The following is a 56,984-nucleotide window of genomic DNA, read 5'->3' on the forward strand; positions in this document are numbered from 1 at the left end:
TCCTCTTTTTTGAGTAAGAGGACAGTTGATTTTGCTTCTAACTTGTTTTACTAATAATTTAGCCATAATTTCCTTGAATTAACCTTTAAAAACTTTTTCTAAAGAAACACCTCTTTGTTTTGCAACAGTATAAGCGCTTCTCATTTGTAATAAAGCATCAAAAGTTGCTTTCACTACGTTGTGAGGATTTGAAGATCCTTGAGATTTAGATAATACATCATGAATTCCTACTGACTCAAGAACTGAACGAACAGCTCCACCAGCAATAACTCCTGTACCATGAGAGGCAGGAATTAAGAATACACGTGCACCACCAAATTTACCTTTTTGTTCGTGAGGAACTGATTGACCATTCAAAGGAATTTTTACTAAATTTTTCTTAGCATCTTCTACTGCTTTCGCAATTGCTTCAGAAACATCTTTAGATTTTCCTAATCCGTGTCCAACCACTCCGTTTTCATCACCTACAACTACAATAGCAGAAAAACCGAAAGCTCTACCACCCTTTGTAACCTTAGTAACACGATTTACACTTACCAAACGATCTTTTAATTCAAGACCACTTGGTTTTACTAACTCTACATTCTTGTATTTACTATTAGACATACTATATTAGAATTTAAGTCCAGCCGCTCTTGCGCCTTCTGCTAATGATTTAATACGCCCGTGATATAAATAACCTCCTCTATCGAAAGTTACTACGTCTATCCCAGCTTTTAAAGCTTTTTCAGCAACTAGTTTTCCAACTGCTGTAGCAACTTCAATGTTCGTACCGTTACCTATTTCTTTTTCTCTTGAAGAAGCCGCCAATATAGTAACTCCGTTTACGTCATCAATAAGTTGAGCGTAAATTTCTTTGTTACTTCTAAATACAGATAGTCTTGGATTAGTAGCAGTACCACTAATTGTTTTTCTAATTCTGAATCTAATTCGTTGTCTTCTTTCAGGTTTTGTTAATGACATAATCTTATTTTTTAAGCTGATTTACCTGCTTTTCTTCTTAATACTTCACCTACAAATTTAACACCTTTTCCTTTGTACGGCTCAGGCTTACGGAAACCTCTGATTTTCGCAGCAACCTGTCCTAAAAGTTGTTTGTCAAATGATGTTAATTTTACGATAGGGTTCTTACCTTTTTCAGATATAGTTTCTAAAGTTACTTCTGGAGCAATTTCTAAAACTATATTGTGAGAGAAACCTAGAGCTAAATCTAATTTTTGCCCTTGATTTGAAGCTCTATAACCAACTCCAACCAATTCTAATGACTTAGTAAAACCTTCAGTTACACCAATAATCATGTTATTGATTAAAGATCTGTACAAACCATGTTTTGCTCTTTGGTCTTTGTGATCAGACGATCTGTCTACTTGAACTTGACCATCTTCAACTGTAACAGTAACGTCCGAAAACTCCTGAGTTAGTTGACCATTTTTTCCTTTAACTGTAATAACACCATTTGCAACTTCAACAGTTACACCAGCAGGGATTACAACCGGATTTTTACCTATTCTTGACATCTTATATAGTCTTTAAATTAGTATACGTAACAAATAACTTCACCACCTACGTTCAATTGCTTCGCTTTTTTACCAGTCATCAACCCTTTTGAGGTAGAAACGATAGCGATGCCTAATCCGTTAAGGATTCTAGGAATGGTTGCAGAACTTGAATATTTACGTAAACCTGGTTTACTAATTCTTTGGATATCTTTAATTACTGACTCTTTAGTATCTTTATCATACTTTAAAGCGATTTTGATCGAACCCTGAACAGCGTTGTCTTCAAATTTGTAACTCAAGATATAACCTTGATCAAATAAGATCTTAGTTATTTCTTTTTTTAGATTAGACGCAGGAATTTCAACAACCTTGTGGTTTGCAGCCACAGCGTTACGAACTCTTGTCAAATAATCTGCAATAGGATCTGTATACATATGTATTAATTTGCGGTCTTGGTTTTCAACAAACGATTTGCCGAACCTTAAACCAATTTATAAATATTTATGATACAGACAAAACGAAAGTTAAGTCTGTATCAGAACGTAATAAATTACGTCTTACCAAGATGCTTTTTTAACACCAGGTATCAATCCATTATTTGCCATTTCACGAAATGTAACACGTGAAAGACCGAATTGACGCATATACCCTCTTGGTCGACCTGTTAATTTACAACGATTGTGTAAACGAACTGGTGAAGCATTTTTTGGTAACTTTTGCAAACCTACGAAATCTCCAGCTTCTAACAAAGCTTTTCTTTTCTCAGCATACTTAGCTACTGTTTTTTCTCTCTTAACCTCGCGGGCTTTCATTGATTCTTTAGCCATGTCTTAATTCTTTTTAAAAGGTAATCCTAATTCTGTCAATAGAGACTTTGCTTCTTTATCAGTTTTTGCAGTAGTTACAAAAGTGATATCCATACCTGAAATTTTGTTTACTTTATCAATATCAATTTCAGGGAAAATGATTTGTTCCAAAACTCCAAGGTTATAATTTCCTCTTCCGTCAAAACCAGTAGCTTTAATACCACTGAAATCTCTTACACGTGGCAAAGCTGAAGTAATAAGTCTATCTAAAAACTCATACATTCTTTCTCCACGCAAAGTAACTTTTGCTCCAATAGGCATCCCTTTTCTCAATTTGAATGACGCAACGTCTTTCTTTGAAATAGTAGATACTGCTTTCTGTCCAGTGATCTTTGTTAACTCATCAACTGCATAGTCAATTAGTTTTTTATCAGATACAGCTGCACCAACTCCTTTACTTAAAACGATTTTTTCCAATTTTGGAACTTGCATTACGTTTACGTATCCGAATTCCTCTTTAAGAGCAGCAATTACTCTGCTCTTATATTCTTCTTTTAGTCTAGGTATATACGCCATTACTATAGTACTTGATTAGATTTTTTTGAAAATCTTACTTTCTTATCTCCTTCTACTCTAATACCCACTCTAGTTGTTTCCTTAGTTTTAGGATCAATTAAAGAAATATTAGATATTTGTATAGAAGCTTCTTTCTTTACGATACCACCTTGAGGGCTTTTTGCACTAGGTTTCGTGTGTTTCGAAACCATGTTTACACCTTCAACAATCGCTTTGTTCTTCTCACGGTAAACACGTAAAACTTTACCTTCAGCACCTTTATGGTCTCCAGCAATTACTCTTACAATGTCGCCTGATTTTATTTTTAGCTTTATCATCTTAAAACGAATTAAAGCACTTCTGGTGCTAATGATACAATTTTCATGAATTGTTTTTCACGAAGTTCTCTTGCTACCGGACCAAAAACACGAGTTCCTCTCATTTCACCAGCAGCATTCAATAACACACATGCGTTGTCATCAAATCTAATGTATGAACCATCGGCTCTTCTTACTTCTTTTTTGGTACGTACAACAACTGCAGTTGAAACAGCTCCTTTTTTAACGCTTCCGTTAGGAGCAGTATCTTTGATAGAAACTACAATCTTGTCACCAACAGAGGCATACCTTCTTTTGGTACCTCCTAAAACACGGATAGTTAAAACTTCCTTTGCTCCAGTGTTATCTGCTACTTTTAGTCTTGATTCTTGTTGTACCATAATTATTTAGCTCTTTCTAAGATTTCAACTAACCTCCAACATTTTGTTTTACTTAAAGGACGCGTTTCGCTAATCCTTACAGTATCTCCAACGTTACAGTCGTTCATTTCGTCGTGTGCGTGATACTTTTTAGTCTTCAACACGAACTTACCGTATAATGGGTGTTTTACTTTACGCACTTCAGCAACAACAATAGATTTATCCATTTTGTCAGAAGTAACAACACCAACTCTTTCTTTTCTTAAATTTCTTTTTTCTTCCATCTTTCAGCAGACTACAGTTATTGTCTTTTAGTAAGTTCGGTAGCCAATCTTGCAACTGTTCTTCTCACACTTCTAATTTGAAGTGGATTCTCAATTGGTGAAATAGCGTGAGCCATTTTTAGATCAGCATATGTTTTCTTAGTCTGGCTAAGCTTTTCTTGCAACTCCGCTGCAGAAAGATCTTTTATTTCTGATTGTTTCATAATATAATATAAATTATGCTTCGAAATCTCTAGCAACGACGAATTTAGTTTTTACTGGAAGCTTTTGTGCTGCAAGACGTAACGCCTCTTTTGCAACTGACAAAGGTACTCCTCCAACCTCAAACATAATTCTTCCGGGTTTAACAACGGCAGCCCAATACTCAACTGCACCTTTACCTTTACCCATACGTACCTCAAGAGGTTTCTTAGTAATTGGTTTGTCTGGAAATATTTTGATCCATAATTGTCCTTCTCTTTTCATAAAACGAGTTGCAGCAATACGCGCAGCTTCGATTTGACGAGAGGTTAAGAACATTCCATCTTCATGTACAGATTTAATACCAAACATTCCATTAGAAAGTTCATGTCCTCTTTGAGAATTTCCTTTCATTTTACCTTTTTGTACCTTACGGTATTTTGTTCTTTTAGGCTGTAACATTTTTCTTTAGTTTAAAAATTTACTTTCGTTTACGAGCGTCTGGTTTTCCACCTTTGTTAAAAGGTTTTCTGTCTCCTCTTGGAGAATCACCACCTTTACCACCAGCACCAGATTGTTTTTTGTCCATTCCGGCAAGTGGAGAAAGATCTCTCTTTCCGTAAACTTCACCTTTCATGATCCATACTTTGATTCCCATTCTACCATAAGTAGTATGAGCTTCTGCCAAAGCATAATCAATATCAGCTCTGAAAGTTGATAGAGGAATTCTACCTTCTTTAAAACCTTCCGAACGAGCCATCTCAGCACCATTCAAACGACCAGAAATCAAAACTTTGATACCTTCTGCGTTCATACGCATAGAAGCAGCAATAGCCATTTTGATTGCACGTCTGTAAGAAATTCTACTTTCGATTTGACGACAGATGCTGGTAGCAACTAGATACGCGTCAAGCTCAGGTCTTTTGATTTCAAAGATGTTGATTTGAACCTCTTTGTCAGTAATTTTCTTAAGTTCCTCTTTCAACTTGTCTACCTCTTGACCACCTTTTCCGATAATAATACCAGGTCTAGCAGTAGTGATAGTAACGGTTACAAGTTTCAAAGTTCTCTCGATGATTACTTTTGATACACTAGCTTTTGATAAACGAGCATGGATATACTTTCTGATTTTATAATCTTCGGCAAGTTTATCACCGTAATCATTTCCACCATACCAGTTTGAGTCCCATCCTCTGATGATACCAAGTCTATTTCCAATTGGATTTGTCTTTTGTCCCATGCTGCTTAAGAATTGCTTTGTGTGTTATTGATAGCTCCAAGCACGATTGTTACGTGGTTAGAACGTTTTCTAATTCTGTGTGCTCTTCCTTGTGGCGCTGGACGAAGTCTTTTCAACATCATTCCACCGTCAACACGGATTTCCTTAACAAATAAGCCAGCTTCTTCCATATTAGCGTCAGGGTTTTTAGCTTGCCAGTTAGCAATTACTGATAAAACCAATTTCTCTAATTTTCTTGAAGCTTCTTTAGAACTAAATCTTAAAATGTTAAGTGCTCTTTCTACCTTCTGACCTCTTACTAGATCTGCTACTAAGCGCATTTTTCTAGGTGAAGTAGGGCAGTTATTTAACTTTGCGAAGGCCAAAGACTTATTAGCCTCTTTTCTTGCATCTGCTGTTTCTCTTTTACGAACTCCCATTGCTTCTTATTTTTTACCTTTATTTTTTGCTCCAGCATGACCTCTAAAAGATCTCGTTGGTGAAAATTCTCCTAATTTGTGACCTACCATGTTTTCTGTTACGTAAACTGGTACAAATTGACGACCGTTATGAACTGCGATAGTTTGCCCAACAAAATCTGGAGTAATCATAGAAGCTCTAGACCAAGTCTTTACTACTCCTTTGTTTCCACCTGCAATGTTTTCTTGAACTTTCTTGTCTAACTTATAATGAACAAAAGGTCCTTTTTTTAATGAACGTGCCATATCTTATTATTTCTTTCTACGTTCTACGATATACTTGTTACTCGGGTTTTTCTTAGAACGAGTTCTATAACCTTTAGCTGGTATTCCATTTCTTGAACGTGGATGTCCACCAGAAGAACGTCCTTCACCACCACCCATTGGGTGATCGACAGGGTTCATTGCAACAGGTCTTGTTCTAGGTCTTCTTCCTAACCATCTTGTTCTACCTGCTTTACCAGATACAACTAATTGGTGGTCTGAATTAGAAACCGCTCCAATTGTAGCCGAACAAGTCAACAAGATTAATCTTGTTTCACCAGAAGGCATTTTAATTGTAGCATATTTTCCATCTCTTGCCATTAATTGAGCAAATGTTCCAGCAGAACGAGCAATTACAGCCCCTTGTCCTGGTCTCAATTCGATACAAGAAATTACAGTTCCAAGTGGAACTCTACTTAAAGGTAAAGTATTACCAATTTCAGGCTGAGATTCTGGACCAGAAACTAATTTCTGACCAACTTTCAATCCATTTTGAGCAATAACATAAGTTTTCTCTCCATCAGCATAAGCTAATAAAGCGATAAATGCAGTACGATTTGGATCATATTCAATTGATTTAACCGTAGCAGGAATTCCTTCTTTTGTACGTTTAAAATCAATGATACGATATCTCTGCTTGTGACCACCACCCGTATAACGCATGGTCATCTTTCCTTGACTATTTCTACCACCAGAGTTTTTTATCGGCGCTATCAAAGAGCGTTCCGGCTTATCAGTTGTAATGGCGTCATAACCATTCACAACTCTAAATCGCTGACCTGGGGTAATAGGTTTTAATTTTCTTACTGACATTTTATCTTAGATATTGTTGTAAAAATCAATTGTTTCTCCTTCTTGTACTTGAACAATTGCTTTTTTAATTGCATTAGTCTTTCCACTGATTAAACCACTTTTAGTGTATTTTGTAGTTCTATCCGGTCTTACGTTCATCGTGTTAACACTCAAAATAGTTACTCCATAAGCAGCTTCAATAGCTTTCTTAATTTGTACTTTGTTTGCTTTTTTGTCAACAACGAATCCGAAGCGGTTTAAAACTTCACTTTCTTTGGTTACTTTTTCCGTTACTATAGGCTTAATTATGATGCTCATATCCTATTATTTACTTAAATTTTCTTCAATTATCTCCAAAGAACTCTCTAAAAGCACTAAATTATTAGCGTTTAATATAGCATAAGTGCTTAATTCTAAGCTACTTACTACGCTAGAGCCTTTTAAATTGCGTGACGACAAATATACATTTTTATTTACATCACCCAACACAAACAGGGATTTTTTATTCTCTAACTCTAAAGCTTTCAAAACGTTGATGAAATTTTTAGTGTTTGGCGTTTCAAAATTAAAGTCTTCAAGAACGATAATGTTCGACTCTTTTGCTTTAATTGAGAAAGCAGATTTTCTAGCCAAACGTTTCAAGCTTTTATTCAATTTGAATGAATAACTTCTTGGTCTTGGTCCGAAAACTGTTCCACCACCTTTAAACAATGGATTCTTTGCACTACCCGCACGAGCAGTACCAGTTCCTTTTTGTTTTTTAATCTTACGTGTACTTCCCGCTACTTCAGCTCTTTCTTTAGCTTTGTGCGTCCCTTGTCTTTGATTAGCAAGATATTGCTTAACATCAAGGTATACTGCGTGATTGTTTGGTTCTATACCAAATACTGAATCAGAAAGTTGAACTTTTCTTCCAGTATCTTTTCCGTTGAAATCTAATACTTTTGCTTCCATTACTTCTGAATGATTACATAAGAGTTGTTATGACCAGGAACACATCCTTTAATAACAAGTAGGTTCTTATCAGCCACTACTTTTAAAACTCTAAGGTTTTGAACTTTTACATTGTCTCCTCCCATACGTCCAGCCATACGCATTCCTTTGAATACTCTAGATGGATAAGAAGAAGCTCCCACAGAACCTGGCGCTCTTAAACGGTTGTGTTGACCGTGAGTTGCTTGACCAACACCACCAAAACCGTGACGTTTTACAACCCCTTGAAAACCTTTACCTTTAGACACACCTTGTACATCTACAAATTCTCCTTCAGAAAAAATAGAAACATCAATAAGATCTCCTAATTTTTGCTCTGTTGCGAAATCTTGGAATTCAACGACTTTTTTCTTAGCTACAGTTCCCGCTTTTTCAAAGTGACCTAAAGCCGCTTTTGTGGAATGTTTCTCGTTTTTGTCATCGAAACCAAGTTGCAACGCTTCGTACCCGTCAACACCTTTGGTTCTGACTTGGGTAACAACACATGGTCCAGCTTCGATTACTGTACAAGGAATGTTCTTCCCGTTCTCGTCGAAAATGCTAGTCATGCCGATTTTTCTACCAATTAACCCAGACATAAATATTAATTATTAATTATTAAATATAAATATAGAACGCAGCTTTTAACCGAATCCTATTTTTTTAAGTGGGTGCAAATGTATAATTTATTTACACACAAACCAAAAAAATATTTTTCGCTTAAAAACAGCGTCATTTTCTTACTAGTAAGCTACTTAAACTTTGATCTCTACTTCAACACCGCTAGGCAATTCAAGTTTCATCAAGGCATCAATAGTTTTTGATGAAGATGAATAAATGTCAATCAATCTCTTGTATGACATTACTTCAAATTGCTCTCTCGCTTTTTTGTTAACGTGTGGAGAACGTAGTACTGTAAAAAGTTTTTTGTGCGTTGGCAATGGAATTGGTCCTGTAACAACTGCACCGGTACTTTTTACCGTTTTTACAATCTTCTCAGCAGACTTGTCTACCAACATGTGATCGTAAGATTTTAATTTTATTCTGATTTTTTGACTCATTTTCTTAAAGATTATGCGTTTCCTTTTGCTTTTTTGATAACTGCTTCTGAAATATTAGAAGGCGTTTCAGAGTAGTGTGAAAATTCCATAGTAGATGTTGCTCTACCTGAAGAAAGTGTTCTTAACGTAGTAACATATCCAAACATTTCAGATAATGGCACATCTGCCTTAATAGTTTTAGCACCAGCTCTATCACCCATATCATTCACCTGACCTCTACGACGGTTGATATCACCTACGATATCTCCCATGTTTTCTTCTGGTGTAATCACTTCCATTTTCATGATTGGCTCTAATATAACAGCACCAGCTGCTTTAGCTACCTCTCTATAACCCATTCTTGCTGCAAGCTCAAAAGAAAGTGCATCTGAATCCACCGGGTGGAAAGATCCGTCTAATAAAGTTACTTTCAAACTATCTACTTGGTATCCCGCTAAAGGACCTGTTTTCATAGCTTCTCTAAAACCTTTTTCAACTGATGGAATATATTCTTTAGGAACGTTACCACCTTTAACTGCATTTACAAACTGCAATCCAACTGGAGCTTTACCGTCAACTTCATCTGCTGGCTCAAGAATAAATACGATATCACCGAATTTACCACGACCCCCAGATTGTTTCTTGTAGGTTTCTCTATGTTGTGCTTTCTTAGTAAAAGCTTCTTTGTATTCAACTTGAGGCTCACCTTGATTTACTTCAACTTTGAACTCACGTCTCATTCTATCCACTAAGATATCTAAGTGAAGCTCACCCATACCTGAGATAATAGTTTGACCCGAAGCCTCATCTGTTCTAACTGTAAAAGTAGGATCTTCTTCAGCTAATTTAGCCAAAGCCATACCCATTTTATCTACGTCAGCTTTAGTTTTAGGCTCAATTGCAATACCAATTACCGGTGCAGGGAATTTCATACTTTCTAAGATAATTGGGTTCTTTTCATCACACAATGTATCTCCAGTTTTAATATCTTTAAATCCAACTGCCGCTCCAATATCACCTGCTTCGATATACTCGATTGGGTTTTGTTTGTTAGCATGCATTTGATAGATACGAGAAATTCTTTCTTTGTTTCCTGAACGTGTGTTCAAAACATAAGAACCTGCATCTAAACGTCCTGAATAAGCACGGAAGAAAGCTAAACGACCTACGAATGGGTCAGTAGCAATTTTAAAAGCTAAAGCAGCGAATGGCTCTTTAACATCTGGCTTACGCAAAATTTTAGTTTGATCTTCTTCTAATAAATCAGCATCATCAGGATGAATTCCTTCAATACCATCTTTATCCATTGGAGAAGGCAAGTATTTACATACTGCATCTAACATGAATTGAACTCCTTTGTTTTTGAAAGAAGAACCAGCAATCATAGGAATGATAGCCATATCCATTACAGCTGCTCTTAATGCAATGTTGATTTCCTCTTCTGTAATAGAATCCGGATCTTCCATATACTTATCAAGCAAGTTTTCATCATAATCAGCAACTGCTTCAATAAGAATATCTCTATACTCTTTTACTTCATCAACCATATCAGCAGGAATATCAACAACTTCATAAGTTGCCCCCATTCCAGCATCATCCCAAACAATAGCTTGATTTTTAACTAAATCAACAACACCTTTGAAATCATTTTCTTCACCAATTGGCAAAGTGATTGCAACTGCGTTTGATTTTAACATATCTCTTACTTGCTGACAAACCATCAAAAAGTTAGATCCTTGTCTATCCATTTTATTAACGAATCCAATACGTGGAACTCTGTACTGATCAGCTAATCTCCAGTTAGTTTCTGACTGAGGCTCAACACCATCAACAGCACTAAATAAGAAAACCAAACCATCAAGAACACGTAATGAACGGTTTACTTCAACTGTAAAGTCAACGTGTCCCGGAGTATCGATAATATTGAAGTGATAAGGCAATGTTTCAGGCAAAACTTTACCTTGTGTAGTTGGAAAATTCCATTCACAAGTTGTAGCTGCAGAAGTAATTGTAATACCTCTTTCTTGCTCTTGTGCCATCCAGTCCATTGTTGCAGCACCATCGTGTACTTCACCAATTTTATGTGATTTCCCTGTATAGAATAATATACGCTCCGTTGTTGTTGTTTTACCAGCATCAATGTGAGCAGCAATTCCTATGTTTCTTGTATATTTTAAATCTCTAGCCATTTCTTATGAATTAAAATCTAAAGTGAGAGAAAGCTTTATTAGCTTCTGCCATTTTGTGAGTATCCATTCTTTTCTTAACGGCAGCACCTTCTTCTTTAGCCGCAGCTAAACATTCTGAAGCTAACCTTTGAGCCATAGATTTTTCGTTTCTTCTTCTAGAATAAAGAATTAACCATTTCATCGCCATAGAAATTTTTCTATCTGGACGAATTTGCATTGGAATTTGAAATGTAGCTCCACCTACTCTACGACTACGCACTTCTACGTGAGGCATAACATTGGTTAACGCATCTTTCCAAATTTCTAATGATGGTTTCTCAGCATCTTGTTTTTTAGACTCAATGATGTCAATAGCATCATAAAATACTTTAAACGCTGTCGATTTTTTTCCATCCCACATTAAGTTGTTCACAAAACGTGTTACCAGTTGGTCATTAAACCTAGGATCTGGTAAAAGTGGTCTTTTCTTTGCCGCTCTTTTTCTCATGTCTTTTTTTTAATAAAATGTCATACCTATAAAGCTGTAATGAATTACATCTCTATAAGAAATAACTTTTTAAATTACTTTTTTGCTTCTTTTGGGCGTTTTGCTCCGTACTTAGATCTTCTTTGCGTTCTTCCTGCTACTCCTGACGTATCAAGCGCACCACGAACGATGTGATATCTAACTCCTGGTAAATCTTTTACCCTTCCACCCCTAACTAATACTATCGAGTGCTCTTGTAAATTGTGTCCTTCACCAGGGATGTAAGCATTCACTTCATTACCATTTGTCAAACGTACACGCGCTACTTTACGCATTGCAGAGTTTGGTTTTTTTGGTGTTGTAGTGTAAACACGCGTACAAACCCCTCTTCTTTGAGGACAAGAATCTAAAGCAACCGATTTACTCTTCTTAGTTATCTGAGTTCTTCCTGTTCTTACTAATTGTTGAATTGTTGGCATAATTAATACTAAAAATTTCTTATTATATTAAATTCCCGCTTTTTACGGGGTTGCAAATGTAGAAAATATTTTTTACTCTACAAACGTTAATCTATTAATTTTCAATAAGATTATTTTATCATTTAATTTTTATTACAAACCACAGATATTTGCATTACATTTATTTAAATAAATATTCCTTTGAAAATAGCTTTTCTTTTTCTTTTATTTTTGATTTTTGGACAGAATTCTTCTGCTCAAAATTTATACTTACAAATAACTGGAAGCTCTACATCCGAAACAAAGATAATCGACTCGATATCTTACATTAGAAAACACAAAAACACAAAATCGGTTCAGGACGAAATAAGTGACATATCTAGTAAACTTTCAAAAATAGGATACATTGACAACAACCTTTCTGACTTCAGCAAAGCAAACGACTCGAGTTACGTCACAAAATTAAACTTAGGCAAAAAATTAAAATTTATACATATATATATAGGTAACGATGAATTATTAAATAACACAATCACCTTAACTAAAAAAAACAACAGCATTGAATTACCCTATTCTGATACAGATTCATTCCTAAAAGAAACTATACAAAAATTAGAACAAAAAGGATACGCTTTAGCCACTCTTAAACTAACAAACATCAGAAGAGACAAAAACAATTTATATACAGACTTAAAATTAGAATCAAGTAAAAAAAGAAAACTCAATTCTATTACAATCCAATATTCAGATAATACGCAATCCAATAAATTTCCTAAGGGACATTTGACACAAGTAAATAAGAAATACCAAAATAGCATTTTTAACCAAAAAGCTGTAGAAGAAATTTATAGCGAATTCAATAAATTTGGATTTGTAAACCAAATAAAACACCCTGAAATTCTATTCACAAACGACACAACAAAAGTCTTCGTATATCTAGAAAAAAAGAATTCAAATTCATTTGATGGTTTCTTAGGTTTCTCAAACGATGTAAACAGCAAATTAACCCTCAATGGATATTTAGATGTCAAGCTAGAAAATATTTTAGCTGTCGGCGAACAACTTTCAATATTTTGGAAAAGTGATGGTAACGACCAGAAAACTTTTAATGCCCAGATTGAGATCCCCTATTTATTAAAAACCCCAATAGGATTGAAGGCACAAATTCAATTATTTAGACAAGATACAACTTTTCAAAACACAAAAACCGCCATTGACTTGAGCTACTTTGCAACTTATAATACAAGGTTCTATTTAGGATATCAATCTACAGAATCAAGTGACATACAAAACTCAAACAATTCCTCAATTACAGATTTTAACAGTTCTTACATTACATCTAGTTTTGAATACACAAAATTAGATAGCGACAACATTACTTTTCCAATAAAATCAAAATTTTTCACATCCGTAGGAATTGGAAAAAGAGATAGCAACATAGTGTTTGAAAATTCAGAAAATAAGCAATTTTTCGCAAACATTCAAGCTATGCATAACATATACCTGAATAAAAAGAATTCAATAAATTTAAACAGCCAAAATTACTATCTAAGAAGCAATAATTATATTATTAACGAATTGTTACGTTTTGGAGGATTCAAAAGCGTGAGAGGTTTTACTGAAAACAGCTTACAAGCCTATTTTACAACATCTATTCTTACAGAATACCGATATGCTCTTTCCTCAAATCTTTACATCCATTCCATTCTTGATTATTGCTTTTATAAAGACAAAACTGGTTTAGAAATAAGTGATAAAACACAAACCTTAATAGGAGCAGGCCTTGGAATAGGATTGCAAACAAAAAATGGACTACTAAAACTAGCGGCAGCAAATGGCACCGCTCAAAACCAACAATTCAAAATTTCTAACTCAATTATTCACATTAGCTTTAATGTTAAATTTTAAATTTAGTGAGAAAAAACGTTTTTTATATTAGGAATGTTAACAAATTATTATGAAGTTTGCGAAACTAATTCAAAATATTAAAAAATGAAACTAAAGTTTAATGGATTCTTAGTACTACTACTAGTACTTGTGGCGCAAATTACATTTGCGCAAGAAAGAGCTGTTTCAGGTGTTGTTTCTGATAATGCAGGAATGCCTTTACCAGGTGTGAGTGTATTAGTGAAAGGAACACAAACTGGAACACAAACTGATTTTGATGGAAAATTTTCTATCAGAGCAACACCTAGCCAAGTCTTGGTATTTAGCTACATTGGAATGAAAACCAAGGAGATAACAGCTAACACATCTACTTTAAACATTAAATTAGCAGATGATGCTATGGAACTTGAAGGTGTAATTGTTACCGCTATGGGTATCAAAAGAAAACCTAAAGAACTATCTTATGCTGTAGAAAACATCAAAAGTGAAGACTTGACTAAAACCAGAGCTGTAAACGTTGCGACTGCATTGTCTGGAAAAGTATCCGGTTTACAAGTAAATGTTGTAAATAACGGAGTAAACCCTAGCACTAGAGTAGTTCTTAGAGGTAACAGATCTTTACTTGGAAACAACGAAGCATTGATCGTAATTGACGGGTTCCCATCTGCAAGAGGTGTACTTGATAGAATAAATCCAAATGATATTGACAACGTTACAATTCTTAAAGGAGCGAATGCATCAGCACTTTATGGTGCAGAGGCAGCAAACGGAGTTATGATTATAACTACTAAAAAAGGAAGTGGAAAACTATCTATCAACTATAGTAGTTCGCTGCAGATGGAACAAGTAGCTTACTTACCAAAAGTTCAAAGCGAGTTCGGAGTAGGTGGTTTCCCTGATGGAACGCTATATCCTTTAGAGAACGTTAACTGGGGTCCTCGTTTTGATGGTAGACTTGTTGACGCAAGTGAAACATTGGATGACGGTTCAGTTTGGCAAGTTCCATTCACACCTGTGAAAAACAACATCAAAAACTTTTTTAACACAGGTATATCAACAAGACACGGTCTTACATTCAAAGGTGGTGACGAGAATAGTGACTTTCTATTTTCAATTGATCAAACGAATACTACTGGAACAGTCCCAAATGACACTTACAATAGAACTAACGTAAGATTAAAAGGTAGCAGAAAATACAATAAATTGACAGTTGGTGGAAACGTGAGTTTCTTTAGAGCACACTCCAACCAAGTGAGTGAAACAGCAGGAAGACAAGGAAGACCCGTATATTGGAACGTACTAAACACTCCTCTACACATTCCATTGGATCAAATGAAAAACTGGAGAACAGGACAATTTACAAGAAATGAAGTATCATTCTACAGATTCTACGAAAATCCATATTTCATCATTGACACTCAAAGAGAGAAAAACGATTATACTGAATTCAATGTACTTTCAAACATTGATTACAAATTTACAGATTACTTAACTTTATCTTTAAACACAGGTTACACATCATTCTCTGAAGATTTCAAAAGACAATTTGGAGCATTTACCTATGCATTTGAGTTAGCTAACACTTACTCATCAATGGATCCTTACGGAGCTAGTACAGCTTCAAGAATTGGAATAGGACAACGTTTAAATAATGATATCCTTTTAAAGTTTGATAAAAATTTAAACGATGATTTTAATTTAAAGGTAACTGCAGGTGCTAATACACGTTTGACTTCATCTTCAAGTGTAAACGTAAGTGGAAATAACCTAATTATTCCAGATTTTTACAATGTGGGAACTAGAACAGGTGAACTTCTTGGAGGAGAAGAGAAATTTTTATTCAGAAGACAAGGTGTTTATTCCGAATTAACATTAGGATTTAAAGATTATCTATTCCTTACAGCTACAGCAAGAAACGACTGGTCGTCATCTCTTCCAACTCAAAACAGATCTTTCTTTTATCCTGGAGGAGGAATTTCATTCCTTGTGTCTGAAGCATTCCCTGGTATCAAAAGCGATAATGGAATTGATAATTTAAAGGCAACTTTAAACGTTACAAAAAGTGGTAACGATGCTCAAGCATACGCAACTAAAGCTATTTTTGCAACACCAACAGGATTCCCTTACGGAGCAACTACAGGTTTATCTCAAGGATCAAGAGACCCTGATGCGAATTTAAGTCCTGAGTTTACTTTATCTAAAGAATTGGGTATTGAATTGGGAATGTTCAAAAACAGATTGATTTTTAATGGTAATATATACCAAACAAATACTACTGATCAAATTGTACCTATTAACACATCTTTAGCCTCAGGTGCATCAAGTATCCTAACTAATATTGGAGAAATTGAAAACAAAGGTTTAGAATTGGATTTAAAAGGAACAATAATTAAAACAGACGACTTCGGATGGAAATTAGGAGTAAACTATTCTGGAATTAAATCTAAAGTAGTTTCATTATTTGACGGAGTTGACGAGGTAAGTATTGGTGGTTTTGCAGATGCAGAAGTCGTAGCAAAAGTTGGAGAATCATATCCATTAATCAAAACTAGCTCTTATTTAAGAGATGATCAAGGAAGAGTTATTGTTGGAGACAACGGAAACCCAATAAAAGATTCTCAGAATAGAACACAAGGTCAAACAGCACCTAAATACATCTTAGGTTTAAATACTACTTTGACTTACAAAAACTGGACTTTATATGCTGTTGCTGATTACAGAACAGGACATGTATTTTACAACAATTTAAATGATGCTCTTGAATTCACAGGATTAACTCAACATAGCGCATCGGCAGGAAGACAACCATTTGTTTTCCCTAACTCCTCTTACTCAGATGGAAATGGCGGATTTATAGCAAACGAAAACCGTTTAACTGCTGGCGGAGGAAATGCTTTCTGGGATGAATACAACACAGTAAAAGAAAATTATGTAGCTGATGCAACCACTCTAAAACTGAGAGAAGTATCTTTAAATTATGATTTTTCATCTGATTTCATCAAAAAAGCTGGAATAGATGCCTTAAGCATTGGTTTCTTTGGTAGAAATCTTCTAACTTACAGACCTAAAGAAAACACAACAACAGATCCTGAATTTAACTTCACTACAGGAAACGCAGTAGGAGTTGGTACACAAGCTCAAACTCCACCAACAAGACAATTTGGGGTAAACCTAAACTTAACATTTTAATTCCTAAAATTATGAACATAGTAAAAATCATAAAATCATGTACGCTGCTTACATTGGCAGCCATGATGACTGTAAGTTGCAGTGATTATTTAGATGTAGACACCAATCCAAATAACCCTGATAGTTCAACACCTGGTTTAACATTACCAGTGGCGCAAAGAGACCTTGCTGCATTGAACGCAACTCAAATGACATACCTAGGACAGTATTTAGCTTATAACTGGGCAACACCATCCAACTGGTCAGCAAATCAGGAATTTGCTAGATATACTGTGAACTCAGGATTCTACTCAGGTATTTTTGAAACATCCTACGGAACTATCTTTAGAGATTTAACGTATGTGCAAAACTATACTGACGCATCAGGAGCTGTAGATTATAGCGCTTATAAGTCAATTGCTACTACATTAAAAGGTTTTCAATACCAATATCTTGTTGATCTTTACGGAAATGTACCTTACACAGAAGCCAACTTAAGAGCAGGTAACATCACACCTAAGTACGATGATGCTCAAACAGTTTACAAAGCAGTAATTGATGAATTGACAACAGCTGCAACAGCTGCATTAAATTTGCCAACCAATGCTGAAAATCCGCATGAAAAAGACATCATCAATGGTGGTGACATGACAAAGTGGGCGCAATTTGCAAACACGGTAAAATTAAGGATGCTTGTTCGTTTAAGCAACACAAACCAAGATGCTTATATCCGTGCCCAAATTGCATTAATTGATGCCAACGGAGCGGGATACATCACAAGCGACATCGCTGCAAACCCTGGTTATGTTGATGATACCAACAAACAAAGCCCATTTTTTGGTTATTTCGTAAGACCATCGACTGGTTTAGAAACAGATAGAGGAGATTATACAGTAGCATCTGACTACACAGTTGGATACTTAACTACTACAAACGACCCTAGATTATCTAGACTTTATGCTGGAGCTACAACAGGCGGTGCTTTTAAAGGAGCTCCACAATCTACAACCTTACCAGGTACTGGATTCACATCTAGAGATCTTGCTAAAGTAGGACCAGGATTATTGATTAGTTCAACACAAAATCAAGCAATAATGACTTTACCAGAAAGTTTGCTATTACAAGCTGAGGCAATAGCAAGAGGCTACATTGCTGGTGGCGATGCTGCTGCAAAAGCTAAGTACGAACAAGCAGTTCGTGCTTCATTCACAAGATTAGCTGTTCCTAACGCTGCAACTGCTGCTACAACCTATTTAGCACAAGACATCCCCAACGTTTCTTGGGATTCTTCTCCTAACAAAGTACAAGCAATTATTACTCAAAAATGGGTAGCATTGAATGGTACATCTTCAATTGAACTATGGATTGAAAAAACTAGAACTGGTTTTCCTGCAAACCTACCACAACCAGTTGAAGGTGGTGGAAAAAGACCAGTTAGGTTACTTTATCCGAGTTCAGAAATATCAAGAAATTCTCTTAATGTACCTGCACAAACATCAGAATCTGCTTTTAATGACAATCCATTCTGGAAATAAAAAAATTAATTATGAAAAAGTACTTATTAAATAAATCAATAGCAATATTTCTACTTGCAGTAACTTTTACTTCATGTGATGCTATTTTAGACCAAGAAGAAATAGACTTTGGCCAAGGTCCTGTATTAGCACAGTTTGAAAATTCTAGCATAACTGCTAACTTTATCAAAGATGGCTCAACTGTTTCTTACGATGTACCTATAACAATTATAGGTGGAAGAAATGAACCTTTAGATGTACCTGTTGAGGTAACAATAAGTGCAGATGCAAGCTCAACAGCAACTGCTGGTGTAGAATATAGTTTAGATAATACTAAATTTACAATTCCTGCAGGAGAGTTATCTGTAAATGCTGTAATTAAAGTTAACACGTCTAATCTAGACCCATTTGATGCAAAAACTTTAGTTTTAAAAATTGATTCTTCCTCACAAGGAGTTTCAGAAACTAATACTACCAGCGTAACGTTACAAGCAGTTTGTTCTTTAGACTTAAATAACTTCCTTGGCAGTTACACTTCTACTACAGCTGGTGTGTCTAAAAACTCATTAGTAACTTTAGGTTCTAAACCGAATTCTTTACTAATCACAACAGGTTCAGAAAAGATTTTAGTTGAATTAAACACCGATGTAACTAACCCTACAATTACTTATGTTGAAGAAGGTGCTGTTTTAAGTGTGCACGCCTCTTATGGGGATATTTGGGCTACCACTATAAGCCCTGCCCTATCAACTTACAACTCATGCGATTTTTCTATGAAATTAGAATATAAGCGTTGTGTCAGTATTGGATGTTTTGCCGGTTCACGTATAACCACAATGACAAAAAACTAATCTTACATTTATTACAATAAAACATCCCTTTACACTAGTTTAAAGGGATGTTTTTCTTTTAAATACTTTCTACAGACTGCTAAATAATTAAAAAAAATATTCTAAAACATTTTATATATTTGCACCATGGAAAAAGAACATCAAATTTTTGGAATTAGAGCAATAATTGAAGCTATACAAGCGGGTGCAACTGTAGACAAAGTCTATATTCAAAAGGAAGCAAGCAGCGAACTGATGAAAGACTTAATGAAAGTAATGAAGCGCGGAAATATCAACTTTTCCTATGTTCCTGTTGAAAAGCTAAATAGATTGACTCCTAATAATCATCAAGGTGCAGTAGCTACTATCTCTCCTATTTCCTTTTTTGACTTAGAATCTTTGATAGAATCGGTAATTGAAAATGGCAAAAAACCATTGTTTTTAATATTAGATCAAATATCTGATGCACGTAATTTTGGTGCTATCATCAGAACTGCGGAGTGTACAGGTGTAAACGGAATCATTGTACAAAAAGCAGGATCAGCTCCTGTTAATGGCGACACTGTAAAAACTTCGGCTGGAGCAGTTTTCAATATTCCAATTTGTAAAGTAGAACACATCAAGGACGCCATTTTTCTTTTACAAGCAAGCGGAATTAAAACAGTAGCTGCAACCGAAAAAACTGATCAAAATATTTATGACATCTCATTAAACGAACCTGTAGCAATAATTATGGGATCGGAAGATAGAGGTGTAAACCCATCAGTTCTTAAGATTGTTGATGAGAAAGCAAAACTTCCAATGTTTGGAACTATTGGTTCATTGAACGTATCTGTGGCTTGTGGTGCTTTTTTATATGAAGCGGTAAGACAACGATCTTAGATTATTAGAATTCTTAAATTTTTAAAATATTAAAAAATCAAAACTCTTTAATGAAAAATGAATCAAGACTCAGGTTTTGATTCATTTTATTTATTTGCACAAAGCTCATAAATAACCGGATAACTAGAAGTATAGTATGATAATAATACCTGCTGTTCTTCCAGTTCTTCAATTTCTGGTAGGTTTACAAAATTTCCATTAACATCAAAACGTTGCATAAATTTATCTTCTGAAGGATCAAAATCTGGACGCTCCCAATCATATTTTATAACTTTTTTATACTCTGGAGTTTTATAATATAAAGAAAAAAAGAATCCAGTAAGCAACCCTCCCAAATGTCCTTCCCATGAAATTGAGTTCTCCCCTACACTACTAGGTGTGGGAAATATATACCAAACTAGACCTCCGTAAACGACAACTACTGCCAGTGACAATGCTACTAACCGAATATACTTCGTTTGGATACCTTTAAAAAAAATAAAACTAAAAAGTATATATATTAACCCACTTGCTCCAATATGGTAATTCTCCCTTCCAATAATCCAAGTGATACAACCAGACACGATAATTCCGTAAACTATAATCTGAAACGATTGTTTTGCATAAAAATATTGCAAAGCAGCCAAAAGCATTATCAAAGGAAACGAATTATTGTACAAATGCTTCATATCTGCATGAATAAACGGACTAAAAATAACGCCTTGCAATCCTGAAAATGACCTAGGATAAATACCGTTTTGAACAAAGTCAAAATCAAATCGGATTTCAAGCCAAAAAACAAACCAAAGGAATACCACAAAAAAAAGAGGTAATCCAATAACTGAATTGGTAAATTTAAAATGCTTTTCCATTAATTATTTAAAGTTTATATTCCCTGGTTATAATTCAAAAACTTATCCAAAAGCAATTTAATGCTATTTTGTCATATTTAAACTTCAACTACATTTTTAGTACGATTTCCTAGCCCAGAGGAAAAGGCATCCCACGCTTTTTTTAGCGTGAATACAGTGTACAGCTGGAAATAGCTCCAAAAAAATAAATTTGACAATAGCAAATGAGCTCAGATTAAAAAAAACAGTAATTTTACATAATGGAAGCACCACTTGCAGAACGTATACGGCCGCAAAAACTACAAGATTATATTAGTCAGACCCATTTGGTTGGACCTAATGGATCTTTGACACAACAAATTGCGAAAGGAATAATTCCTTCCTTAATTTTTTGGGGACCACCAGGTACTGGAAAAACCACATTGGCACAAATTATCGCACAAGAATCAAAACGGCCATTCTATATCTTGAGTGCTATTAATTCAGGTGTTAAAGATATTCGAGACGTTATTGAAAAAGCAAAGCAAAGTGGCGGTTTGTTTACTGCTAAAAATCCCATTTTATTCATTGACGAGATTCATCGTTTTAGCAAATCACAACAAGATTCGCTGTTGGCAGCAGTAGAAAAAGGATGGATTACACTGATAGGAGCCACCACAGAAAACCCAAGTTTTGAGGTTATTCCTGCATTACTTTCCCGTTGTCAAGTATATGTTTTAAATGCTTTTACAAAACAGGATTTAGAGTCTTTATTAGAACGGGCAATGAAAACAGATACTTATTTATCTACAAAAAATATTATTTTAAGTGAAACTGAGGCCTTATTAAGACTTTCCGGTGGAGATGGACGCAAACTATTAAATATTTTTGAACTTGTGGTAAATGCGTCTAATGAAGACGAAATTTTTATCACAAATGACCTGGTTTTTTCCTTAGTACAACAAAATACTGTTTTATATGACAAAACCGGCGAACAACATTATGACATTGTTTCTGCTTTTATAAAATCAATTCGGGGAAGTGATCCTAACGGAGCTGTATATTGGCTCGCCCGAATGATTGAAGGCGGTGAAGACGTAAAATTTATAGCTCGAAGAATGCTCATTCTAAGCAGTGAAGATATAGGAAATGCGAATCCAACTGCTTTCATTATGGCTAATAATACTTTTCAAGCTGTAGCGACAATTGGTTATCCAGAAAGTCGTATTATACTAAGTCAATGCGCTGTTTATCTTGCGACATCCCCAAAAAGCAATGCTTCATATTTAGCAATCGGAACGGCACAACAACTAGTAAAAAAAACCGGAGATTTAACGGTTCCTATCCATTTACGTAATGCACCTACAAAATTAATGAAAGAATTGGGTTATGGTGAAGAATACAAATATGCCCATGATTACACCAATAATTTTGCCGAACAGGAATTTTTACCTGAAGCCTTAAGCAAAACACCTATATATGTTCCCGGAAACAATTCCAGAGAAAACAGTATCCGAGAATTTCTTAAAAACCGCTGGAAAGACAAATACGGATATTAATTTCATAAAAAGGCCTTGAATAATCAAGGCTTTTTTATGAAATTATGTAATAAAACATCATTTATAGAGCTTAAAACTTAACCGCTACTTTTTCAGAAATTAATTTATCGTTTTGATAGTATTCAAAATACCATTGATTGTCTTTTAAAATTAATGATCCCTGAACAGTGTCTTTTATAGCTATAAAAGAATTCGTCTGAGAAGTCTTGAATAACTTCATAACTACTTTTGGCGTACTATCTATCAACTGAAATCCAGTAGGAGTAGCTTGCGCATAAAGCAAATTAGAATCTTTACTTTCAACATTTACCTTCGCTTCGGCAACAATAGCTTTTTCCAATACTACAGGAGCTGATTGCGTTTGCACAACAATAGGTTCCGTTTTTGCAACGGCTCCACTATACTTGTATTGCAAATCATAAACGGATTTAAACGCTTCATTAAGCGCCTCATTATAGGCAACTTGATAGTCTTTTTCTTTACTTGAACCAACAATGGATTGAAATATAATTTTACCATAACAATCCTTGAGCGTTAAAAACAATTTGGATATCAAAAAGCCATTTTCTTTTAACACATCAATATAAAGTAAACTACATCGGTTACTAAAATCATTTGGAATAGCCTCATTATTATAAAATGCTTCAAAACCAGCTTTCTTAAGATTGAACTTAGTTAATGTATTCAAACGATATTGATTTTCAGTTTTGAGAAAATCATATTTTAATGGAACAATAACGGCCTTATAATCGTTTACGGATTGAGCGTAAGAATAACTAACGAATAAGATTAGCAAAAACAGGAATGGTTTTTTCATTTTTATAAATATTTTTTAAGTTCTAATAAGTGATTAATTTGTTTGATATGATTTTCGACATGCATTTTACTTTCATTGAAATAAATTGCGTCTAATCCAGCATCAAGGGCTCCTTGTACATCAGCATCTAAACTGTCGCCAATCATGATACTATTTCCTTTTTTGGCTTTGGCCAAATCTAAAGCGTAATCAAAAATAATAGGGTTTGGTTTTTTTACTCCAGCCATTTCTGAATTAGTAATAGTCTGAAAATAAGAACCAATTTTTGAATTATTTAATTTTTTAAATTGTACATCTGCAAAACCATTGGTTATAATATGCAAATTATATTTAGGTTTCAGATAATCCAAAAGTTCAATTGTTCCATCAAAAAGATGATTATTCTCTGGCAAAAACTTGATATAATCATTCGCAATTGAATCAATTTCCTCATCAGAAATCGAGTAATTTATGGCATCAAAAGAATACTTGAGTCTATTGTAACGCAATTCTTCATGAGTAATTTTATCATATTGGTATAATTTCCAACATTCTTGATTTATTGGAACATATTTCTCAATAAAATCTTTAGTTATTACTGATGGATGATTTCTATTGAAAATAGTGTCAAAAGTAAGTTCTGAATTTTTGTCAAAATCCCAAAGTGTATGATCTAAATCAAAAAAAACGTCCTTTATATGTGTTTGTTTCATTTTATATTTTTAAAATATTCCTTCATCTGCAAAGCTGAAATAACTGGTTTCAGTTACAATGAGATGATCCAATACTTTTATTTCTAAACTGTCGCCTGCTAATTTCAATTTCCTCGTAATCTGTTTATCGGCATCGCTAGGAATCAAAGTTCCCGAAGGATGATTGTGACACAATATCAAAGCCGTAGCTCCCATCTCGAGCGCTGTTTTAAAAACAATTCGCACATCAACTAATGTTCCGGTGATTCCGCCCTTACTCAACTGAGATTTTGCAATCACTTTGTTCGAATTATTCATGTAAATAATCCAAAATTCCTCGTGTGGCAATTCTCCAATAATTGGCTGCATGATTTCGAAAATTATTTTACTCGAAGTTATTTTCTTCAACTCCACTGCATCTTCTCCTCTTCGGCGTCTTCCTAATTCTAAAGCGGCAATTATAGAAATTGCTTTCGCCTCTCCTATTCCTTTGAATTGCATTAGTTGAGACAACGATAATTTCCCCAATGCATTCAAATTATTATCAACACTAGCCAAAATCCGTTTGCTTAAATCCACAGCTGATTCACTCCTACTTCCTGAACCAATCAAAATGGCAATTAATTCCGCATCACTCAAAACACTTTTGCCTTTGAGCATTAGTTTTTCGCGTGGCTTATCGTCTTCCGACCAATTCGTTATAGGGAAAAAGGAATTTTCAGCCATTCATTTTGTTGTTTAAATTGGTTTTCGCATGCAAATACTATTTTCTAAACCTACATAAGGCTCGTAATTATCAACTATGTCATATCCTGTTTTCTGATATAAAGCAATCGCTTCTTTTTGTTTGTATAAAGTTTCCAAAACAGAAAACGAATATCCTAACTCATGTGCCCAACCTTCTAATTCACGTAAAATTGTTTGCGCCAAGCCCATTCCTCGAACTTCAGGTGAAACAAACATACGCTTTATTTCAATTGTATTTTTATCGTATTTTTTGAAACAACCACAACCAACGGCTTTGTCTTCTATATAAAGAATGACGACATTTGGATTTAATTCCAAAATATTATTCCCCCAATAATCAGATTTTAATTCCGGATAACGCTCCCATAAACTTTCATCTAATGCTTTGATCAAATTTTCAAAATCTGGGTTTTCACTGGTAGTTTTAACAATCCTTACTTTGTCTTTCATACCAATTTTACTTTACCAATTCCTTTACTTCATCAAAGTTTAATCCACCGTAATTACCGGAACTCATCAGCAACAAAGCCGAATTTTCAAGGTTTAGGTTAAACAAATAGTCCTTGAAATCTTTTGGATTCGTATAAATAATCAAATCTTTTCTATTAAAAGCATTTGCTATTTGGTCGTAAGTTACTTCTTCAAGCTGTTTAATTTTTACCGCATCTGGCGAATAAAAAACAACCGCTTTATCAGCATATTCCAATGCACCTTCGTATTCTTTCAGGAATTCAGCATTCAAACTGCTATAGGTATGCAATTCTAAACAAGCCACTAAAGTTCGATTAGGATATTGTTCTTTCACTGCTTTCGTAGTTGCAGCCACTTTGCTTGGTGAATGTGCAAAATCTTTATAGGCAACTTTCGTTTTGCTCTCGGCAATTTTTTCCAATCGTTTTGAAGCACCTTTAAAACTGGCAATGGCTTCATAAAAATCAGCTTCATCAACACCCATATTTTGGCAAATCCATTTGGCTCCAGCCAAATTATTAAGATTATGCGCTCCAAAGACTTCAATTGGCATGTCGCCTTCAGGAGTTTCTAGCAGTGTCACACCATCACTTACGGCATATTTTGGAGTATGATACGCTAATTTTCGGATTGGGTTTGTCGCGGCTTCTGAAACACGTTTTACTTCAGCATCATCTTCATTGTAAACGAGAATCCCGCCATTGGTAATTTTGCCAATAAAAATTTCAAACTGTTCTACGTAATTCTCATACGTTGGAAAAACATTAATATGATCCCAAGCAATTCCAGAAATTAAAGCAATATTCGGTTGGTATAAATGAAATTTAGGTCTGCGGTCAATTGGTGAAGACAAGTACTCATCTCCTTCCAAAACGATAAAATCATTTTCCTCCGTAAGATGAACCATCGTATCAAAACCTTCCAGTTGTGCGCCAACCATGTAATCTACAGCAATGTCATGATAGTGCATTACATGTAAAATCATTGAAGTTATCGTTGTTTTTCCATGAGAACCGCCAATAACAACACGTGTTTTATTTTTGGATTGTTCGTAAAGAAATTCCGGATACGAATATATTTTCAGTCCTAATTCCTGCGCTTTTAATAATTCAGGATTATCTGCTTTGGCGTGCATACCAAGAATAACAGCTTCGATGTCTTGAGTTATTTTTTCCGGAAACCAACCTAATTCTGGAGGTAAAATCCCCTTTTTATCTAACCTTGATCTTGATGGTTCAAAAATCGCATCGTCACTTCCAGTAACTTGAGACCCTTTGTTGTGTAGTGCTAAAGCCAGATTGTGCATAGCGCTTCCGCCTATAGCTATAAAATGTGTACGCATTCTAATTTTGGTTTATGGATTTTAGATTCAGGAGCAATTATAATCAGTCCTGAATTTTTTTATTATAAGTTTCTAATATTGTTCTTGCCTTTTCAGGATCACGCATTTTAGTTTTATACAAGTTAGCTAATTTTTGATAACTTGTTTTGGAACCTCCTACAAGAATGGCTTTTTTATATTGTTGTTCTGCAGCTGCATATCTTTTAAAATATTCGTCAATATGTCCTCTTGACAAATAACCGTCAACGGGAGATAATCGCAATAACTCATTGGAGTATTTTATAGCTTTAGATTCGCTTCCACCAACAATTCCAGGTAACTGAATGTATATTTCAATCAATGCCCAACGCGACTCAATATGTTTGGGATTCAGACTGATTGCTTTTTCAAAGGAAGCCTTCACTTCATCAATCATTCCTAGGGCTTTAAACTTGTTTGAATCTTTGGCCTTCATGCCTAAAGCACCACCATATTTATAGTGATAATTAGCCACGGAAGGTTTTAGCTGTTTTAGTTTTTTATAATACCCGATCGCTTTGTCCCAAGATTTATCATGACCGGCAATATCTCCAAGATACTCAATCGTTTTTAAATCCGATGGATTGGACCTTAAAACAGATTCAAAGACCACTTCGGCTTGATCCATTTTATCCGCCTTATACAGCTTTTCTGCTTTTTCAAAATCAGACTGACCCCACATCATAATCGGTAGAAATACAAATAAATAAATAATATGTTTCATTCTTCAAAAATAGCGAAATTTATAATTGTAACTCTCCAAGTATGTGAAAGGTTTAACTATTTTTTACAAAAAAACCGTCTCGCATTGTATACGAGACGGTTTTTATAATGTATTTAAAATCAAGAATTAGTCATTCAACATTTTCCATAATTTATCTTTCAACTCTGTTAAACCTTGTTGAGCAACAGAAGAAATAAACATATAAGGAACATCCTTGAAAGCTACATCTAGCTCGGTTTTCAATTCTGCTTTTAACTCATCATCCAGCATATCGCATTTAGAAATCACCAACAAACGTTCTTTATCCAACATTTCAGGATTGTATTTTGTCAATTCGTTTACCAAAATATCGTATTCCGCTTTGATATCTGGAGTATCCACTGGAACTAAAAATAGCAAAGTCGAATTACGTTCAATGTGACGCAAGAAATAATGTCCAAGTCCTTTTCCTTCGGCAGCACCTTCAATAATTCCGGGAATATCTGCAATTACAAAAGATTGAAAATCTCTGTAGGCTACAATTCCAAGATTTGGTTTTAAAGTTGTAAACGGATAATCCGCAATTTTTGGTTTAGCAGACGTTAATACTGATAATAGTGTTGATTTTCCTGCATTAGGAAAACCTACCAAACCTACATCAGCCAAAACTTTTAGTTCTAAAATCACATCCATTTCTACTCCTGGTAAACCAGGTTGCGAGTATCTTGGTGTTTGATTCGTTGAGCTTCTAAAATGCCAGTTTCCTAAACCACCTTTTCCACCGCGAGAAAGAATTTGTTTTTCACCATCATCGGTAATTTCAAATAATATTTCTCCAGTTTCTTTGTCTTTTACAACGGTTCCTAATGGTACTTCGATAAATTTATCATCACCATCAGCACCAGTACTTCTGTCACCACTACCATCACCGCCATTTCCAGCTTTGATATGTCTGGCAAATTTCAAGTGAAACAATGTCCAAAGACCTTTATTCCCCACTAAATATACATGTCCTCCACGACCACCATCACCACCGTCAGGCCCACCTTTTTCAATAAATTTTTCTCTGTGTAAGTGCGTAGATCCTTTTCCACCTTTACCGGATGAAACATATATTTTAACATAATCTACAAAATTCCCTTCTGTCATTTTTTTTAATTTCAGATTTCAGATTTCAGATTGAATAGATTCAAACTTCCAACTTACATCTATTTTTATAATTTAATCGCCTTCACCATCACTTTATCAATCTTCACGCCATCCATATCGATAACTTCTAGCTCAAATTTTTGCCAAACTAATTTCTCCCCTTGTTTTGGAATATGAGAGAGTTCAGTCATTATTAGTCCGCTTACGGTAGTTACTTCATAATCATTGATTAATTCATCTAATTCAAAGTAGGTCAAGAAATCGTGTAATGAATAATGTCCGTCAACCAGCCATGTTCCATCTTCTCTTTCTATCAACTGGAAATCATCTTTATAAAAATCAGAAGCATCACCTACCAAAGCTTCCAGAATATCATTCAAGGTAATTACACCTTGAAAAACACCATATTCATCCGAGACGAATGCATAATGTATCCCTGACTTTTTAAAATTTTCTAAAGCAACATAAGCCGTAGTTTGCTCCATCATGAAAGGAGCTTCGGTCATAATAGCAGATAAATTGAAGTTTTCATTTTCAAAATGAGCAAAAATATTTTTCAGGTTTACAACCCCAACAATATCATCATAATTTTCACCGTAAACCGGATAAATAGAATGCAACTCTTTGAGCATAAATTCCCTAACCTGTTCTTTATCAGAATGCAAAGGTAAAAAAACCACTGACTTCCTGTGTGTCATCAATGAATTTATTTTTCTGTCTCCAATGTGAAAAACGCGCTCAACAATATCTTGTTCTATTTCCTGAACTTCACCACCCTCAGTTCCTTCTTTGATAATTGCCTTTATTTCCTCTTCGGTTACTTTTCCGTCAGCGGTTGGTTTTATCTGTAAAATATCCAATAAAAAATCAGTTGAATGAGTCAACAACCAAATAAATGGTGCAGTCACAATTGAAACGATTTTCATCGGAAGAGCCACTGCTTTTGCAATTGCTTCCGGATGGTTTAGTCCAATTCTTTTTGGTAATAATTCCCCTAAAACAAGAGAGAAAAAAGTCAAAGTAACAACAACAATACCTACCGCAACTGGATGCGCATAAGGCACCAAAGTTTCAAATCCTTTTATAAAAGTTTCAACATCTTTTGTTATTTTGTCTCCACTATAAATACCGGTAAGAATTCCTATCAAGGTGATTCCTATTTGTACAGTTGATAAAAACTTATTGGGCGAATTTGCCAAATCCAAAGCGATTTTGGCACTTTTATTTCCTTTTTTCGCTGCGGTTTCTAGTCTATTTTTTCGTGCTGAAATCAATGCGATTTCCGACATCGAGAAAACCCCATTTAGCAGTATCAGAAAAAATATTATTACTATTTCCAATTTCTTAATTGATTCGTTTATATCTTAAAATGTGATTTCTAATTTTTTGAAATCGGTTTTTTGTATGCGTAATAGTATAGCCCAGATAGAAGTGAAAAGCCCGGAGGTAAAAAAAACTATTTTTCTTGTTATAAAAGAGCGACCAAAGGAAGCTCCTTTTATGACTTAGAAAAATGTTTTTTTTATCGAGGACTTGTAACGTACAGCTGGAATAGCTCCTATAAATTATCTATAACGTTACTCACTCTTTCGGTAATTTCTGCAATGGAACCAATTCCATTTACGGCGAAAAATTTTCCTTGCTCCTCGTAATAATTCATCAAAGGCGCAGTTTTCTCATTGTATTCTTGGTAGCGATTTCTGATTTTTTCTTCATCTTGATCGTCAATTCTACCACTTGTTTTTCCTCTTTCTAACAATCGTTGCACTAAAATCTCATCATCAGCTTCGAGCGCAATTGTTGCAGCAACATTTGAACCAATTGAAGTAAGAAATGCATCTAAAGCTTCTGCTTGCGAAAGTGTTCTTGGATATCCGTCAAACAAAATCCCGTTTGTATCCGGATGTTTATTTACCTCATCAATCAGCATTTTTGTAGTCAATTCATCCGGTACTAAATCTCCGGCATCCATATATACTCTTGCTTGTTTGCCGAGTTCTGTATCGTTTTTTAAATTAAAACGAAATACATCACCGGTGGAAATATGCGTTAATTTGTATTTTTCTTTCAAAAACTCTGCTTGAGTTCCTTTACCAGCTCCTGGTTTTCCAAATAAAACAATGTTAGTCATGTTGTTGTGTAGTTATTCTTTTAGTTTATATACTTCGGGTAAATTTCTCCCTAATCCATTGTAGTCTAATCCATAACCAACGATAAATTTATTTGGAATTCTAATTCCAATATAATCTATTTTGATATCTTTTGTATACGCTTCCGGTTTGAAAAAAAGTGTTGCAATTTTAAAATGTTTTACATTTTGTTGCTTGAATAACTCTTTCAATTCCACCAAAGTATTCCCAGTATCAACAATATCTTCAATTATAACTACAGTGCGTCCCGTTAAATCTTGGTTCAATCCTATTAATTGTTTCACTTCGTTTGTTGAAGAAATCCCTTCGTAAGAAGCCATTTTGATGAAAGACACTTCGCACGGTTTTTTATAAAGCTTCATAAAATCAGAAACTACCATAAAAGCACCATTCAAAACACCAACAAATACTGGAGTTTCATCAGCAAAATCGTCTGCAATCTGGGCAACCATTTTTGTCAAGGCAAATTCTATTTCTTTGGCAGAAATAAACGGAACAAATTGTTTATCGTGAAGTTGTATCATTATTTTCGTATTTAAAATAATGCGCAAAGATACAGAATTCGGATTTGTGAATTGATAAATGGGCATTAATTTGTAATTTTAAGTAAATTTCATAAAAAACCAACTTAAAATGTATTAAAAACGATAAATGAGAGAGCAGAAATTCCGAAGAAACTAAAATTGAATTTTCGGATTCAATCATTATAAAGTATCTTTGCTTAAACATACAACTACACCATGAATTATTTTTCTTCTGATTTCAAATTAGGAATTCTCGGTGGCGGACAACTGGGCAAAATGCTATTGTTTGACACCCGAAAATTCGACATACAAACTTATGTTTTAGACCCAAGTGATGAAGCGCCTTGTAAAATTGCCTGTGATCAATTCTTCAAAGGGGATTTAATGGACTTTGAAACGGTTTACAATTTTGGTAAAAAAGTAGACGTTTTGACTTTCGAAATTGAGTTGGTTAATCTGGAAGCTTTGGTAAAACTCGAAGAAGAAGGATTAAAAGTATTTCCTTCGCCAAAAACATTGAAACTGATTCAAAACAAAGGAATTCAGAAAGATTTCTACACTCAGAATACAATTCCAACAGCAAATTATAAACGATTTCACAATTTAAAAAACCTAATTGTTGACATTCTGGATTCTAAAACGAAACTTCCGTTTGTATGGAAATGTACGGAATTTGGTTATGATGGAAATGGCGTAAAAGTGATTCGACACATTTCGGATTTGGATAATTTAGCTAATGTAGAGTGCATTGCCGAAGAAATGGTTCCGTTCAAAAATGAATTGGCCGTTATCGTTTGTCGCAATCCTTCCGGTGAAATAAAAACGTATCCTGTGGTGGAAATGGAATTTCATCCCGAGGCCAACCAAGTGGAATATGTGATTTGTCCTGCTCGAATTGATGATAAAGTTGCCGAAAAAGCAAGAGCAATTGCATTGAATGTTTCCGAAAAATTCAATCATGTGGGATTATTAGCCGTTGAAATGTTTCAAACCGAAGATGATGAAATCCTCGTAAATGAAGTCGCTCCACGCCCACACAATTCCGGTCATTATTCTATTGAAGCCAGCTATACGTCACAATTTGAAAACCATTTGCGTGCAATTCTTGATTTGCCTTTAGGAAATACAGATAGTAAAGTAGCTGGAATTATGGTAAACTTAGTTGGTTCCGAAGGTTTTTCAGGAAATGTAATCTATGAAAACATCGAAAAAATATTAGGTTGGAATGGTGTTACGCCACACATTTACGGAAAAAAACAAACACGTCCTTTTAGAAAAATGGGACATGTAACCATCGTTAATGAAGACATCGATGAAGCAAGAAGAATCGCTGAAGAGGTGAAGAATACGATTAGAGTAATAAGTTAATTGAAAGATTGAAAAATTTAAAGATTGAAAAATTTAGAACACCAACTAAATTGAATTTCTCAAAAATCTTAAAATACATAAATCTTAAAATCTATAAATAAGAAACAATGAAAGTAGCCGTAATAATGGGAAGCATATCCGATATGCCCATCATGCAAGAAGCCATCGATATCCTAAAAGCATTCGAAATTGAAATTGAAGTCGATATCGTTTCGGCACACAGAACACCGGAAAAATTATTTGATTTTAGTCAGAACGCACACACTCGTGGCATTTCAGTAGTAATTGCTGGTGCCGGCGGTGCTGCACATTTACCGGGAATGGTCGCTTCAATGTCGCCACTTCCAGTAATTGGAGTTCCTATAAAATCCAGTAATTCAATCGATGGTTGGGATAGCGTTTTATCCATTCTGCAAATGCCCGGTGGTGTTCCCGTAGCAACCGTTGCCTTAAACGGAGCAAAAAACGCAGGAATCCTTGCCGCTCAAATCATAGGAAGTCACAATAAAAGTATACTAGAGAAAGTAATTAAATACAAAACCGGATTGAAAGAAGCCGTTAACATCGCTTCCGAAAGTCTACAGAAATAGAAAAAGCTCCATAACGGAGCTTTTTTCATTTATTTAAATCTTGAAACAGCTTATTCAGCATCAACTACGATTTCAAGAACTTCTTCAAATTCTGATGCAATGATATCGTCCTTGCTCAACCAATATTCAGAAGTCATAATCGTATAATTTACATTATCCATAGTCTTAACATCCCATAGAATATCTTCCGCTTCTGGAAAAGGCGCGTTTTCAGTCATCTGACTGTCAAATAATCGTTTAATCAAATTACTGCCTGACAATCCGTTGTTTAATAATTTTAAAATACTTTCTTTAGTCAATTCATTTTCATTTTCTCCTTCTGCTGGCGTAAAACTACATTCAATAATCGTCGCTTTTGCATTAGGAAAAGTACCGTTATAGGCTTTAAAAAGCAATTGATTAATATGAAACAAAGTCGAATGCAATCCTATTTCCGGATATTCCTCACATACTTTGTCCAAAAACATATCATTTGAAATTTGCTGAATCTGACCTTCATTCAAAGCTTCTGATAATTTATATTCCAATACAATTACAGCAGCATCTTTCGGTTCAAAATCAGAAATTGCCATAAACAACAATTCTCTTAAACTAGCAGGATCTGCCTCCGCAGCATCCGGATAATCGAATTTTTCCAATAGCTTTATATAATCTTCATTTGTCCAATATTCTTCAACCTCATCAACAGTATTCGCTCTATTTATTGTAATTTGATAATTCATCTTTTCTTTTAATTTATTATATTTTTTCTGATTCGTCTTTTATAAAACCAATCATTTTTTTTACAATTTAAGGCTTTATTACTGCGTAACGAAATAAATAACATTTAAATAACACTTTAGAATCCACTATTTTGGTCCAAATCAATCCCCTCGACAACACCATTTTTTTTATTAAATCCGTACCTTTGATTTCTTTAAACATCGAATTATTTTTATTACAAAATACAAATGAGCATCCTAACACACCATTTCAATACAAAATATAACACTGCGCCTTTTTCGAAAATTAAAAACGAAGATTTTCTTCCTGCTTTTCAAAAAGGAATCGAATTGGCAAAAGCCGAAATCGATGCTATTGTTCGAAATCCGATAAAACCAACTTTCGAAAATACGATTGAAGCTTTAGCATTCAGTGGAGATGTTTTGGATAGAATTTCAAGCATTTTCTTCAATTTGAATTCAGCAGAAACCAATGACGAAATTCAGAAAATCGCTCAGGAAGTTTCGCCTTTATTGTCTGAATTCGGAAATGATGTTCGTCTAAACCCTGATTTATTCGCCCGAGTAAAAACGGTGTATGAGCAGCGGCAAAAACTGAATCTCAATCCGGAGCAAACCACGCTTTTGGATAAAAAATACAAAAGCTTTTCCAGAAACGGAGCGAATTTACCGGAAGACAAAAAGAATCAATTGCGAGAAATCGACAAAGAATTATCAAAATTGAGTTTGCAGTTTGGCGAAAATGTTTTGGCGGAAACCCAAGCGTATCAATTGCATATTACAAACGAATCCGATTTAGCCGGTTTACCCGAAGGAACAATTGAAGCCGCTCGCTCTTTGGCTAAAAGCCAAGAAAAAGAAGGTTGGATTTTCACGTTGGATTACCCAAGTTATGTTCCATTTGTGACCTATGCTGATAATCGTGATTTGCGCAAGAAAATCGCAATTGCTTTTGGTGCCAAAGGTTTTCAAAACAACGAATTTGACAACCAAGAAATCGTTCTAAAAATTGCAAAATTACGTTTTGACAGAGCACAGGTTTTAGGTTATGCCACTCATGCTCATTTTGTGCTTGAAGAACGCATGGCTGAAAGCCCGGAGAAAGTAAAAACATTTTCCAATGATTTATTGGAAAAAGCCAAACCGGCCGCTTTGAAAGAATTTGCACAACTTACTGCTTTCGCAAAAGAGCAACACGGAATTGACCAATTAGAGAAATGGGATGGCGCTTATTATTCGGAGAAATTGAAACAGCAATTGTTCAACTTGGATGATGAAATATTAAAACCGTATTTTCAATTAGAAAAAGTATTGGACGGTGCTTTTGCAGTAGCGCAAAAATTATTCGGAATCACTTTCGAAGAAATTTTTGAAGTGGATAAATACCATGAGGAAGTAAAAACGTACGCAGTTAAAGACGAAGAAGACCAATTAGTCGCTGTTTTCTATGCTGATTTCTTTCCAAGAAAAGGCAAACGTAACGGTGCATGGATGACTTCTTTTAAATCACAATACATCAAAAAGGGAATCAACGAAAGACCGCATATTTCTATTGTGTGCAATTTCACAAAACCTACTGAGACTAAACCATCATTATTAACTTTTAACGAAGTAACGACTTTGTTTCATGAATTTGGTCACGCCTTACATGGGATGTTAGCCAACACCACTTATCCAAGTTTATCCGGAACATCGGTATATTGGGATTTTGTGGAATTACCAAGTCAAATTTTAGAAAATTGGTGCTACGAACCGGAAGCATTGGCTTTATTTGCGTATCATTATGAAACCGGGGAAATGATTCCGATGGAATTAGTGCATAAAATCAAAGAAAGCGCGAGTTTCCAAGAAGGAATGGCAACGATGCGCCAATTGAGTTTTGGATTATTAGATATGGGTTGGCATGCGCAAGATCCTTCCAATATCAAAGACATCAAGGCTTTTGAAACTGAACAGTTCGCAGCCACACAATTGTATCCTGATGTAAAGGAGAATGCAATGAGTACTTCGTTTTCACACATATTTCAAGGAGGATATTCATCTGGGTATTACAGCTACAAATGGGCCGAAGTTTTGGATGCAGATGCTTTTGAATATTTTCAGGAATGCGGCATTTTCAATAAAGAAGTTGCAACCAAATTTAAGGAAAACGTACTTTCGAAAGGCGGAACAGAACATCCGATGATTTTGTACAAACGTTTTAGGGGACAAGAACCAAAACCGGAAGCTTTGTTACGAAGAGCAGGATTAGTTTAAAAACATAATTATTGAAAACCCGAAGTAACAGACTTCGGGTTTTTTAATAGCATTCCAACACACCCAAAAATTAAAACCAACAAAAGATGAGTTTTTTAAAAGCCGAATGGAATAATTTAGCCATGATTAATTATGAAGTCAATCCCGAAATTCTGCAAAAGTATGTTCCTGCAGGAACGGAAATAGATTTCTGGAACGGCAAATGTTATGTTAGTTTTATTGGATTCTTGTTTGAGAATGTTCGTGTTTTGGGAATGAAAATTCCGTTTCATTCTGATTTTGAAGAGGTAAATCTTCGGTTTTATGTGAGACGTTTTGAAAACGGAACTTGTAAAAGAGGTGCCGTTTTTATCAGTGAAATTGTTCCTAAATATGCGATTTCATTTGTTGCCAATACCTTTTACAATGAGCATTACCGAACTTTGCCCATGAAACATACGCTAAAAGTAAATGAAAACTCCAGAGAATTTATATACCAATGGAAAGTGAATAATAATTGGAATACCATCCAGGTAGCAACACAAAAAAATCCCATTGCAATTGAACCCGATTCTGAAGCTGAGTTTATCACGGAGCATTATTTTGGCTATACAAAAATCAATGAAAACGAAACTTTTGAATATCAAGTCACCCATCCCAGATGGCAACAATATGAAGTAACCAAAAACGAATCCGTTATTGATTTCGAAAGTGTTTATGGAAAAGAATTTGCTTTTATCAAGGATTTAAAACCCACTTCTGTATTTCTGGCCATAGGCTCGAAAATTACAATTGAAGACAAACGAAAAATAAAACTGTAATGACCAGAATAAAAATTCGGACTAAAATAAAGGCACCCATAGAAACTGTTTTTGACATTTCCAGAGATATTGACGTGCATCAAAAATCTGCCAGTCCAACAAAAGAAATTGCTATTGACGGCGTTACTTCGGGATTGATAAATTACAACGAAACGGTAACTTGGCGCGGGAAACATTTTGGGTTTTATCTGACACACAAGAGCCGAATAACTGCAATGAATCTCTACGATTATTTTGTGGATGAAATGGAGGAAGGAAAATTCAAATCCTTTCGTCATGAACATATTTTTTACGAAAAAAACGGATTAACCGTTATGAAAGACAAAATATATTACGAAGTACCGTACGGTTTCTTTGGAGAATTGTTTGATTTATTGTTTTTGAAAAATCATATGATTAATTTTATTCTCGAAAGAAACAAAGTATTGAAAACCCTATCTGAAAGTAAGCTTTAGAAATGGAAACACCTCACGAGTAAAATCCCAAATTATTTCAAAAATTCCCTGAAGTTTTCTTTACTTATTAAAACATCCTATTCACCAAATTTACACTATTATTGGTGAACGTATTCACCAATTAAGCACTTTTTAAAATAAAAACAATAACAACCACCAAACTATCGGAATGCTTTCTACCCAAAAAGAAGTGTAATATTTTGATTGTTTTTCATTAGCAAAAAGCAGAAATAACCCAATCATCAGCACTAAAATCAAGTTTATTATTAACTGATTTTTATCCAAACCACTTTTGAAAAATTCCAGAAAACAAAACGGAATCAATAATAACAATCCCAATATTTTGGCCTGCTTCACTCCTATTTGTTGGGGTATGGTTTTTAGATGCGGATCATCTTTAGCCAAATCAATAATTTCAAAAATGAGCACCAATACAAAAATCAATACAAAGCGTTGTATACATTTTAGATAGAAATTCATGGTTATTGATATGCCCGCATCTAAAATTGGTAATCCCAACGTCACTCCAACCCAACACAGCGCGACAATATAAATCTTTACACCTGCCCAATTCCTTGCATTTTTTTTATTTGGAAAAAAGGGAAGTGTATATAATAAGGTAATGCTCAAAAAAATCACTGCGATTATTTGTGTTATCAGTTCGAGTTTAAAAAAATAATAGCCTACTAAAATAACAGAACACAAACTAAATAAAACAATCGCTTTTAGCTCGTTGCGCATTTGTATTTTTTTGGCTCTGGCCAAAGCATCATATTTCACAAAATTATAGCCTACAATAGTTCCGAAAAAAGCAAAGTTAGCAACTGAGTCATCATCAGGAATGTGGAACATGTAGTGCGTCATTCTAACAAGCGCATAACACGATAAAGCCACGTGAATACTACTGTTTATATAGAAATCAAAAATTAGTTTAAAAAACCTCATTAGACAAAATTAATCAAAGTGTTAATAAGAACGGCTTTTAGTTGAAAAATTCACAGAAAATCAAGTTAAAAAAGACAATTAATAGCATATTAATATTTAATTTTACAGCCTTTTAAAACAAGAAACACACAACCCATTTTATATACAATGAAAACAGACGCTTTTGCATTAAGACACATTGGCCCAAGAGAAAATGATCTAGAACACATGTTGAAAACAATTGGAGCAGCAACGCTGGAACAATTGATTCAAGAAACCATTCCAAGTGACATTCGTTTAAAATCTGATTTAGATTTAGATCCTGCAATGACCGAATATGAGTTTGCAAATCACATTCAGAAATTAGGGAATAAAAATAAAGTTTTTCAATCCTACATTGGTTTAGGATACAACGCAGCAATTATCCCTGCGGTGATTCAAAGAAATGTTTTTGAAAACCCGGGATGGTACACTGCTTACACACCGTATCAAGCTGAAATTGCACAAGGCCGTTTAGAAGCGATTTTGAATTTCCAAACGATGGTTATCGAATTAACCGGGATGGAAATTGCTAATGCGTCTTTATTAGACGAGGGAACTGCTGCTGCAGAAGCAATGGCATTACTTTTTGATGTTCGTTCACGCGATCAAAAGAAATCTAACGTTTGTAAATTTTTTGTTTCTGAAGAAATATTACCACAAACATTATCCGTTTTACAAACACGTTCGACGCCAATTGGTGTTGAATTAGTAATAGGAAACCATGAAGAATTTGATTTTTCATCAGAATATTTTGGAGCAATCCTTCAATATCCGGGAAAATTTGGACAAGTGCATGATTATACCGCTTTTATCGCAAAAGCAGCTGAAAATGAAATAAAAGTTGCTGTTGCAGCTGATATTTTGAGTTTAGCAAAATTAACTCCTCCAGGAGAAATGGGCGCTGCCGTAGTTTTAGGAACTACACAACGTTTCGGAATTCCGTTAGGGTACGGTGGACCTCACGCTGCATATTTTGCAACAAAAGACGAATACAAAAGAAGCATGCCGGGAAGAATCATCGGGGTAACCATTGATACTGACGGAAATCGTGCTTTGCGCATGGCTTTGCAAACACGTGAGCAACACATTAAACGAGATAAAGCGACTTCAAATATTTGTACAGCGCAAGTTTTACTTTCGGTTATGGCAGGAATGTATGCCGTTTATCATGGACCAAAAGGATTGCAATACATTGCTGATAAAGTACATGCTTCCGCAGCGACATTGGCAAATGCATTAGAAAAATCAGGTTATCAACAAACCAATACAGCTTTCTTTGACACAATTGTCATTACCGCTGATGCCAAAAAAGTTCGCGCGATTGCAGAAGAAAACGAAATTAACTTCTATTACGTTGACGAAAATACGATTTCAATTTCCTTGAACGAGACCACTAGCATTGCTGATTTAAATAAAATCATTGCTGTTTTTGCTTCTGCAAATGGGACTCCGCTCTCACTGATTGAGACACTATCAGAAACCAATCATTTTCCTGAAAATATAAATAGAACATCGACTTTCTTACAACATGATGTTTTCAATAAATACCATTCAGAAACAGCTTTGATGCGCTACATCAAAATGCTGGAACGAAAAGATTTAGCTTTGAATCACTCGATGATTTCCCTAGGTTCATGTACGATGAAACTGAATGCAGCTTCAGAAATGTTACCTTTAAGCATGCCGCAGTGGAACAATATTCACCCGTTTGCACCATTGGATCAAGCACAAGGATACCAAGAAATGTTGACTAAGTTAGAACAACAATTAAATGTAATCACTGGTTTTGCAGGAACAACTTTACAACCTAATTCAGGTGCTCAAGGTGAATATGCAGGATTAATGGTGATTCGTGCATACCACCAATCAAGAGGAGATCATCACAGAAATATTGCTTTAATTCCATCATCAGCACACGGAACAAATCCGGCTTCGGCAGCGATGGCAGGAATGAAAGTTGTAGTTACTAAAACATTGGAAAACGGAAATATCGACGTAGAAGATTTGCGTGAAAAAGCGCTTTTGCACGCAGACAATCTTTCTTGTTTAATGGTTACCTATCCATCAACTCACGGTGTTTTTGAAAGCGCCATTAAAGAAATCACACAACTAATCCACGATAACGGCGGACAAGTATATATGGATGGTGCGAATATGAATGCACAAGTTGGATTAACAAATCCTGCAACTATTGGTGCTGACGTATGTCACTTAAACTTACACAAAACATTCGCAATTCCTCATGGAGGCGGTGGACCTGGCGTAGGACCAATATGTGTTGCTCCACAACTAGTACCATTTTTACCAACCAACCCTGTAATTCCAACTGGTGGAGAAAACGCGATAACTGCAATTTCAGCTGCTCCTTGGGGTTCTGCATTAGTTTGCTTAATCTCTTACGGATACATTTGTATGCTTGGTGCTGAAGGATTGAAACAGTCTACCGAATATGCTATTTTAAACGCGAACTATATTAAGGAGAAACTAAACGGTCATTATGATACGTTATATTCTGGAGAAATGGGTCGTGCAGCACACGAAATGATTTTAGAATGTCGCCCTTTCAAACAAAAAGGAATCGAAGTGACGGATATTGCTAAACGTTTGATGGATTATGGATTTCATGCTCCAACCGTTTCGTTCCCTGTTGCCGGAACTTTAATGATCGAGCCTACTGAAAGTGAAAACTTAGAGGAATTAGATCGTTTTTGCGATGCTATGATTGCTATCAGAAAAGAAATTGAAACTGCCACATTAGACAATCCTAATAATGTTTTGAAAAATGCGCCACATACTTTGATGATGGTTACTACTGATAATTGGGTTTTCCCATACACTCGTGAAGCAGCAGCATTTCCATTGGAATATATTGCCGAAAATAAATTCTGGCCAACCGTTCGCAGAGTTGATGAAGCGTATGGTGACAGAAACTTAAATTGTTCCTGTGCTCCAATTGAAGCGTACATGGAAAGCTAAAATACAACTTAAAATGTCTCGAGAAATCGGGACATTTTTTTTACATTAAAAAATCACTCAAAGCAAATTATCATTAAATAGCATTAAAAACTACCGTATTTTCACTTACGAGATTAAAGAAATAAAAATCACATCAAAACTTACAATTCGTAATGAAATAATCAATATTTTTGCCAATAAATTATTATTTCACAATTATATGCACGCATAGTAAATTTTGTGAGTGTAGTAATTTTTTAATGATTAAATTAGCATCAAATTTTGGAAAATTAACGCAATGAAAATAAAAATAGCTGGAATAGGAAGCTGTATTCCTGAGAAAAAAGTAAGTAATACTGACTTTGGCGAACATGTTTTTTTGAATGAAGATGGAACCGCCTTTGGTTATCCTAATGAAGTAGTAATCAAAAAATTTAAGGGCATCACCGGAATCGAACACAGGCGATATGCTGAAGACCATTTAACCTCCTCTGATTTAGCTTTTTTCGCCTCACAAAAAGCAATAGAAAATGCTGGAATTGATCCGGAAACAATTGATTATATCATCTTTGCACACAATTTTGGAGATGTAAAGTACGGCACAAGCCAATCGGATATGATTCCAAGTTTGGCCACTCGCGTCAAACATAAATTACAAATAAAAAATCCAAAATGCGTCGCTTACGATATTCTTTTTGGATGTCCAGGCTGGATTGAAGGCGTACTTCAAGCGAATGCATTTATAAAATCAGGAATGGCAAAACGCTGTTTGGTTATAGGTTCTGAGACTTTATCTAGAGTGGTAGATGCGCATGACAGAGATTCCATGATTTATTCTGATGGCGCAGGTGCTTCTATAATTGAAGCTTCAGATGATGAAAGCGGTATGCTGTCTTATGAAAGTGCAACGTATGCTAATGATGAAGCGAATTATTTATTCTTCGGTAAATCATACAATCCTGATTTAGACCCAGACACCCGTTACATCAAAATGTACGGACGCAAAATATATGAATTTGCATTAAACAATGTTCCTGCAGCAATGAAAAGTTGTTTAGACAAAAGCGGACTTGGTATTGACGATGTAAAAAAGATTCTTATCCATCAGGCCAACGAGAAAATGGACGAAGCAATAATTCAACGTTTTTACAAATTATACGACAGACCTGTTCCTAAAGACATCATGCCTATGAGCATCCATGAACTGGGAAACAGCAGTGTGGCTACAGTTCCAACCCTTTTTGACTTGCTAATTCGAGGTGAAATCGAAAACCAAGAAATCCATAAAGGCGATGTTATGATTTTTGCTTCCGTTGGAGCCGGAATGAACATCAATGCCTTTGTTTACCGATATTAAAGACTTGTAGAACATCTTAAGCAGGAGCTATTCCGGCTGTACACTACAATTCCTCACTACAAAACTTGTTTTTCTAAGGTGCAAGAAAGCTTCTTTCAGTCGCTTTTTGCACCTTGAAAAACTACATTTTGAAGCTCCGGGATTTTCATTTCCATCCGGGCTAAAAAACAATGCCCAAAAACACATTTATTACTATATTTGTGCCTTCGTGCCCTAGCGGCAAAATCAAAAAAACATGTACGAAAAAACGTTTCCCAATAAAAGATTCAAACATACTTTAGAATTTCTAAAAAAACACGTCTCGACTTCAGAAACCATATTAGATTTAGGTGTTGAAAACCCTTTTTCAAAAATCATGAAATCCGAAGGATTTTCAGTTAAAAACACTAGCGGAGAAGATTTAGACTTGGATCAATCCGTGTTTTCAAAGGAGAAACAAGATGTAGTAACCGCTTTCGAAATCTTTGAACATTTACTCAATCCATTCACCATATTAAGCGAGATAAAATCTGACAAACTTTTTATTTCCATTCCGTTGCGTTTGTGGTTTTCACCAGCTTATCGCAGTAAAACGGATATGTGGGACAGACATTACCATGAATTTGAAGATTGGCAACTGGACTGGCTTTTAGAAAAAACAGGTTGGAAAATAATAGACAGAGAAAAATGGACCAATCCCGTTAAGAAATTTGGAATTCGACCATTACTTCGCAAATTTACGCCAAGATATTATATCGTTTACGCCGAAAAAATAAAATAATGAATTACTACATTGTCATTCCGGCGCATAACGAAGAAGCTTTTATAGCTTTAACATTAGATTCGTTGATTTCACAAACCGTTTTGCCAAAAAAAGTTGTCGTTGTCAATGATAATTCTACGGATAAAACTGCCGAAATCGTTACGGCTTACGCCAACGAAAATCCATTCATCACTTTAGTAAATAAAACGTCTGAAGCGATACATTTGCCGGGAAGCAAAGTTATTCAGGCTTTTCACAAAGGTTTTGAAACACTAGACGAGAATTATGATGTGATTGTAAAACTGGATGCAGACTTAATTTTGCCTAACAATTATTTTGAAACCATTTTAAACATTTTCAAAAACGATGCAACGATAGGAATGGCTGGCGGATTCGCTTATATCGAAAAAAATGGCGAATGGATTCTCGAAAATCTTACCGATAAAGACCATATTCGTGGCGCTTTTAAAGCCTATAGGAAAGCATGTTTCCAACAAATCGGAAATTTAAAACCTGCTATGGGTTGGGATACGGTTGATGAATTATTATCTAAATTCTATGGTTGGAAAGTGGTTACTGATGCTTCATTAATTGTAAAACATTTGAAACCAACCGGCGCAAACTACAACAAAACAGCCCGATACAAACAAGGCGAAGCATTTTACACTTTAGGCTACGGATTCCTTATCACTTCAATCGCTTCCGCAAAACTGGCGATGATGAAAAAGAAACCACTATTATTTATAGATTACATTAAAGGTTTCTGGAAAGCTAAAGCAGACAAAACTCCTTTGTTAGTAACAACAGAACAAGCAAAATTCATTCGGAAATATCGTTTGAAAAAAATGAAAGAAAAGCTTTTTTAGCCAACAAAATCAAAAAACTGCTGAAGCAAAAGGGATAACTCCTAACATTTTTTGTAATTTAGCCCATATTCGCAAAACTTATGATGCTCATTCGCTATATAACGCAAATAGGAAGATACTTCTTAATGCTGAAAGAAATTTTCAATAAACAGACAAAATGGTCTGTGATGAAAAATCTAATTTTTAAAGAAATTGATGATTTAGTTATCGGTTCACTAGGTATTGTTGCCTTCATTTCCTTCTTCGTTGGAGGAGTAGTTGCTATTCAAACAGCCTTAAATCTTACTAATCCTTTAATTCCAAAATACCTTATCGGTTTCGCAACACGACAATCCGTAATATTAGAATTTGCACCTACTTTTATTTCAGTGATTATGGCTGGAAAAATGGGTTCATTTATTACGTCAAGCATCGGAACAATGCGCGTTACAGAACAAATTGACGCACTGGAAGTGATGGGAGTAAACTCATTGAATTACCTTGTTTTCCCTAAAATAATTGCTTTGCTATTGTATCCTTTTCTAATAGGAATTGCCATGTTTCTGGGCGTTCTCGGTGGATGGATGGCTGGTGTTTATGGTGGATTTATCTCTAGCGCTGAGTTTATAAATGGAACTCAAATGGATTTTATCCCGTTTCATATTGCTTACGCTTTTATCAAAACATTAATTTTCGCGATGTTATTAGCAACTATTCCTTCTTTTCACGGGTATTATATGAAAGGCGGCGCTCTAGAAGTTGGTAAGGCAAGTACCGTTTCCTTTGTTTGGACATCGGTTTCCATAATACTTTTCAATTATATATTAACGCAGTTGTTACTAGGATCATGATAGAAGTAAAAAACATAGAAAAATCATTTAACGGAAATAAAATTCTTAAAGGTATTTCGACGGTTTTTGAAACCGGAAAGACAAATTTAATTATTGGACAAAGTGGATCTGGAAAAACGGTTTTACTTAAAAGTCTTTTGGGCATTCATACTCCAGAATCCGGGACTATTTCATTTGATGGCCGAATTTACTCCGAATTAAATCCGGATGAAAAACGAGAATTACGAACTGAAATTGGAATGGTTTTTCAAGGAAGTGCTTTGTTTGACTCGATGACTGTTGCTGAAAATGTTGGTTTTCCGTTGCGAATGTTCACCAAAGACAATAATAAAAAAATTCAGGAGCGTGTAGACTTTGTATTAAAAAGAGTCGCTCTAACGGATGCGCACAAAAAATTACCCTCTGAAATTTCAGGAGGAATGCAAAAACGCGTAGCGATTGCTCGCGCAATTGTAAACAATCCAAAATACCTGTTTTGCGATGAACCAAACTCTGGTTTAGATCCAAATACAGCTATTTTGATTGATAATCTTATCAAAGAAATTACCGAAGAATACAATATTACAACGGTTATAAATACCCATGATATGAACTCGGTAATGGAAATTGGAGAGAAAATTCTATTCCTAAAAGATGGTTTGAAAGCCTGGGAAGGAAACAAAGATGAGATTTTCAGAACCGATAATGAGGCTGTTGTCGCCTTTGTTTATTCTTCGAATTTATTCAAAAAAGTACGGGAAGCATATTTGAAAGAGTAAAAACTAACTTGATTTCAACAACTCTACCTCAGCATTTGGATTAAAAAGATAAGTCTTTCCAGAACTCATTTCGAGACATTCAAAACGCTTGGTTCTGATGGCTATTTTCTTAAAAATCTTTCCGTTTTGGATTCGGAAAACACTGCCGTACGGAATTTCGAATACATAATTCTTATCGTTTTGCTGGTCAAATTGTTTCAATGCCAAAGCCAAAGTAGCATCTGTATCGCTGCTCGCTGTGGGATTTTTGAAATGCCGCGCCAACAAAGGCAACAAGTGATTCGGGAAAATTTCCGGTCGAATATAAGGAATCATCAAGCGTTGAAAAGAATATTTCCACTCGTTACCATGTGGTTTAATGTTTCTACCAAATTTTTCAAATGCGACTAGATGAGAAATTTCATGAATCAACGTAATCAAAAACTTATATTTATTTAGATTTGAATTCACCGTGATTTCATGCTTACCGTTCAGCCCTTTTCGATAATCGCCATGACGCGTCTGACGCTCGTTTACAATCTTAAGGTGCACTTGATTGGCAACAATAAGTTCGAAAACGGGTTTTACCGCATGCTCTGGAATGTATCTGGCTAAGGTTTCGCTCAAAATAGAGGTGAGTTATAAATTAAGGATTCGTGGAAGAAACTTGCAACACTTTCCCGTTGAAATATTTGTTTCCGGTCAAAGTGAAATCATAAATATAATTTGCCATTTCGCCCGCTGATATTGGCGCTTGATAGCCTGGAAAAGCTTCAGACAACATTTCAGTTTGAACAGAACCCAAAGCCAAAACATTGAACGAAATTCCACGCTCTTTGTATTCTTCTGCTAATAATTCTGATAGTGTAATAACAGCTCCTTTACTCGAACTATACGCTGCTAGTCCAGCAAACTTTAAACTGCCCTGAATTCCACCCATAGAACTAATCGTTACAACATGGCTTCCTTTTTGTAAATACGGCAGGCAAATTCGAGTCAAATTAGCAACTCCAAAAACATTGACTTTATAGATGTTTTCAAAATCTTCCTGAGTCGTTTCTGAAAAAGGTTTTAGCAATAAACTTCCTGCGTTATGAATGACTGCATCTATTTGTTTCCATGACTTAGAAAGGAAATCGCTTACTTTCACTAATTCAGATTCTGTGGATAAATCAACTGAAAGACAGGTAATATTTTCATTACCCAATAAAGCTTGAGGAATTTTTCTGGAAATGGCTAACACTTGGTGTCCCGCATTGGCAAATTGCAATGCCAACTCAAATCCTATACCTCTACTCGTTCCTGTGATGATGATATTTTTCATGTAGCAAAAATAAACAAAAACGATAAAAAACTAATGCTTTATGCAAAGGATTGTCGTTGTAATAAAAATTAAAGTTTCCTATAATTTTACTTATTTTTGGTAAACCAAATTAATATCAGATTTTAAAAAAAATGACAGATAGCATACAATTCGAAACTGCAAAAATAATTGATATTAATGGCGTATTGGCATTACAGGAATTGAATCTTGTAGCTAATCTATCCGAAGAAGAAAAAGCTTCCGGGTTTGTTACCACGCCATTTACTACTCAACAACTAACCGAAGTAATTCAGAAAGAAGAACTATTTATTGCCAAAGACAATAACAAAATCATTGCTTATATTTTTGCGGGAAGTTGGGATTTTTTCAAACAATGGCCTATTTTCAATTACATGAGTTCATTGTTTCCGGAACTGACCTTTTTAGATTTTGAAATTACCACCACCAATAGTTTTCAATATGGTCCCATTTGCATTCACAAAGAATATCGTGGAAAAGGATTAATAACCCCACTGTTTGAATTCATGAGAAAACACATGCTCCAAAAATACCCACTGAGTTTGACTTTCATCAATAAAATCAATATTCCATCCACTAAAGCGCATACCGAAAAACTAAAATGGACTATTATTGGAGATTTTAAATTCAACAATAATGAATACTTCATTTTGGCGTATGACATGAATCAGTCTGTTTCTAAAACTATTTAAGCATAATTATTTCTCGTGTTGGCGAGTTTGCCACTTGCGTTACAGCAGGTAATAATTCATAAATGAAAGAAGTCATATGCGGAATATCCATCGCTTTGAAATCATCAGAAACATGATGGTAGAATTCAAAGTTTTCAAAATCAAATGTACTCACTGACTGACAAGGCACTTTGAAAACATCATAAAAAGAGTAATTATCTGATCTATAAAACAATTGAAATTCGGCTTCTTTTGGAAGAAAACCAATGGTATTTTTCCCTGTATATTCATTGATTTTACCTGCCATGTTCGACTTATCAAAACCAGTAATATAAGCTAGATAATCTCTTTTCATTGGCACACCAATCATTTCAATGTTGAACTGAGTGTATAATTTAAAATCTTGTGCTTTCAGCTTTTTAGCTAAGTGTTGAGAACCTAACAAACCTTTTTCTTCTCCAGCAAAAAATACAAAAAGAATGCTTCGTTTATTATTTTTGGCAATGCTAAAATATTTAGCCATTTCAGCAACTGCAGTTGTTCCTGAAGCATCATCATTGGCTCCATTGTTTATAAAATCACCGTTTACCCCTTTTTTCTCCAAGCCAATATGATCGTAATGCGCGCTCAGTATTATATATTCATTTTTAAGAATTGGGTCATTTCCTTCAATTAAACCGACGATATTAAAGGCTGTTCCCTTAAATGTGGATAACGTATCACGATACGATTTGAAATACGGTTTCACATTATTATTTTTGAAGAACTGCTCCAAATAATCAGCGGCTTTTACAATTCCCGGTTTTCCCGTTTCACGTCCTTCCAATTCATCCGAAGCTAAATATTTCAATATTTCGGCAACATTATTTTCTTCCACTTTATATTCGAAATCAACTGTTTTTAATGAAGCTACACTCGCCGTTTGGGCAATTACAACTGAATTTGACAAGAAAACGAAGAAAACGAAAGAAAGAGATAGATATGCTTTTTTCATAATATTGAAGTTTATATTTTTTACAATATGGTTTTACTGCGATAATATTTTTTGTACACTTTAACTATTTGAAAAAAAGCTAAAACCACAAAAAATGATGGAATTACAATTGGAATTATATATTTAGAAAAACTAGTTGTGTTTTGAGATAAGGTATTCAAAATCAAAACCAGAGTCAGCATTCCAAAAAATGTGCCTATCAAAGTCCCTGAAACATAATATAATTTTAGCTTATTTACAATGGAAATATAATTTCCATTCATCAAATAAAGATTCCACCCGGTCCAAAATGGCAATTGAAGAAAATTGATACAATTCAAAAACACACCGATAAGAAACGGAGAATACATTGCATATTTCTCTAAAATTCCTTGTTCTTCCATTGGTTGATTGGAATTCGCATAAAAAGTATACCCTAAAATCAATAGAAAGAAAATGGCAAAAAAATCAATAATCTTCATTAATCTTTTATTATTAACTAATTGCTTTGCGAAAATTAAAGTGAAATAAATCACAAACATCTCCACAAAAATCACTCCTAATAAAAAGAAAACCAAGCTACTCATTCCTAACTTTGAATAGATTTCAAAACCTATAACATTCAAATATCCTAATGGTATTGAACCGATAAAGCTCACTAAAAAACCAACAAAAATGTTCTTTAATGCCTTCATAATTTTAGAAATTTACAATTCTATTGCTTTGTTCCAAATGCATTCTGTATTCCTTCATACCCTCTTTATGCAGTAAATATGGAGCCCCATTTTTATGGTTTGCCACACTTATTTCATACATATAAGTAATGTGACGCGCAAGTTCTTTCCATGCAAAAAACAAAGAATGTTTTGGGTCATAAATGTGTGTCGGTTCGCTTGCAGCGCCATTCAGTTCAACGACTGAAAAATTTAAACCTTGTTCTAATTCTTCAATTGTATTATACATCACATCCAATCTGCCAAAGTAGAAACCCGGAATTTGCAAACACATTTCGTTTATTGTTTCCGTCAATTTTGGTGTTATCCAATGACTTCCATCAATGAATTTTGCTCCTCGTGCATGATTCCCATAAGGCACCAAATTCAGTTTTTCTCCTTTTGGAAGAATATCGAGTAGTTTTTTTCCGTATTCCTGTTTTAAAACCTTTAATTGCAGTTCGTATCGCGGATTTTCTTTAATTAATTCTTCTACGGTAGAGAATCCGTTTCCGGCAATAATCAGAAATTCTTTAGAAACTATTCCTGTAATTCTACCTGCTTTTTCATGAGGATAACGCACATAAAATATCCCAACTTCGTTATCGAACGGAATTAAATCCTGCACTACATACTCGAAATTTGCTTTTTGAGCATATTCTTTTAAATCCTGAACGGTGTTAATTTTTTTGACCCCAGATCCTCGTAGTCCAATATCTGGTTTTGCAATCAGAGGATATTTTATTTTTGATAGTTGAATAGTATTCAAAATTTCTTCAAGAGCAGTACCTTCTTTTATTAATTCCGTTTTTGGGTAATACTGTTGTGGAATCAAATCGTAGATTTCTTTTTTGGACTCCATCATAAAACCGCCATTTTTTATGGTTGGATTAGAAGCATTAAAGAAAAAAATAGATTTTGCCTTGATAGAATAATAGGACCAAAGAAAATAAATTGGAATGTAAACAATCTGGAAAGGCCAGTATTCCCAATGCGTAATTTTATGAAAAAATAGTTTCAAATTAAGTTCTTTAAACGGTGATAAATGAGGTCGAAAAATCCTCCTTCGCGATCAAATCGTAATGCAATATAGCTACTTTATTTTTTTCAATAACCGCTTGTGTGATACTTAAGGTTTTCATTTCGTCATTTCTATTGATTACCAATCCATTTTCATCATTTTCTTCCTCGGTGTAGCGATGAAAATCGTGCATTTTTGATTCGGAAATTTCAGGATTTTGATTCATAAAATCATGAAACCAGTTGGCTCGTTTTTCACGAATCGCTGATGGATACAAAGTAGATGAAGACCAAATATGATTTTGATGAATGTCCAAAGATGTCGTTTCTTTCTCTTTTCCGTTCCAGCGCAATTGAAAAAGAGCATTATTTTGAAATAAAACTAATGTAAAAGGCTCTATGTTTTCCAAATCAATTTCTGTCCAGAAATCCTTTGGAGAAATACTGCTGATTATCTCTAAAACAATCAAACCACGGCTTTTTCGATATGGAAGTTGTACTTCATGTTTTTCGTCGGCGCCATTTAACAGCACTAAAATTGTTCCGTCTGCATTAGCGACAAACCAAGTTCCTCCTGCTTTTGGATCTTTTGGGAAAATAAGATTTTTCCCGTTTACGGTATAACTTCTTGGAGGTATTGCACTCGGTCTTACTGTTTTTTCATCCCGATTTGAAGTAATGATAATTTTATCATTCGTTGCTACAAAACTTACTGTGCACATTGATTTCTATATTCTATTGTAGAACGGGCAACTCCAAAATTAGCGTCAATTATAACTGTTTCACATTGTAAAATAGCTACTTTAATAAGCGCCTGATGATGAATGCAATGTTCTAAATTATACAGTAATTCTCTGAAATAGTTGCTTTCTATTCTGATTTCCTCTCCATCAATGATTTGCAGCAACTCGATGTTTTTATTTTTTTTATCTAAATTTTGTTGAATCAACACAATATTTTCAATAGCAAAAGCAGTATCCGTTTGAATACGGGTATTTCGTTCTCTTTTATCATAATTCACAATGCCTAAATCATATTGATTTTCTAAGCACTGAAACATTTCAATAATATGCCTTGTATGCTCCCCAATAGTTGCATTACTTAATTCCGTACAAGAATTTGAATATTCTTTTTGAGACAATTGATTTAGCAAATCAATTAGTTCGTTTAAACTATTATTAATAGAAGGTATTAGCATATTTAAGTTTTAATTCAACAAATTCATCACTTTAGTCCTATCCTTAAAAACTAAAGTAATACAACAAAGAAAGGTAATTAGTGCCAAAATAAAAAGTGTACCACCATCATTTTTCACTTCAATCCCAAGCACAAACAGATGTGCAAAAATCGCACCAACCATGATGCCGCAACCCATTATAGCTCCAAACAATGAAGTTCTAGGAATTAAAATTAAGACTGCCGTAATCAACTCGGCAATTCCAGTGCCAATTCTTCCATACGGCTCTATTCCCAAAGCAGAAAAAATATAAACTGATTCTTCACTCGCTGTAAATTTAAAGTACAAAGTTTGCACTAAAATCACCGCCACGGCGAGTCGCATTATCCAGAAAAATATACCTGATTTCATAATTCCTGTTTTTTTTATTTAATCCTTTTACTCCAATTCGTATCCGCTTTCATCATCAATCCGGTTTCCTCTTTATTCCAGCTTTTCAATGTATTATTAAAGAAAGCATTGTAAAACAAATACAACTTTCCATTATTAATCTTGAAAGTCTCTGGATTTATAGACACTTTTTCATTAGAGTCGCCCATTGCAAAAGCACACCAACCTCCATACTGCGGTTCAAATTTTGAAGGATTCTTCAAGAAATATTCTTTATTAACTGGCATCGAAAAATAATAAACCACGCCTTCATGCGATGCTGTTATTTCTTTTTTCCCTTTCACTGCTTTCCCTTGTTTGAAATAAGCGACAGGATCATATCCTTGAATAGCCACATTTTTTTCAAGATTAAAATGAGTCATTCGTTTGCTTTCCCTTTGCGAAAAAACAGAAAGAGTACATAAAATCGTTATAATAAACAGTAGCTTTTTCATGATTATTTATTTAAAGATTTCGCAACAGTAATCAACAAATCATTTGAAATTCTATTTTTGAAATTTGGGGAGATGTGTTCAAATTCAATTTCAGCATTTACATTTAAAATAAACACGGCCGGAACAGGCAAAAAAGAATTATTCATACCATCAGAACCTTTAGCTATTGTAGCCTTATAATTTTCTGGAGCTTTAAAAGCAATACCAACAGCTTTCGACAATTCGCCTGTACTGTCAGATAATAATAAATAATTTAATTTTTCTTTATCATCTGTAACCTTCAAGTTTGCTGGAGCATCAGGACTTATAGCAATGATTTGATATCCCAAATCCAATAATTCTTTTTCGGCTTCAGCCAAGGCTGCTAAATGAGCGTTACAATACGGGCACCAACCACCACGGTAAAAAACTAAAACTGTTCTTTTTTTACTGAATAATTCTGTTAAATTAACATTCGTATTTTCTACTGATTTTAAATTGAAATTAGGAATTTTTTCTCCAATAAGTAGTGGAGTAATTTCCGTAGCCAATTTTGGCAAATCATTTTGAGCGTGAACGGATAATCCAATTGCCAATAAAGCTAAATAAATTATTTTTTTCATAGTGTTACATTTTGAAGTTGTAAAACTACTATGCTATTTCGAAATGATTTGTCGGCTATGTTACAGTTCTAGTAAAATAATTACAATTTACTGATATCCCTTATAATTATTTCTTTCCTACTGTAAATGATGGTACCATTCGTTTCCATTTCATTAAGCAATTGAGTTGCTGTTTGTCTGGAAGTACAAATAATTTGCGCAATATCATTTTGAGTCAGATAATTTTCAATTACCACTTTATCTTCTATTTTTTTACCTTCTTTTTCAGCCCAATCTTTTAGAAACTGAAACAATCTGGTTTTTGCGTCTTTAGAAATCAAATTAGAATAACTGTTCTTAATCCGTTTCATTTTTAGTCCTACAAACTTGGTGTAGGACAAAGCCAGACTTGGATTTCGCAATAATAAATCTTCAAAATCCGACATTAGAAAACTACAAATGGCCACATCATTCGAAAGTACTTTTGCATATTCATTGGACTGGCTGTCAGCTTCCAAAGTCAGTTCTCCAAATAAATCTCCTTTTTGAATAATATCTTTAATCGTTTCATTCCCGTCTTCATCGACCGCAACAATCTTTATGTTTCCTTTTTTTAGCAGAAAAATTCTCGGCAAATCCGAAGAAGAAAAATAGATAATCTCGCCTTTCTTTGCTTTTTTAAAACCGGTGATAATACACAGTTGTCTGATTTGTCCAAAACTCAACGTTCGAAACAATTTGTGATCGCGCAAATACCAATATTTTAAATCCTCATACATAAAAAAATTCTTTCAGTAAATGTATTAAAAAAACGATTTAAAAAACAAAACCCTTTCCAGTCGAAATTGGAAAGGGTTTTGATGAACTATTTTATATCCTTTAAGAAACTAATCCTCTTGAAATTACAATTCGTTGTATTTCAGAAGTTCCTTCATAAATTTGAGTAATTTTAGAGTCACGCATCATACGTTCCACATGATATTCAGCAACATAACCGTTTCCTCCATGAATTTGAACCGCTTCATTTGCTACTTCTAAAGCTATTTCTGACGCGTATAACTTTGCCATAGCACCAGAATGTGCGATATCTTTACCTTCATCTTTTTCACAAGCCGCTTTCATTACCAATAATTTTGCAGCAGTTACTTTTACATACATATCAGCCAGTTTGAAAGCAATAGCCTGATGATTGAAAATTTCTTTTCCAAATGCTTTTCTCTCGTGAGAATATTTTAAAGCAATTTCGTACGCTCCAGTTGCAATTCCTAACGCTTGAGATGCAATCCCTATTCTTCCGCCATTTAAGACATTCATTGCAAAAGCAAATCCAAATCCGTCAACACCAATTCTATTTTCTTTAGGAACTTTTACATCGGTGAACATTAAAGAATGCGTATCGCTTCCACGAATTCCCATTTTTCTTTCTTTTGGTCCAATATCAAATCCAGCCCAACCTTTCTCAACAATAAAAGCATTGATTCCTTTGTGTCCTTTTTCAATATCTGTTTGAGCAATAACTAAATAAGTGGATGCCGTTGATCCGTTAGTAATCCAGTTTTTTGTACCATTTAATAAATAATGATCCCCTTTGTCTATCGCTGTAGTTTTTTGCGAAGTCGCATCACTTCCCGCTTCTGGCTCTGACAAGCAAAAAGCGCCAATCACTTCTCCTTTTGCAAGCGGAACTAAATATTTCATTTTTTGCTCTTCACTGCAATATTTCTCAAGACCTGCACAAACCAAAGAGTTATTTACAGACATGATTACAGCAGCAGATGCATCAACTTTTGCAATTTCAGTCATTGCCAAAACATAGGAAATACTATCCAAACCAGATCCACCATATTTAGGATCGACCATCATTCCCATAAAACCTAAATCGGCCATCATTTTCACTTGCTCCGTTGGAAATTTTGAATGTTCATCACGTTCAATAACACCAGGTAATAATTCTGCTACAGCAAAATCTTTAGCGGCTTGCTGAATCATTAAATGCTCTTCGGTTAGATTAAAATCCATATTTTTATTGTAAATTAAATGTTCTTAAATTTGTGCTCAAAAGTAATTATTAAATATCAGATTTCAAACGATTTCGTAAATTTAGCCTATGTTTAAAGAAAAGTATACTACAATAGGAGTCATGTCCGGAACTTCGCTGGACGGCGTAGATTTGGCATACATTGTTTTTACTGTAAAAAATAATAAATGGGAATTTGAAATCCTGGAGTCTCAAACTATTTCTTACCCAAATGATTGGTTAAACAAATTAAAAATAGCCGTCGATTTTTCCGAAGCTCAACTTAAAAAACTCAATCAAGATTACACGCAACTTCTGGCTACGATTATTTCAAGTTTTATTGAAAAATACGACATAAAAAATCTCGATACGGTTTGTTCTCATGGACATACTATTCTGCACCAACCCCAAAACGGATTCACGCTACAAATTGGTAATTTACCAGAAATCGCAGCTTTACTTAACCAAACAGTAGTTTGTGATTTCAGAATTCAGGATGTGCAACTTGGCGGTCAAGGCGCGCCTTTGGTTCCTATTGGTGACCGAATCCTATTTTCTGAATACGATTACTGCATGAATTTGGGCGGTTTTTCGAATGTATCTTTTGAACAAAATAAAGAGCGAATCGCCTTTGATATTTCGGCTGTAAACACCGTTTTAAATTTTTACGCCAATCAATTGGGATTAGATTATGATGACAAAGGCAGTATTTCAAGAACCGGAATTTGTAATAAAGAGTTATTAAATGAATTAAATGCGTTGGATTTCTACCAAAAGAAACACCCTAAATCATTGGGTTTGGAGTTTGTAAAAGAAACCGTTTTACCTATTATCGAAAAATATTCCATTCCCATTGAAGACAAGTTACACACTTTTACCGAACATGTGGCGTTGCAAATTGCTTTGGCTTTGCCTAATAAAAACGGAAACCTTTTCATAACTGGTGGCGGTGCTTACAATGATTTTCTCATCGAGAGAATTCATCACCATTTACCTAAAATAAAACTCATTATTCCGTCAGCTAAAATATTGGAATTCAAAGAAGCCTTGATTTTTGCATTACTTGGTATTTTAAAATTACGCGGAGAAATCAATGTTTTAAGCAGCGTTACAGGTGCAAAAACAGATCATAGCTCTGGAATGATTTATTCTCCAAAATAAAATTAAAAATACATATTTCACATTATTCTATTTTTTTATATTTGCCAAAATTAAACATATCGCAACAAATGAAAGATTTATTAAAGAAATTCGAAAATAAAGAACCTGAAATAGTTTTCCATTGGAAAGATGCTGAAACGGAAGCTGAAGGATGGACAGTCATCAATTCACTTCGTGGTGGTGCCGCCGGTGGTGGAACTCGTATGAGAAAAGGGTTGGATATGAATGAAGTTTTGTCTTTGGCAAAAACCATGGAAGTAAAATTTTCGGTTTCTGGACCTGCTATTGGCGGAGCAAAATCTGGAATTAATTTTGACCCAAATGATCCAAGAAAAAAAGGCGTTTTACAACGTTGGTATAAAGCCGTTTCTCCGTTATTAAAAAGTTATTACGGGACGGGTGGCGATTTAAATGTTGATGAAATTCACGAAGTGATCCCAATGACAGAAGAATGTGGTGTTTGGCATCCGCAAGAAGGTGTTTTTAATGGTCATTTCAAACCGACTGAAGCAGACAAAATCAACAGAATTGGACAATTGCGTCAAGGTGTAGTAAAAGTGATTGAAAATCCAAAATTCTCACCAGATGTTTCCAAAAAATACACTATTGCCGATATGATTACTGGTTATGGCGTTGCCGAAGCCGTTCGTAATTATTACA

Annotated in this window: 68 protein-coding genes (2 of these 68 cut by a window edge); 20 read left to right on the top strand and 48 right to left on the bottom strand. The window is 34.7% G+C overall.

Features of this window, described 5'->3' with window-relative positions:
• The 23 genes from rpmD to rpsL all read right to left on the bottom strand — a co-directional run.
• Positions 1-66, bottom strand: partial view of a 50S ribosomal protein L30 gene (gene rpmD / locus DR980_RS12635; RefSeq protein WP_035668100.1) — the beginning only. It extends 117 nt beyond the left edge of the window; the window shows 66 of its 183 coding nt (coding positions 1-66); it begins with the start codon at positions 64-66; its stop codon lies beyond the left edge, outside the window.
• Between the two features lie 12 nt (positions 67-78).
• A complete protein-coding gene (gene rpsE / locus DR980_RS12640; protein WP_035668102.1) occupies positions 79-606 on the bottom strand; it encodes a 30S ribosomal protein S5 in 528 nt (175 codons plus the stop codon).
• Positions 607-612: 6 nt separating this feature from the next.
• A complete protein-coding gene (gene rplR, locus DR980_RS12645; RefSeq protein ID WP_113636694.1) occupies positions 613-963 on the bottom strand; it encodes a 50S ribosomal protein L18 in 351 nt (116 codons plus the stop codon).
• An 11-nt stretch (positions 964-974) separates the two neighbouring features.
• Positions 975-1,517, bottom strand: coding sequence for a 50S ribosomal protein L6 (rplF, locus tag DR980_RS12650; RefSeq protein WP_113636696.1), 543 nt, complete (start codon positions 1,515-1,517; stop codon positions 975-977).
• Between the two features lie 17 nt (positions 1,518-1,534).
• Positions 1,535-1,933 (bottom strand): 30S ribosomal protein S8, encoded by a 399-nt coding sequence (gene rpsH, locus DR980_RS12655; RefSeq protein WP_113636698.1) that lies wholly within the window; start codon positions 1,931-1,933, stop codon positions 1,535-1,537.
• A gap of 123 nt (positions 1,934-2,056) precedes the next feature.
• Positions 2,057-2,326 (bottom strand): 30S ribosomal protein S14, encoded by a 270-nt coding sequence (gene rpsN / locus DR980_RS12660; protein ID WP_007136553.1) that lies wholly within the window; start codon positions 2,324-2,326, stop codon positions 2,057-2,059.
• A 3-nt stretch (positions 2,327-2,329) separates the two neighbouring features.
• Positions 2,330-2,881, bottom strand: coding sequence for a 50S ribosomal protein L5 (gene rplE, locus DR980_RS12665; RefSeq protein ID WP_113636699.1), 552 nt, complete (start codon positions 2,879-2,881; stop codon positions 2,330-2,332).
• 2 nt (positions 2,882-2,883) lie between these two features.
• Entirely contained in the window at positions 2,884-3,198 is a 315-nt protein-coding gene (rplX, locus tag DR980_RS12670) for a 50S ribosomal protein L24 (protein WP_035668111.1), read from the bottom strand.
• A gap of 11 nt (positions 3,199-3,209) precedes the next feature.
• The gene (gene rplN / locus DR980_RS12675) at positions 3,210-3,578 is read right to left on the bottom strand and encodes a 50S ribosomal protein L14 (RefSeq protein ID WP_026717863.1); all 369 of its coding nucleotides are present in this window, start codon (positions 3,576-3,578) and stop codon (positions 3,210-3,212) included.
• A 2-nt stretch (positions 3,579-3,580) separates the two neighbouring features.
• The gene (rpsQ, locus tag DR980_RS12680) at positions 3,581-3,841 is read right to left on the bottom strand and encodes a 30S ribosomal protein S17 (protein ID WP_091173701.1); all 261 of its coding nucleotides are present in this window, start codon (positions 3,839-3,841) and stop codon (positions 3,581-3,583) included.
• A 17-nt stretch (positions 3,842-3,858) separates the two neighbouring features.
• A complete protein-coding gene (rpmC, locus tag DR980_RS12685; protein WP_091203666.1) occupies positions 3,859-4,044 on the bottom strand; it encodes a 50S ribosomal protein L29 in 186 nt (61 codons plus the stop codon).
• A 13-nt stretch (positions 4,045-4,057) separates the two neighbouring features.
• The gene (rplP, locus tag DR980_RS12690) at positions 4,058-4,483 is read right to left on the bottom strand and encodes a 50S ribosomal protein L16 (protein ID WP_007803637.1); all 426 of its coding nucleotides are present in this window, start codon (positions 4,481-4,483) and stop codon (positions 4,058-4,060) included.
• Between the two features lie 19 nt (positions 4,484-4,502).
• Complete coding sequence (gene rpsC / locus DR980_RS12695) at positions 4,503-5,261, bottom strand: 30S ribosomal protein S3 (protein WP_066081035.1); 759 nt, start codon at positions 5,259-5,261, stop codon at positions 4,503-4,505.
• A gap of 5 nt (positions 5,262-5,266) precedes the next feature.
• The gene (gene rplV, locus DR980_RS12700; RefSeq protein ID WP_113636701.1) at positions 5,267-5,680 is read right to left on the bottom strand and encodes a 50S ribosomal protein L22; all 414 of its coding nucleotides are present in this window, start codon (positions 5,678-5,680) and stop codon (positions 5,267-5,269) included.
• 6 nt (positions 5,681-5,686) lie between these two features.
• Entirely contained in the window at positions 5,687-5,965 is a 279-nt protein-coding gene (gene rpsS, locus DR980_RS12705; protein WP_007136562.1) for a 30S ribosomal protein S19, read from the bottom strand.
• A 6-nt stretch (positions 5,966-5,971) separates the two neighbouring features.
• Complete coding sequence (rplB, locus tag DR980_RS12710; protein WP_035668122.1) at positions 5,972-6,796, bottom strand: 50S ribosomal protein L2; 825 nt, start codon at positions 6,794-6,796, stop codon at positions 5,972-5,974.
• 6 nt (positions 6,797-6,802) lie between these two features.
• Positions 6,803-7,093, bottom strand: a complete 291-nt coding sequence (rplW, locus tag DR980_RS12715) for a 50S ribosomal protein L23 (protein ID WP_066081040.1) — start codon at positions 7,091-7,093, stop codon at positions 6,803-6,805.
• A 6-nt stretch (positions 7,094-7,099) separates the two neighbouring features.
• A complete protein-coding gene (rplD, locus tag DR980_RS12720; protein WP_091173690.1) occupies positions 7,100-7,729 on the bottom strand; it encodes a 50S ribosomal protein L4 in 630 nt (209 codons plus the stop codon).
• On the bottom strand, positions 7,729-8,346 hold the full coding sequence (gene rplC, locus DR980_RS12725) for a 50S ribosomal protein L3 (protein WP_113636703.1): 618 nt from the start codon (positions 8,344-8,346) through the stop codon (positions 7,729-7,731). The genes rplD and rplC overlap by 1 nt, the downstream gene beginning before the upstream one ends.
• Before the next feature lie 156 nt (positions 8,347-8,502).
• Positions 8,503-8,808 carry a 30S ribosomal protein S10 gene (rpsJ, locus tag DR980_RS12730; protein ID WP_011963470.1) on the bottom strand — a complete coding sequence of 102 codons (306 nt, stop codon included), beginning with the start codon at positions 8,806-8,808 and terminating at the stop codon, positions 8,503-8,505.
• Between the two features lie 11 nt (positions 8,809-8,819).
• Positions 8,820-10,976, bottom strand: a complete 2,157-nt coding sequence (gene fusA / locus DR980_RS12735; RefSeq protein ID WP_113636705.1) for an elongation factor G — start codon at positions 10,974-10,976, stop codon at positions 8,820-8,822.
• A 10-nt stretch (positions 10,977-10,986) separates the two neighbouring features.
• Positions 10,987-11,463 (bottom strand): 30S ribosomal protein S7, encoded by a 477-nt coding sequence (gene rpsG, locus DR980_RS12740; RefSeq protein ID WP_035668130.1) that lies wholly within the window; start codon positions 11,461-11,463, stop codon positions 10,987-10,989.
• Positions 11,464-11,537: 74 nt separating this feature from the next.
• The gene (rpsL, locus tag DR980_RS12745; RefSeq protein WP_007136570.1) at positions 11,538-11,921 is read right to left on the bottom strand and encodes a 30S ribosomal protein S12; all 384 of its coding nucleotides are present in this window, start codon (positions 11,919-11,921) and stop codon (positions 11,538-11,540) included.
• Positions 11,922-12,101: 180 nt separating this feature from the next.
• Here rpsL and DR980_RS12750 point away from each other — a divergent pair, with 180 nt between their 5' ends.
• The 5 genes from DR980_RS12750 to rlmB all read left to right on the top strand — a co-directional run bounded on the left by DR980_RS12750 (position 12,102) and on the right by rlmB (position 20,181).
• Positions 12,102-13,808 carry a BamA/TamA family outer membrane protein gene (locus DR980_RS12750; protein WP_244199302.1) on the top strand — a complete coding sequence of 569 codons (1,707 nt, stop codon included), beginning with the start codon at positions 12,102-12,104 and terminating at the stop codon, positions 13,806-13,808.
• An 84-nt stretch (positions 13,809-13,892) separates the two neighbouring features.
• The gene (locus tag DR980_RS12755; protein WP_113636707.1) at positions 13,893-16,976 is read left to right on the top strand and encodes a SusC/RagA family TonB-linked outer membrane protein; all 3,084 of its coding nucleotides are present in this window, start codon (positions 13,893-13,895) and stop codon (positions 16,974-16,976) included.
• A gap of 11 nt (positions 16,977-16,987) precedes the next feature.
• Positions 16,988-18,490: a SusD/RagB family nutrient-binding outer membrane lipoprotein gene (locus DR980_RS12760; protein WP_113636710.1), complete on the top strand. Its 1,503-nt coding sequence runs from the start codon at positions 16,988-16,990 to the stop codon at positions 18,488-18,490.
• Positions 18,491-18,501: 11 nt separating this feature from the next.
• Positions 18,502-19,320 carry a DUF1735 domain-containing protein gene (locus DR980_RS12765; RefSeq protein WP_113636713.1) on the top strand — a complete coding sequence of 273 codons (819 nt, stop codon included), beginning with the start codon at positions 18,502-18,504 and terminating at the stop codon, positions 19,318-19,320.
• Between the two features lie 126 nt (positions 19,321-19,446).
• A complete protein-coding gene (gene rlmB, locus DR980_RS12770) occupies positions 19,447-20,181 on the top strand; it encodes a 23S rRNA (guanosine(2251)-2'-O)-methyltransferase RlmB (RefSeq protein ID WP_035668140.1) in 735 nt (244 codons plus the stop codon).
• An 86-nt stretch (positions 20,182-20,267) separates the two neighbouring features.
• On the opposite strand, the gene DR980_RS12775 is transcribed toward rlmB, so the two are convergent.
• Positions 20,268-21,032, bottom strand: coding sequence for a rhomboid family intramembrane serine protease (locus tag DR980_RS12775; protein ID WP_113636715.1), 765 nt, complete (start codon positions 21,030-21,032; stop codon positions 20,268-20,270).
• A gap of 239 nt (positions 21,033-21,271) precedes the next feature.
• Between DR980_RS12775 and DR980_RS12780 the strand changes: the two genes are divergently transcribed.
• Complete coding sequence (locus tag DR980_RS12780) at positions 21,272-22,549, top strand: replication-associated recombination protein A (RefSeq protein WP_113636718.1); 1,278 nt, start codon at positions 21,272-21,274, stop codon at positions 22,547-22,549.
• A 70-nt stretch (positions 22,550-22,619) separates the two neighbouring features.
• Here the strand turns inward: DR980_RS12780 and DR980_RS12785 are convergent, their stop codons facing one another.
• From DR980_RS12785 to hpt, 10 genes are all read right to left on the bottom strand, one after another.
• Positions 22,620-23,366, bottom strand: coding sequence for a hypothetical protein (locus tag DR980_RS12785; protein WP_113636720.1), 747 nt, complete (start codon positions 23,364-23,366; stop codon positions 22,620-22,622).
• 2 nt (positions 23,367-23,368) lie between these two features.
• Positions 23,369-24,058: a YjjG family noncanonical pyrimidine nucleotidase gene (locus DR980_RS12790; protein ID WP_113636723.1), complete on the bottom strand. Its 690-nt coding sequence runs from the start codon at positions 24,056-24,058 to the stop codon at positions 23,369-23,371.
• Positions 24,059-24,067: 9 nt separating this feature from the next.
• Positions 24,068-24,763, bottom strand: coding sequence for a RadC family protein (gene radC / locus DR980_RS12795; RefSeq protein WP_113636725.1), 696 nt, complete (start codon positions 24,761-24,763; stop codon positions 24,068-24,070).
• Between the two features lie 12 nt (positions 24,764-24,775).
• Positions 24,776-25,234 carry a GNAT family N-acetyltransferase gene (locus tag DR980_RS12800; RefSeq protein WP_113636727.1) on the bottom strand — a complete coding sequence of 153 codons (459 nt, stop codon included), beginning with the start codon at positions 25,232-25,234 and terminating at the stop codon, positions 24,776-24,778.
• Positions 25,235-25,241: 7 nt separating this feature from the next.
• Positions 25,242-26,597 carry a UDP-N-acetylmuramate--L-alanine ligase gene (locus DR980_RS12805; protein ID WP_113636729.1) on the bottom strand — a complete coding sequence of 452 codons (1,356 nt, stop codon included), beginning with the start codon at positions 26,595-26,597 and terminating at the stop codon, positions 25,242-25,244.
• A gap of 43 nt (positions 26,598-26,640) precedes the next feature.
• Complete coding sequence (locus DR980_RS12810; protein WP_113636731.1) at positions 26,641-27,339, bottom strand: tetratricopeptide repeat protein; 699 nt, start codon at positions 27,337-27,339, stop codon at positions 26,641-26,643.
• 126 nt (positions 27,340-27,465) lie between these two features.
• On the bottom strand, positions 27,466-28,467 hold the full coding sequence (gene obgE, locus DR980_RS12815) for a GTPase ObgE (protein WP_091173634.1): 1,002 nt from the start codon (positions 28,465-28,467) through the stop codon (positions 27,466-27,468).
• Positions 28,468-28,532: 65 nt separating this feature from the next.
• On the bottom strand, positions 28,533-29,807 hold the full coding sequence (locus DR980_RS12820) for a hemolysin family protein (RefSeq protein ID WP_113636733.1): 1,275 nt from the start codon (positions 29,805-29,807) through the stop codon (positions 28,533-28,535).
• 218 nt (positions 29,808-30,025) lie between these two features.
• Positions 30,026-30,598, bottom strand: a complete 573-nt coding sequence (locus DR980_RS16525; RefSeq protein WP_244199304.1) for an adenylate kinase — start codon at positions 30,596-30,598, stop codon at positions 30,026-30,028.
• 12 nt (positions 30,599-30,610) lie between these two features.
• Positions 30,611-31,141 (bottom strand): hypoxanthine phosphoribosyltransferase, encoded by a 531-nt coding sequence (hpt, locus tag DR980_RS16530; RefSeq protein WP_091173623.1) that lies wholly within the window; start codon positions 31,139-31,141, stop codon positions 30,611-30,613.
• 216 nt (positions 31,142-31,357) lie between these two features.
• Here hpt and DR980_RS12830 point away from each other — a divergent pair, with 216 nt between their 5' ends.
• Together DR980_RS12830 and purE are read left to right on the top strand one after the other, a co-directional pair.
• Positions 31,358-32,509 (top strand): 5-(carboxyamino)imidazole ribonucleotide synthase, encoded by a 1,152-nt coding sequence (locus DR980_RS12830; protein ID WP_113636735.1) that lies wholly within the window; start codon positions 31,358-31,360, stop codon positions 32,507-32,509.
• Between the two features lie 107 nt (positions 32,510-32,616).
• Positions 32,617-33,099: a 5-(carboxyamino)imidazole ribonucleotide mutase gene (purE, locus tag DR980_RS12835; protein ID WP_113636738.1), complete on the top strand. Its 483-nt coding sequence runs from the start codon at positions 32,617-32,619 to the stop codon at positions 33,097-33,099.
• Between the two features lie 50 nt (positions 33,100-33,149).
• Here purE and DR980_RS12840 read toward each other — a convergent pair whose 3' ends face one another.
• Entirely contained in the window at positions 33,150-33,821 is a 672-nt protein-coding gene (locus DR980_RS12840) for a hypothetical protein (RefSeq protein WP_113636740.1), read from the bottom strand.
• 228 nt (positions 33,822-34,049) lie between these two features.
• Here DR980_RS12840 and DR980_RS12845 point away from each other — a divergent pair, with 228 nt between their 5' ends.
• The 3 genes from DR980_RS12845 (at position 34,050) to DR980_RS12855 (ending at position 37,332) form a co-directional block, all read left to right on the top strand.
• On the top strand, positions 34,050-36,077 hold the full coding sequence (locus DR980_RS12845; protein WP_113636742.1) for a M3 family metallopeptidase: 2,028 nt from the start codon (positions 34,050-34,052) through the stop codon (positions 36,075-36,077).
• An 86-nt stretch (positions 36,078-36,163) separates the two neighbouring features.
• Positions 36,164-36,877, top strand: coding sequence for a YqjF family protein (locus DR980_RS12850; RefSeq protein WP_113636745.1), 714 nt, complete (start codon positions 36,164-36,166; stop codon positions 36,875-36,877).
• The gene (locus DR980_RS12855) at positions 36,877-37,332 is read left to right on the top strand and encodes an SRPBCC family protein (protein WP_113636748.1); all 456 of its coding nucleotides are present in this window, start codon (positions 36,877-36,879) and stop codon (positions 37,330-37,332) included. Before DR980_RS12850 ends, DR980_RS12855 begins: the two co-directional genes overlap by 1 nt.
• 132 nt (positions 37,333-37,464) lie before the next feature.
• Here the strand turns inward: DR980_RS12855 and DR980_RS12860 are convergent, their stop codons facing one another.
• Complete coding sequence (locus DR980_RS12860) at positions 37,465-38,277, bottom strand: UbiA prenyltransferase family protein (RefSeq protein ID WP_113636750.1); 813 nt, start codon at positions 38,275-38,277, stop codon at positions 37,465-37,467.
• A 147-nt stretch (positions 38,278-38,424) separates the two neighbouring features.
• Here DR980_RS12860 and gcvP point away from each other — a divergent pair, with 147 nt between their 5' ends.
• The 6 genes from gcvP (at position 38,425) to DR980_RS12890 (ending at position 45,806) form a co-directional block, all read left to right on the top strand.
• Complete coding sequence (gcvP, locus tag DR980_RS12865) at positions 38,425-41,274, top strand: aminomethyl-transferring glycine dehydrogenase (protein ID WP_113636753.1); 2,850 nt, start codon at positions 38,425-38,427, stop codon at positions 41,272-41,274.
• A gap of 277 nt (positions 41,275-41,551) precedes the next feature.
• Complete coding sequence (locus DR980_RS12870) at positions 41,552-42,610, top strand: 3-oxoacyl-ACP synthase III family protein (protein WP_113636755.1); 1,059 nt, start codon at positions 41,552-41,554, stop codon at positions 42,608-42,610.
• A 235-nt stretch (positions 42,611-42,845) separates the two neighbouring features.
• A complete protein-coding gene (locus DR980_RS12875; RefSeq protein ID WP_113636757.1) occupies positions 42,846-43,370 on the top strand; it encodes a methyltransferase domain-containing protein in 525 nt (174 codons plus the stop codon).
• Complete coding sequence (locus DR980_RS12880; protein ID WP_113636760.1) at positions 43,370-44,218, top strand: glycosyltransferase family 2 protein; 849 nt, start codon at positions 43,370-43,372, stop codon at positions 44,216-44,218. The genes DR980_RS12875 and DR980_RS12880 overlap by 1 nt, the downstream gene beginning before the upstream one ends.
• An 80-nt stretch (positions 44,219-44,298) precedes the next feature.
• Positions 44,299-45,048 (top strand): MlaE family ABC transporter permease, encoded by a 750-nt coding sequence (locus DR980_RS12885; RefSeq protein WP_113636763.1) that lies wholly within the window; start codon positions 44,299-44,301, stop codon positions 45,046-45,048.
• Positions 45,045-45,806: an ABC transporter ATP-binding protein gene (locus DR980_RS12890; protein ID WP_113636765.1), complete on the top strand. Its 762-nt coding sequence runs from the start codon at positions 45,045-45,047 to the stop codon at positions 45,804-45,806. Before DR980_RS12885 ends, DR980_RS12890 begins: the two co-directional genes overlap by 4 nt.
• A gap of 3 nt (positions 45,807-45,809) precedes the next feature.
• Here the strand turns inward: DR980_RS12890 and DR980_RS12895 are convergent, their stop codons facing one another.
• Both DR980_RS12895 and DR980_RS12900 read right to left on the bottom strand, forming a co-directional pair.
• Entirely contained in the window at positions 45,810-46,412 is a 603-nt protein-coding gene (locus DR980_RS12895) for a SprT-like domain-containing protein (RefSeq protein ID WP_113636767.1), read from the bottom strand.
• Positions 46,413-46,431: 19 nt separating this feature from the next.
• Positions 46,432-47,109 (bottom strand): SDR family NAD(P)-dependent oxidoreductase, encoded by a 678-nt coding sequence (locus DR980_RS12900; protein WP_113636769.1) that lies wholly within the window; start codon positions 47,107-47,109, stop codon positions 46,432-46,434.
• 131 nt (positions 47,110-47,240) lie between these two features.
• Between DR980_RS12900 and DR980_RS12905 the strand changes: the two genes are divergently transcribed.
• Positions 47,241-47,819, top strand: a complete 579-nt coding sequence (locus DR980_RS12905) for a GNAT family N-acetyltransferase (protein ID WP_113636771.1) — start codon at positions 47,241-47,243, stop codon at positions 47,817-47,819.
• Here DR980_RS12905 and DR980_RS12910 read toward each other — a convergent pair.
• The 10 genes from DR980_RS12910 to DR980_RS12955 form a co-directional block, all read right to left on the bottom strand.
• Positions 47,812-48,792, bottom strand: a complete 981-nt coding sequence (locus tag DR980_RS12910) for a M28 family peptidase (RefSeq protein WP_113636774.1) — start codon at positions 48,790-48,792, stop codon at positions 47,812-47,814. The two genes, DR980_RS12905 and DR980_RS12910, sit on opposite strands and share 8 nt — an antisense overlap.
• A 20-nt stretch (positions 48,793-48,812) precedes the next feature.
• Positions 48,813-49,466 (bottom strand): hypothetical protein, encoded by a 654-nt coding sequence (locus DR980_RS12915; RefSeq protein ID WP_113636776.1) that lies wholly within the window; start codon positions 49,464-49,466, stop codon positions 48,813-48,815.
• A 4-nt stretch (positions 49,467-49,470) separates the two neighbouring features.
• Positions 49,471-50,505 carry an ATP-grasp domain-containing protein gene (locus tag DR980_RS12920; protein WP_113636778.1) on the bottom strand — a complete coding sequence of 345 codons (1,035 nt, stop codon included), beginning with the start codon at positions 50,503-50,505 and terminating at the stop codon, positions 49,471-49,473.
• Positions 50,506-50,515: 10 nt separating this feature from the next.
• Complete coding sequence (locus tag DR980_RS12925) at positions 50,516-51,226, bottom strand: NRDE family protein (protein WP_113636781.1); 711 nt, start codon at positions 51,224-51,226, stop codon at positions 50,516-50,518.
• Positions 51,214-51,702 carry a DinB family protein gene (locus DR980_RS12930; protein WP_113636783.1) on the bottom strand — a complete coding sequence of 163 codons (489 nt, stop codon included), beginning with the start codon at positions 51,700-51,702 and terminating at the stop codon, positions 51,214-51,216. Before DR980_RS12930 ends, DR980_RS12925 begins: the two co-directional genes overlap by 13 nt.
• A 9-nt stretch (positions 51,703-51,711) precedes the next feature.
• Complete coding sequence (locus DR980_RS12935) at positions 51,712-52,092, bottom strand: DoxX family protein (protein ID WP_113636785.1); 381 nt, start codon at positions 52,090-52,092, stop codon at positions 51,712-51,714.
• A 14-nt stretch (positions 52,093-52,106) separates the two neighbouring features.
• Positions 52,107-52,565, bottom strand: coding sequence for a YHS domain-containing (seleno)protein (locus DR980_RS12940; RefSeq protein WP_113636787.1), 459 nt, complete (start codon positions 52,563-52,565; stop codon positions 52,107-52,109).
• Between the two features lie 2 nt (positions 52,566-52,567).
• Positions 52,568-53,167, bottom strand: a complete 600-nt coding sequence (locus tag DR980_RS12945) for a peroxiredoxin-like family protein (RefSeq protein ID WP_113636789.1) — start codon at positions 53,165-53,167, stop codon at positions 52,568-52,570.
• An 80-nt stretch (positions 53,168-53,247) separates the two neighbouring features.
• On the bottom strand, positions 53,248-53,925 hold the full coding sequence (locus DR980_RS12950; protein ID WP_113636792.1) for a Crp/Fnr family transcriptional regulator: 678 nt from the start codon (positions 53,923-53,925) through the stop codon (positions 53,248-53,250).
• A 100-nt stretch (positions 53,926-54,025) separates the two neighbouring features.
• Positions 54,026-55,165, bottom strand: coding sequence for an acyl-CoA dehydrogenase family protein (locus tag DR980_RS12955; RefSeq protein WP_113636795.1), 1,140 nt, complete (start codon positions 55,163-55,165; stop codon positions 54,026-54,028).
• Positions 55,166-55,253: 88 nt separating this feature from the next.
• Here DR980_RS12955 and DR980_RS12960 point away from each other — a divergent pair, with 88 nt between their 5' ends.
• Positions 55,254-56,324 (top strand): anhydro-N-acetylmuramic acid kinase, encoded by a 1,071-nt coding sequence (locus tag DR980_RS12960; protein WP_113636798.1) that lies wholly within the window; start codon positions 55,254-55,256, stop codon positions 56,322-56,324.
• A gap of 68 nt (positions 56,325-56,392) precedes the next feature.
• Positions 56,393-56,984: the start of a Glu/Leu/Phe/Val dehydrogenase dimerization domain-containing protein gene (locus DR980_RS12965; RefSeq protein ID WP_113636800.1), read on the top strand. 635 nt of this gene lie beyond the right edge of the window; 592 of the gene's 1,227 nt are visible here — the first part of the coding sequence; the start codon lies at positions 56,393-56,395; the stop codon falls past the right edge of the window.

Source organism: Flavobacterium psychrolimnae (assembly GCF_003312425.1).
GTDB lineage: Bacteria > Bacteroidota > Bacteroidia > Flavobacteriales > Flavobacteriaceae > Flavobacterium > Flavobacterium psychrolimnae.

Excerpts from the sequence above, each read along its gene's own strand:
- DR980_RS12775 (WP_113636715.1), bottom strand. The coding sequence starts at position 21,032 with ATGGAAAAGCATTTTAAATTTACCAATTCAGTTATTGGATTACCTCTT.
- rplW (WP_066081040.1), bottom strand. The coding sequence starts at position 7,093 with ATGAGCATCATAATTAAGCCTATAGTAACGGAAAAAGTAACCAAAGAA.
- DR980_RS12765 (WP_113636713.1), top strand. The coding sequence starts at position 18,502 with ATGAAAAAGTACTTATTAAATAAATCAATAGCAATATTTCTACTTGCA.
- hpt (WP_091173623.1), bottom strand. The coding sequence starts at position 31,141 with ATGATACAACTTCACGATAAACAATTTGTTCCGTTTATTTCTGCCAAA.
- DR980_RS12840 (WP_113636740.1), bottom strand. The coding sequence starts at position 33,821 with ATGAATTATCAAATTACAATAAATAGAGCGAATACTGTTGATGAGGTT.
- DR980_RS12955 (WP_113636795.1), bottom strand. The coding sequence starts at position 55,165 with ATGGATTTTAATCTAACCGAAGAGCATTTAATGATTCAGCAAGCCGCT.
- DR980_RS12945 (WP_113636789.1), bottom strand. The coding sequence starts at position 53,167 with ATGAAAAAAATAATTTATTTAGCTTTATTGGCAATTGGATTATCCGTT.
- DR980_RS12860 (WP_113636750.1), bottom strand. The coding sequence starts at position 38,277 with ATGAGGTTTTTTAAACTAATTTTTGATTTCTATATAAACAGTAGTATT.
- DR980_RS12925 (WP_113636781.1), bottom strand. The coding sequence starts at position 51,226 with ATGTGCACAGTAAGTTTTGTAGCAACGAATGATAAAATTATCATTACT.
- DR980_RS12785 (WP_113636720.1), bottom strand. The coding sequence starts at position 23,366 with ATGAAAAAACCATTCCTGTTTTTGCTAATCTTATTCGTTAGTTATTCT.
- rpsH (WP_113636698.1), bottom strand. The coding sequence starts at position 1,933 with ATGTATACAGATCCTATTGCAGATTATTTGACAAGAGTTCGTAACGCT.
- DR980_RS12875 (WP_113636757.1), top strand. The coding sequence starts at position 42,846 with ATGTACGAAAAAACGTTTCCCAATAAAAGATTCAAACATACTTTAGAA.
- DR980_RS12885 (WP_113636763.1), top strand. The coding sequence starts at position 44,299 with ATGATGCTCATTCGCTATATAACGCAAATAGGAAGATACTTCTTAATG.
- rplB (WP_035668122.1), bottom strand. The coding sequence starts at position 6,796 with ATGTCAGTAAGAAAATTAAAACCTATTACCCCAGGTCAGCGATTTAGA.
- DR980_RS16525 (WP_244199304.1), bottom strand. The coding sequence starts at position 30,598 with ATGACTAACATTGTTTTATTTGGAAAACCAGGAGCTGGTAAAGGAACT.
- rplE (WP_113636699.1), bottom strand. The coding sequence starts at position 2,881 with ATGGCGTATATACCTAGACTAAAAGAAGAATATAAGAGCAGAGTAATT.
- rplX (WP_035668111.1), bottom strand. The coding sequence starts at position 3,198 with ATGATAAAGCTAAAAATAAAATCAGGCGACATTGTAAGAGTAATTGCT.
- DR980_RS12930 (WP_113636783.1), bottom strand. The coding sequence starts at position 51,702 with ATGCTAATACCTTCTATTAATAATAGTTTAAACGAACTAATTGATTTG.
- DR980_RS12755 (WP_113636707.1), top strand. The coding sequence starts at position 13,893 with ATGAAACTAAAGTTTAATGGATTCTTAGTACTACTACTAGTACTTGTG.
- rpsL (WP_007136570.1), bottom strand. The coding sequence starts at position 11,921 with ATGCCAACAATTCAACAATTAGTAAGAACAGGAAGAACTCAGATAACT.
- DR980_RS12850 (WP_113636745.1), top strand. The coding sequence starts at position 36,164 with ATGAGTTTTTTAAAAGCCGAATGGAATAATTTAGCCATGATTAATTAT.
- DR980_RS12830 (WP_113636735.1), top strand. The coding sequence starts at position 31,358 with ATGAATTATTTTTCTTCTGATTTCAAATTAGGAATTCTCGGTGGCGGA.
- DR980_RS12900 (WP_113636769.1), bottom strand. The coding sequence starts at position 47,109 with ATGAAAAATATCATCATCACAGGAACGAGTAGAGGTATAGGATTTGAG.
- DR980_RS12810 (WP_113636731.1), bottom strand. The coding sequence starts at position 27,339 with ATGAAACATATTATTTATTTATTTGTATTTCTACCGATTATGATGTGG.
- radC (WP_113636725.1), bottom strand. The coding sequence starts at position 24,763 with ATGGCTGAAAATTCCTTTTTCCCTATAACGAATTGGTCGGAAGACGAT.
- DR980_RS12760 (WP_113636710.1), top strand. The coding sequence starts at position 16,988 with ATGAACATAGTAAAAATCATAAAATCATGTACGCTGCTTACATTGGCA.
- rpsS (WP_007136562.1), bottom strand. The coding sequence starts at position 5,965 with ATGGCACGTTCATTAAAAAAAGGACCTTTTGTTCATTATAAGTTAGAC.
- rpsN (WP_007136553.1), bottom strand. The coding sequence starts at position 2,326 with ATGGCTAAAGAATCAATGAAAGCCCGCGAGGTTAAGAGAGAAAAAACA.
- rplD (WP_091173690.1), bottom strand. The coding sequence starts at position 7,729 with ATGGAAGCAAAAGTATTAGATTTCAACGGAAAAGATACTGGAAGAAAA.
- DR980_RS12915 (WP_113636776.1), bottom strand. The coding sequence starts at position 49,466 with ATGAAGGCATTAAAGAACATTTTTGTTGGTTTTTTAGTGAGCTTTATC.
- DR980_RS12940 (WP_113636787.1), bottom strand. The coding sequence starts at position 52,565 with ATGAAAAAGCTACTGTTTATTATAACGATTTTATGTACTCTTTCTGTT.
- DR980_RS12790 (WP_113636723.1), bottom strand. The coding sequence starts at position 24,058 with ATGAAACAAACACATATAAAGGACGTTTTTTTTGATTTAGATCATACA.
- DR980_RS12855 (WP_113636748.1), top strand. The coding sequence starts at position 36,877 with ATGACCAGAATAAAAATTCGGACTAAAATAAAGGCACCCATAGAAACT.
- purE (WP_113636738.1), top strand. The coding sequence starts at position 32,617 with ATGAAAGTAGCCGTAATAATGGGAAGCATATCCGATATGCCCATCATG.
- rplC (WP_113636703.1), bottom strand. The coding sequence starts at position 8,346 with ATGTCTGGGTTAATTGGTAGAAAAATCGGCATGACTAGCATTTTCGAC.
- rpsG (WP_035668130.1), bottom strand. The coding sequence starts at position 11,463 with ATGAGAAAAAGAGCGGCAAAGAAAAGACCACTTTTACCAGATCCTAGG.
- rlmB (WP_035668140.1), top strand. The coding sequence starts at position 19,447 with ATGGAAAAAGAACATCAAATTTTTGGAATTAGAGCAATAATTGAAGCT.
- rpmC (WP_091203666.1), bottom strand. The coding sequence starts at position 4,044 with ATGAAACAATCAGAAATAAAAGATCTTTCTGCAGCGGAGTTGCAAGAA.
- DR980_RS12910 (WP_113636774.1), bottom strand. The coding sequence starts at position 48,792 with ATGAAAAAAGCATATCTATCTCTTTCTTTCGTTTTCTTCGTTTTCTTG.
- DR980_RS12935 (WP_113636785.1), bottom strand. The coding sequence starts at position 52,092 with ATGAAATCAGGTATATTTTTCTGGATAATGCGACTCGCCGTGGCGGTG.
- rplN (WP_026717863.1), bottom strand. The coding sequence starts at position 3,578 with ATGGTACAACAAGAATCAAGACTAAAAGTAGCAGATAACACTGGAGCA.
- DR980_RS12780 (WP_113636718.1), top strand. The coding sequence starts at position 21,272 with ATGGAAGCACCACTTGCAGAACGTATACGGCCGCAAAAACTACAAGAT.
- rplV (WP_113636701.1), bottom strand. The coding sequence starts at position 5,680 with ATGGGAGTTCGTAAAAGAGAAACAGCAGATGCAAGAAAAGAGGCTAAT.
- rplF (WP_113636696.1), bottom strand. The coding sequence starts at position 1,517 with ATGTCAAGAATAGGTAAAAATCCGGTTGTAATCCCTGCTGGTGTAACT.
- rplR (WP_113636694.1), bottom strand. The coding sequence starts at position 963 with ATGTCATTAACAAAACCTGAAAGAAGACAACGAATTAGATTCAGAATT.
- DR980_RS12905 (WP_113636771.1), top strand. The coding sequence starts at position 47,241 with ATGACAGATAGCATACAATTCGAAACTGCAAAAATAATTGATATTAAT.
- rpsE (WP_035668102.1), bottom strand. The coding sequence starts at position 606 with ATGTCTAATAGTAAATACAAGAATGTAGAGTTAGTAAAACCAAGTGGT.
- DR980_RS12805 (WP_113636729.1), bottom strand. The coding sequence starts at position 26,597 with ATGCGTACACATTTTATAGCTATAGGCGGAAGCGCTATGCACAATCTG.
- DR980_RS12800 (WP_113636727.1), bottom strand. The coding sequence starts at position 25,234 with ATGAAAGACAAAGTAAGGATTGTTAAAACTACCAGTGAAAACCCAGAT.
- DR980_RS12845 (WP_113636742.1), top strand. The coding sequence starts at position 34,050 with ATGAGCATCCTAACACACCATTTCAATACAAAATATAACACTGCGCCT.
- rpsJ (WP_011963470.1), bottom strand. The coding sequence starts at position 8,808 with ATGAGTCAAAAAATCAGAATAAAATTAAAATCTTACGATCACATGTTG.
- gcvP (WP_113636753.1), top strand. The coding sequence starts at position 38,425 with ATGAAAACAGACGCTTTTGCATTAAGACACATTGGCCCAAGAGAAAAT.
- DR980_RS12880 (WP_113636760.1), top strand. The coding sequence starts at position 43,370 with ATGAATTACTACATTGTCATTCCGGCGCATAACGAAGAAGCTTTTATA.
- DR980_RS12890 (WP_113636765.1), top strand. The coding sequence starts at position 45,045 with ATGATAGAAGTAAAAAACATAGAAAAATCATTTAACGGAAATAAAATT.
- DR980_RS12870 (WP_113636755.1), top strand. The coding sequence starts at position 41,552 with ATGAAAATAAAAATAGCTGGAATAGGAAGCTGTATTCCTGAGAAAAAA.
- DR980_RS12960 (WP_113636798.1), top strand. The coding sequence starts at position 55,254 with ATGTTTAAAGAAAAGTATACTACAATAGGAGTCATGTCCGGAACTTCG.
- obgE (WP_091173634.1), bottom strand. The coding sequence starts at position 28,467 with ATGACAGAAGGGAATTTTGTAGATTATGTTAAAATATATGTTTCATCC.
- rpsQ (WP_091173701.1), bottom strand. The coding sequence starts at position 3,841 with ATGGAAGAAAAAAGAAATTTAAGAAAAGAAAGAGTTGGTGTTGTTACT.
- rplP (WP_007803637.1), bottom strand. The coding sequence starts at position 4,483 with ATGTTACAGCCTAAAAGAACAAAATACCGTAAGGTACAAAAAGGTAAA.
- rpsC (WP_066081035.1), bottom strand. The coding sequence starts at position 5,261 with ATGGGACAAAAGACAAATCCAATTGGAAATAGACTTGGTATCATCAGA.
- fusA (WP_113636705.1), bottom strand. The coding sequence starts at position 10,976 with ATGGCTAGAGATTTAAAATATACAAGAAACATAGGAATTGCTGCTCAC.
- DR980_RS12950 (WP_113636792.1), bottom strand. The coding sequence starts at position 53,925 with ATGTATGAGGATTTAAAATATTGGTATTTGCGCGATCACAAATTGTTT.